Genomic DNA, 57,671 nt, shown 5'->3' with positions numbered 1-57,671 from the left:
CTATTTATAGCGCTGACCGCGGCAACATAGGCGGTAAACCTTAAAACTCTTACTTGCAGAGGACTTCAGCTCTCATGCTCAACTTAATTTCTCACTCTTGCGGATGAGCTTTCTTCTCAGCTCTTGAAAATCTTTATTAACTACTTGTGCAATTTATTGACTTTATGCTAAGGTACTTAGAGCTTGAGATTGAACCCTCAACACAATTGTTAAGGAACATCTGAGCTAGATCGGTTTACTACATTTGGAGACATTTATGTCAAAGCAAATTGACGGATCGACTTTCAAACAATCCCGTGCCAGCAAAATTCAAGTTGAAGTCAAGGAAATTGCCAAGCAGGTAACAGCTAAAAACCTCTCATCTCATCTGAATGTTGATGCTGATGGTGACGACGTTAGCAACGAATAATTAAAAGTCTTTTCTGTTAGACTTCGCATCCCCAAGCAAGAAGTAATAGATTGTACTCCTTGCTTGCGGGATAACTATAGGGGCATTGCCTCTCAAAATTAATTTGTTCAACTTTTATTGAGAAAAATTGTCATAAAGAATTATGCGATCGATCGCCAACCTATTGCAACCATACAATCTCAAAGATTTTCTAGATGACAACTGGACAACCAAAGCAGTTGTAATTCCCAGCGAAGGCAAAAAAGACTTTTCACATTTATTTTCCTGGGAAAAACTGAACTACCTTCTCAACTTTCACGAATTAAAATACCCCGAGATCCGATTAGCAATAGGAGGAAAAGTCCTTGATGAAAGTGCCAATGAAAACCTCATCAAATCTTGCCAATCGGGAGCAACTTTAATTATCAATGAAGTACATAAACTAATTCCAGAAATCGCTCTCTTTGCTGCGGAAATAAAATCAGATTTTGGCTATGGAAATCAAGTAAATGCCTACTGTTCCTGGCCGGAAAAACAAGGCTTTTTTTCCCATTATGACACCCACGAAGTTTTTATATTGCAAGTAGACGGAATCAAGCAGTGGTATGTATTTGAAGACACAATTAAGTGTCCGCTGAAAGATCAAAAATCCTCATCTTTTCCCCCACCAGAAACCGAAGCATATTTAAGCTGTATTTTACATCCAGGGGATGTGCTTTACATACCGCGCGGACATTGGCATTATGCAGTTGCTTGCGAAGAACCATCGCTGCATTTAACATTAGGAATACATTGCAAAACCGGAATTGACTTTTTAGAATGGTTGGTTAGCGAATTGCGCGAACAATCAGATTGGCGCAAAAGTTTACCGCTACGAACAAACCCCGATTCTATCAATGCAAATGTCAACAGTTTAATTGCCCAATTGCACCGCTACGCAAACAGTAAAAATCTTGCAGATGAGTATAGCAGTTATCTGGACAGTTTAGGAAAACCTGTTGCCAAATATTCTTTGCCACATCAAGCAGGATTCAATATTTTTCCCTGTGGTGTGCAAACCAAGTTTAGAATTCCCAAGTTTCAGCGGGTGAGAATTCACGAATTATCTGATGGTGGCGGATACAAAATAGTTGTTGCAGGTAAAGAAGTATCCCTGAGAGGAGTCACAGCTAAATTTACGGACAATTTATTTAGTACGGAGTTTTTTACTGGGGAAGATGTTATGGATTGGTTGCCGGATTATGATTGGGAAATAGATGTAGTGCCACTTTTGTCGAAGTTGGTAGTTGAAGGAATTATTTTTGTTGGTTAAAATTGGAGAAGAACATGAGTTCTTATAAATGGGTTGTAAAAAGATCAATTTCTAACACATACAATGAGTTAAACAATGATGGATAAGTTTTTTTGTGCTGATGCTTCTAAATGCGTTGAAGAGGATATTATTGGCAGCGGTAGTAATTACCAAACCTATATATTAATTGAATGTTGTTTACCTTGGGAATCAGAAGCGTTTAATTCTAAACAAATTTCCCAAAAGCTCAAGGATTTGGTAGAGGAAGTAGAACATTCAAAACAGAAAATTCGATTTTTGTTGATAAATAACTATCGAACCAAATGTTCAAATCAGCGAAAAGTTTTGATTTATGAAAATAAAGAACAGGAACTTTTTGGCGGTTACGAAAAGCATGAATTTAATGTAGATAGTTTTGATAAAGTAGCGGGAGTTGTCAAAAGCTATTTAGCTGGAGAAGTGCCTGGTTGCGAAACCGAAAACAAGCAAACTAGAGATATTTTGGTTTGCACTCACGGCAGTCATGATATGTGTTGTGCGAGATACGGCAATCCTTTTTATGCCCAAGCAACTGCTTTAGCTTCTGAGTTAGAATTGAATGATGTTCGCGTTTGGAGAGCCAGTCACTTTGGGGGACACCGCTTTGCACCGACTGCGATCGATTTGCCTGATGGCAGATATTACGGAAATCTCGATCGCGCGTCGTTCCAATCAATTTTAACGCGAACTGGCGATATCGAATGCTTGAATAAAGTTTATCGTGGTTGGGGAATTTTGCCAAATCCTATCCAAGTTTTGGAAAGAGAATTGATCGTGCTTTACGGGTGGGATTGGTTTAACTACAAAGTCGCCAGCAAAATTCTCGATTTAGACACAAAGAATGATGCTTTTTTAGCGGAAATTACCTTTGAAAAAGCCGACGGTACGTACACCTATCGTGCCGATTTGGTAAAAGATGAAACAAAAACTGTTCGACTCAAAGGTTCCTGTGGTGCTAAACAAGAGTCAGAATTTGTCAAATATTCGGTAAAAAATCTCCATTTTTACTCGAAAAAGGAGGAGTTAAAGTTTGCAATCTCTCCTTCAGTTTCGCTGCCAAAATTGGTCGAGACTATGTGATCGGCTGTCCCGCATCTAAATTATTCTTTTTTGCGGGCGGGACACCTCACAAGAATTTCATCAAACTTGAGTGTAAAATTTAAATAGGCCGATGATTAAATTTCTAACTGCATAAATATGTGCGGGATTCCCAGGTACTCAAAGGGATTTTCTTGTTCGGAAAATCCGAGTTTTTGGTGAAATTTAATGGCATTAATGCGAGACATAAGTCTCAAAGTGTTGAGATTTTTTTGCTGAGCTTTTGCTATTAAATTTTTAATCAATTTAGTGCCAATTCCCTGATTTTGAAATTCAGGAAGGACGGCAACGTAGCTGATGCTTCCTAATTTTGGGGATAATTCTCGCAGTCTGGCTGAAGCAATGATTTTGCGATCGCACATGGCAATTAAATGCAAAGCATCATCTTCGTGACTATCCCTTTCGCTACCAATCTCCATTCCTAGAGGCGATCGCAAAACCAGCCACCGCTGGTAAAACATCTCTTCTAATTCTTGTTGATTTTTAACGGGATGTATATCTACTTGAGGCATTTTTTAATTAGATTAATGTTGTATTTATAAGAGTAAAGGATGAGGGCGGGTTTACAATCTAATTTGTTTGAGGGCAAGATAGTTGGTAAAATCTACCCCTTGTAGGGTGCGTCGCTACCAGATTTTCGATTTTAATTACAGATTGTTTGGAGCGACGCACCCTACGTTATAATGTGCGAGTTACAAACTGTCAGTAATACTGGTGAAATTAAAAGCTTTCACGCGCACTCCGGGCACGACACTACCGCCGTAACGCTTCACCGCACTAACTGCATCCACATCGCGCAACATATCAGGTAAAACTTGATTGAAACGCAGGTTTTTAATCGGATAAGCAATTTTGCCATCCTCAATCCAAAAAGTACCGTCGCGAGTCATTCCCGTTACTTCCAAAGTTTTCGGATTCACGTAGCGAACGTACCAAGCTCGACTGACGAAAATTCCTCGCTCGGTTTGAGCAATTAAATCTGCTAAACTTTGGTCTGAACCTGTCATCACGATCGGGTAATAAGCACCTTTTGCCTCTTTGCCTTTTTGTGCGGCCCAGTAGCGGGAATAAGACAAACTTTGAGGCACGCCATCTTTGATGATTTCCAAATAGTTATTGCTCAATCCGTCGCCGAAAAAAGTATCCGATCGCAGCAAAGGATGAGCCGGATCGCGCTGCACTTGCACTAACGGGCTAAAAAGTTGTTCCCCCGCACGGTTTCCCGCTGGTTTTCCCTCTGCATCGGCGATCGACATAAACGATCGCCCCTCATCCGCCGCCCTCGCATCCAAACTCCAAATTACCCACGGTAGCAAATCCGCAAAAGCAGCACCGTCAAAGATTACAGGATAAATGCCGGGAGTGACTTCGCGGGGGTTGCGGGATGCGATCGCCCGATCGAGCACTTGTTCTGCTAATTGGGCGATCGGCAATTCGTTGATACTCCAAGCAGTGCTCTGAGCCCAGCTAGAACCGTTGTCAATGCGAGCAGTAAAGCTGAAATCTGCCTCTGTAGATTGGTTGCAGGCGCGGAGTCCGGTTGACGAGGCGATCGCGTACAGCGACGCATCAGCGCTCAAAGTACCCGAACCGTGAGCCCCCCCCTGTCCGGCAATGGCGCAAGCTTGCTGCACCATTTTGGCCCGCGCTAGAGGCGATACAGTTGCCGTTGCTGCGTCGAATGCGGGCGATCGCAAATCGTAGGTTTGAGGCGGCAGCAACGGCATCCATTCGGGGTCTGCCGGCGCAATTCTGGCCAATTCTTCCGATCGCTTGACTGCGGAGGCGATCGCATCTTCATCAAATTCTGTAACAGCAGCAGAGGCGCTTTTGTTGCCAAAATAGCTAGTAATGCTCAGGTTAAATACAGTTTTGCTGATATTTTGGCTGATTTGGTTTTCCGAGAATCTCGAAAGAGATTCTTCGCCAGTAGAGAGACTTACAAATACTTCCTCTGCTTTGGATAATTTGACTGCTTTTTCTACTACCGATAAGGCTTGGTCTTCACTTAAACTTGCGGGCGATGTTGTTACAATCATGATTAGTAATTAGGCATTAAGAATTTGGCATTGCGAATTGGGTATTGCAAATGGGACATTGGGCATTGGGCATTCTTAGCAATTAACTAATAAACTAAGAACCGATGCCCCATGCCCTATTACCCAATTTGAATATCCCTCACTCGCACCGGCACACAAGCGTGAGTCATTTGAGCAACCTGCATCGGCTCGCCCTTTCCGCATATATGAGTACCGCATTGAACCAGCTCCGAAGCTGGCCCGATCGCATCTATTTGATTCCAGAAATCAGTAGTCATCGCCTGATAAGTTACATCCTTCAACATACCGACAACTTTACCTTTTTCCACCTTCCAAAAAGCATCGCCGCCGAATTGAAAATTGCGTCGCTGCTGGTCGATCGAATAACTACCTATACCGTCGATTAAAATCCCGTCTTCCGTATCAGCAATCATCTGTGCCAAAGTAGCAGTATGGCTGCCGCCATCCGGACCCGGCTCCAATCCCAAATTGGGAATTCTCACCATCGGCACGCTCGACCAACTGTCAGCGTAAGCAGAACCGTTGCTGCTACCGCGTCCGAGACGATAAGCCGTCTCTCTGTCAGTGAGATAATCAACTAAAATTCCATCCTTGACAACGTACCAATCTTGTGATTTTACGCCCTCATCATCGTAACCCATTGTACCGCGGCCGCCTGGTTGAGTGCGATCGCACTTAAAATTCACCCAATGTGCAGCGTATTGCAGTTTATTTAACTTATCAGTAGTAGCAAAGCTCGTGCCAGCAAAATTAGATTCGTAGCCGTAAACCCGGTCTAATTCAGTTGGATGTCCTACTGATTCGTGGATAGTCAGATACAAATTTGTCGGCTTAAGAATCAGGGATTTGCAAATACCAGCCGGGACTGTGGGAGCGCTGACTTTTTCAATAGCTTCAGCAGCAACTCTTTCGACTTGACTCAACAAATCATCGGGATTAATATGTTCGTAACCGATATTCATCGGCGGGCGATCGTAACTGCGACTTTGGGCATCGCCGCCCGCAATTGCTGTACAGCCAAAACCGGGATAGCTGCGGTAGATTGTTTGTTCAATTAGCGAGCCTTCTGTAGAAGCAAAAACCTTGTCTTCGCGGCTGGACTGCAAAAAAGAAGAAGCTTTTTTGATGCCTTGTGCGCCGTGTGCTAGTAGCTTCTCGTTAATAGTTAGCAGCAGTTCCGCTTTGTCAGCAACGGCTACAGAAAAAGGATCGATGGTGATCGGAGTAATGTAGGTATCGACATATTTTTCGACAGGCACTAACCGCACCGGTTCCTTCTGAGTTAGGCGGCTGCCTTTAGCGATTTCTACAGCCAAAGCGACTATTCTTGCAACCTCTGCCGGCGTTTTGCTGTGACTGGCGGCAAACCCCCAAGCGCCGTCTAGAAGCACTCGCACGCCAAAACCGGAACTTACATTATCTGACAGTTGACTTAAAGATCGATCGCGCGCGTAAAGATTCTGCCTTCGGTAACTGCAAAAACGCACATCACCGTACTCGCAACCTGTTTTCCGAATCAAATCTACAGCCAAATTTGCCAACTCGTTAGCAGAGATTTTTGCAGTTAATTGCACCATAGTTATTCGTCATTCGTCGTTAGTTGTTAATTATTATAGCGCTTTTTAATGTTTTGAACGAACCGCGAAGAACAGGAAGGAAGAACAGCATCTTCCGCGCCTTTGCGGTTCATTTACTCTGATATCTTGCACAATAATCAATAAGCCTTTTATGGGCGGGCAGGATGCCCACCCCACAATAAATTTACTGTTTGTGGAACAGGCATCTTGCCTGTTAATGTGGGACAGGCATCCTGCCTGTTAAGCGATAATGGTGCAAAATCTCATTTTAATCCTACTCCATCTCCTGCAAAACCCCAGTCAAAATTTCTACAATGCGATCGATATGTTCCTTCTCAATAATCAGCGGTGGCGACAAAACAATAATATCACCTGTAGTCCGAATTAGTAACCCTTTTTCATAGCACTGCAAAAAACAATCAAAAGCCCGTTTCCCCGGCTTCCCAGCAATAGATTCCAACTCAATTCCCGCCACAAGTCCCAGATTGCGAACATCAATCACGTGCCGCACGCCATTCAAAGAATGAACCGCATTCTCCCAGTAACCAGCCATCTTATCTGCCCGTTCAAATAACCTTTCTTCCTCATAAATATCCAGCGTCGCCAAAGCAGCCGCACAAGCCAGAGGATGACCAGAATAAGTATAACCGTGAAAAAGCTCGATCGCATTTTCAGGAGCATTCATAAAAGCATCGTAAATCCCCTCTTTCACAAACACCGCGCCCATCGGTACCGTACCGTTAGTTATCCCTTTTGCCGCCGTCACAATATCGGGAACCACCCCAAAATATTCCGTTGCAAAACTAGAGCCGAGCCGCCCGAATCCGGTAATTACCTCATCAAAAATCAGCAGAATTCCGTATTTGTCGCAAATCGCCCGCAGCCGCTCTAAATAACCTTTCGGCGGAATCAAAACCCCCGTTGAACCCGCTACGGGTTCGACAATTACCGCTGCAATATTAGACGCATCGTGCAAAGCGACAATCCGCTCCAATTCATCCGCCAAATGCGCTCCCCATTCCGGTTGTTTGCGGCTGAAAGCATTGTGTTCGAGATTGTGAGTGTGAGACAAATGATCGACTCCCGTGAGCAAACTGCCAAAATACTTGCGGTTTGTACCGATACCCCCGACAGAAATTCCCCCAAAACCAACGCCGTGATAACCGCGTTCCCTGCCGATCAATCTTTGGCGAGTTCCTTCACCTTTCACCCGGTGATAAGCAATCGCAATTTTTAACGCTGTTTCAACAGATTCCGAACCCGAATTAGTAAAGAAAACGCGATCGAAATTGCCCGGAATCATCTTTACCAAACGTTCCGCTAATTCAAAAGCCCCCGGATGTCCCATCTGAAAAGCCGGGGAGTAATCCAAACGCAAAACCTGCTGTTTAACTGCTTCGGCAATTGTCTCGCGCGCGTGTCCTGCATTCACGCACCAAAGCCCCGCAGTACCATCTAAAATTGAGCGGTTATCATCGCTTGTAAAGTGCATATCTTTGGCAGAAACCAACATTCGCGGATTCGCTTTAAACTGTCGGTTGGCAGTGAAGGGCATCCAGTAAGCGTCCATATTTGTCATGTTTTGTTATCCTTTTATATTGATGCTTCTGCATCCAAACTATAGCTTGCTACCGATTGTCTATCGCCAGACGCTTATTATAACTTTACAAATAGATATTGGCTCTTTTAATTAAAGCTTAGTTAACAAATTAAACCTTTCTATATACTCGTTACTAGGCTCTGCCTGGTAACGCATATCCGGCGGCTCTGCCTCCAATTTTCCGGCTGGGAAAGCGAGGCTCTTCCTCTGGATATCGGTTCCTAGGCAGAGCCTAGAAACCAGTTAAAAATAGATGCGCCTAAGCTTAATTCACGATCGCGGGTACAGACTCATGGTGCAACAAACCTGTCAGCATTTTCACAGGCCTCTCGTCGTAGGGCCACGCGAAAGCATGGCGAAAAGCGGCCTCTTGACACGCTTGCAACTGCCGAAAATCAATGATATCCAAAGTTAACAAATTCTCGTACTCAAAAGGCAGTCGCACGTTGTGCAATCCCGCGTTGTCAGTACAAATGGCAATATCGACACCAGCTTCAAAACATCGATCGAACACAACCTTCAATTCGCGCATATCCTGCAACGTCCCCGTTTTGAGATAGGTAGTCGGGCAAACTTCTAAGCATTGACCCCTGCGCGCGACTTCTGGCAGCAATTCGGGATATTTTAATGGAATTTGAATCCCGTGGCCGATACGCATCAGATAGGGCAAAAGTTCGGGATAACAGCCAGAGGTAGTTTCGTATAGGTGGCCGGTAGTTTTGATGCCGATCGACCTCGCGTACTGGTACAATCCGACAAACTCCTCCAAACGCTCGCCAATACAATCATCGCCGCCAGCTATATCGATCGCACAAACATACTCTCCCATTTGCGCCGCCAAATCTACGATCGCCCGATTCACTTCATAAGGTAAACGCGAGTGCATACACAAAATTTGGCTGGTAACAATCGGACAATCGCTAATTTGACTTGCCTTGCCCACAACTTTTACAATTTCTGCCATCAAATCAATGCGTTCTGACTGATCCAAATGTTCTGGAGTCCGCAAATAAGGCGTATAGCGCAACTCCAAATAAGCCAGATTTTCAAACACGTAAGCGCCCCGCATCAACCGATAGATAAAATAAGGCAAAGTTTCAACAGTTTGAACGCTTTCTACCAGCGTGTGCAGTTCCAAATACTCATTGAGAGTATTACGCGGACGAGTGTAAAACTCCTCAAACTCCGAGTATTCTTGAAATCGATTAACCATCTCAGCATTGTGGCGATCGAAATACCGCCACAGCACCCTAGGAACGACAGAACCACCCAGATGGCGGTGCAACTCAGCGTGTAAAGTCATGGCAACAAAGCCTCTATTTTCTCAATGTTAACAAAAATTAATTTGACCGAAAACAATCGGGTCTGTTGCCCCCGGACTCGTCTGTGGATCGGCTCTCACTAATTTGCGTAGCCGATCGACCTGTGAACCGATGTATCCGTGGCGTAGCCTCTAAAATCTAAAATCCAAAATCTAAAATCTAAAATTGATTGACATTTGGGACGCATTCGTCCATAATCGGAGATTGTGTCAACCTGAACTGAACGCGAGAAACCCTTGGCTAACGTAGTTGTGATCGGCGCCCAGTGGGGCGATGAAGGAAAAGGCAAAATTACCGATTTGCTCAGCAAATCCGCAGATATCGTTGTCCGCTACCAAGGGGGCGTCAACGCCGGTCACACCGTGGTAGTAAACGGTCAGACTTTCAAGCTGCACTTAATTCCGTCCGGGATTCTCTACCCTGATAAAGAGTGTATCATCGGCTGCGGTACGGTCATCGACCCTAAAGTTTTAATTGCAGAGTTAGACCAGTTAGAGGAACTGAATATTTCGACAGCCTCGCTGATGATTTCGGAGACGGCTCACGTAACGATGCCCTATCATCGATTAATTGATGTAGCATCGGAAACGCAGCGGGGAAATTATAAAATCGGGACCACGGGACGCGGCATCGGCCCTACTTACGCCGACAAGTCAGAACGCACTGGCATTCGGATGCTCGATTTAATGGACTTGGAAGGGTTGCAAGAACAACTGGAATGGACGATTAATTGTAAAAATGTCCTTCTCGAAAAACTCTACAATTTGCCACCTCTAAATCCCCAAGAGGTAATTGATGAATATCGAGTTTATGCGGAACGTTTGCGGCCGCACGTAGTAGATAGTTCCCTGAAAATTTATGAGGGAATTCACAAGCGGAAAAATATTCTGTTTGAAGGCGCGCAAGGCACTTTATTAGACTTAGACCACGGTACTTATCCTTACGTTACTTCCAGCAATCCCATCGCTGGTGGGGCTTGTGTGGGAACCGGAGTCGGCCCGACAGCGATCGATCGCGTAATTGGCGTAGCAAAAGCTTATACAACCCGCGTCGGCGAAGGCCCCTTCCCTACCGAAATGGTAGATGGAATAGGCGAAATTTTGGGCGATAGAGGTGCAGAATTCGGCACGACAACCGGCCGCAAACGCCGCTGCGGCTGGTTCGATGCGGTAATCGGCCGCTACGCAGTCCGCATCAACGGTCTTGACTGTCTGGCAATTACCAAACTAGATGTTTTGGATGAATTAGAAGAAATAAAAGTTTGCGTTGCTTACGAAATTGACGGCGAAAAATGTGTTGATTTCCCCAAAAGTTCCCGGATATTTGCTCGGTGCAAACCTATTTACGAAACCCTTCCCGGTTGGAAACAGTCCACTGAAGAGTGCCGCAATTTGGAAGATTTGCCACCGCAAGCATTGGATTATCTGAAGTTTTTGGCAGACTTGATGGAAGTACCGATCGCGATCGTTTCTCTCGGTGCGAGCCGCGACCAAACTATTATTGTAGAAGACCCGATTCACGGCCCGAAACGCGCTTTGCTCTCTGCTGACGGCCATCCCGCCAAACCATTTTAGGTTTGAGATTTTAGATTGGGAAAGAGTGATGGAGAGATTGGGAGAGTTGGAGAGGCGGAGATTCGGAGAATAGCCAAATTCTCAATTCTCAATTCCCAATTATTACGATCAAATATTCAGCGAATTTAATTAAGTTCGATCGCTGTAGCATAAATTTGATAAAATGTGAAAACAATCAACAGAAAGTCATAAAATGGAACTCGCAGTAGAATGTCAAAAGCGGGCCGAAGGCAGCAAACCTAACGCCCTCCGCCGCTCTGGATTGATTCCCGCCGTCCTCTACGGCCACAAAGGATCTGAATCCATTTCCCTTACCATCAAAGCCAAAACAGTTGAAAACCTGCTCAAAAAGCACGTAGTCAACAATGCCCTAATTGACCTCAGCATTCCCGACCTCTCTTGGAGCGGAAAAACCTTGCTCCGGGAAGTTCAAGTTCATCCTTGGAAGGGCTATCCTTACCACCTGAGCTTTTTCTCCGTGGCAACTCAAGACAGTCTGGAAGTTGAAGTGTCCCTGAATTTTGTCGGCGAAGCTGTCGGCGTCAAGTTAGAAGGCGGCATCTTGGATACCGTACTGACGCAACTAGCAGTTAAGTGCAAACCAGACAGCATTCCTGAAGCAATTGAAGTAGATATTTCTAATTTAAAGGTAGGGGATGCGGTGCACATTCACGAATTAGTTTTGCCTGCGGGAGTGGTAGCTCTCGGCGAACCAGATCAGGTGGTTGTTACAGTGCTGGGAATTCAAGCAGGTTCTGAAGCCGAAGACGCAGAAGAAGACGCAGAGGCAGCAGCTTGATTAGTAATTACTAATAGTTGTTAACTAATTAATTGTGGAAAAAAAAGGGCGATCGCTTTCTCCCAAAAGGGCGATCGTTTTTTGCTAAAAAGGCTATTCTCGTTTGGGTTTGCTCGCACATCTTTCACCCTGCTCAAAAACAGGCTTTCGGGCCTGTTCCACAAAGAATGAATTTCTTTCTTGTGGGCCGTTGCTCCTAGCCCGCCGGTAAAAAGCCTGTAGAAAAGGGTGCAATCTTCCTTACCCAATCAACAAGAAAGCATCCCACAAGCAAGCACCGGCAGTGTTTACTTTTCTTTACAAAACGGGCGATCGACCCGAAGGTACAAAAGTCTGGACTGGCGCGCAAATCTCCCAGAAACCGGGCTGATTCTTAGAGATTTAGCCGTAAAATCAAAAAATCAGCCGAGAATCCCGGTTCCTCCCCAGCACCGAGAGTCAAAAAAATTAAGAATTGGGGGAACAAGCCCGCTACTCTTAGTGTCAAACGCGAGTATAATTGTGAAACGTTTTGACTACCCTATTTAATTCCTGCCTCTGGAGCCGCCGCCCATATGCCATCAACAGTGAGTACAGAATCAACAGCGGTTCAATTTAACCAACAGGGAGAAATATACTTATCCCAAGGAAAATTAGAAGAAGCGATCGCCTCCTGCGAACAAGCTTTGAAAATTCACCCCAATTTTGCACCGGCTTACAAGACTTTGGGCAACGCGCTGCAAGCTCAAGGCAGGATGGAAGAGGCGCGGCACTGGTACGCTAAAGCGATTGAAATAGAACCGAATTTTGCGGAAGTATACGCGAATTTGGGCAGCCTTGGCGCGCAGCAGCAAAAATGGCAGGAGGCGATCGGATTTTATCAAAAGGCGATCGCGATTAAGCCGAATTTCGCGGGAGTGTACCGGAATTTAGCAAAAGTATTCGGACAAATTAGCAAACCGGAAGAAGCCCAGCAGTGCTGGTATCAAGCATTTAGTTTGGAACCGGAAAAAGTAGCGCCTGTGGAACACTTGAATATGGGCGACGCTTTTTTTCGGCAGGAAAAATTCCCCGAAGCGATCGCTTGTTACGATCGCGCCATAAAATTAAATCCTAATGTGGCGACTCCTTACCAAAATTTGGGCGAAGCGCTCAAAAAACAAGGCAAGTTAGAGGAGGCGACAGCATATTATCGCAAAGCTATTGAACTCAACGCAGCTAATGCGAGAAACGGCAGCGAGGGACAGCAAACTTTGGCGGGTGCAACTGCGGCGACAAACGGTGCAGTTAAGCAGCAGCCCGCAGCAACCGCAGTTAAGCCGCCAGTGCAGCAGCTAGTTAAGCAGCCTGTTCAGCAGGCAGTTAATTCTACAATTAATATAGAAGATCCAGAAGCATACAAAATACTGGCAGAAGGCTATTTTGCTCAGGGCAAATTGGAACAGGCGATCGCAGCTTGCAAGAAGGCGCTGCAAATTAAGCCGGAAGCGCCGCTTTACAAAATGCTGGGCAACGCCCTGCAAGCTGGCGGCAAAATTGATGAAGCTAAAAGTTGCTATGTCAAAGCAATAGAAATTAACCCAAATTTTGCCGAAGCTTATGCTAATTACGGCAGCATTTGCGCGCAGCAAGAACAGTGGCAGCAAGCGGTTTCTGCTTACGAAAAGGCGATCGCCCTGAAACCGGATTTTGCCGGTGCTTTCCGCAATTTTGCGAAACTTTTGACGCAGTTAGGCAAGTCGGAGGAGGCGGCTGAGGCTTGGTATCGGGCATATGCGATCGACCCCAAGTCGGGCACCGCTGAGGAACACGAAAATTTAGCCAAAACTTTGATCGAGCAAGGTAAGGTAGATAAGGGAATTGAGTGTTACCGGCGCGCGGTGGCATTGAACCCAAATGCTGGCGCAGCTTATCACGAATTGGGCGAAATTCTCAGAAATCAAGAACAGTGGGAAGCGGCGGTAGATGCTTACAGCAACGCTATTAGAAATAATCCCGAACTTTCTTGGTCGCACAACAATTTAGCTGAGTCGCTGGTTAAGTTGGAACGGTGGGAAGAAGCTGTAAATGCTTACCGCAAGGCGATCGAATTAAATCCAGATTTTAGCTGGTCTCACAACAATTTAGCAGATGTGTTGCTGAAGTTGGAACGGTGGGATGAGGCGGTAAATGCTTACAGGAAAGCAACAGAATTAAATCCAGATTTCAGTTGGTCGCACAACTATCTAGCTGACGCGCTGATTAAACTGGGAAGGTGGGAAGAGGCAATTTCGGCTTACCAAAGGTCGATCGAACTCAATCCCGATCATTTTTGGGCGCACAACAATTTAGCAGAAGCGCTGGTGAATTTGGAACGCTGGGATGAGGTGGTTGTTGCGTATCGGCGTGCTAACGAAATCAATCCGAATTTCTTCTGGTCGCAGAGCAAGTTGGGCGACGTGTTGCTAGAAATGGAAAGGTGGGAGGAAGCGATCGATGTTTATCGGCGCGCGGCAGAGTTGAATAGTGATTTTTCTTGGACTTATTACAACATGGGAACGGCTTTTGAGAAGCTGGAACGGTGGGATGAGTCGATCGCCGCTTACCGCCATGCTGTGCAAATTCAGGCGGATTTGCCGTGGATTTCGCAAAAGTTGGCTGATGCTTTGAGGATGCGATCTCAGTGGGATTTGAAGGAGGCGATGCGTTTGTACGGGCGGGCGATTCAGGAGAATCGTGATGACGTGCAGTTGTATCACAAAGCGCTGGAGATTGCGCCGAATGATGCTGACCTTTATGTTGGGTTGGCTGATGCTTTGGTGCGCAAGAATTGGCCGGATGGGGCGATCGTCTTTTATCAGATGGCGTTGCAGGTAAATCCCGAATGCGGTGAGGCGCAATTGCAGTTGGGGTTGATATTCGCGCAAAAGAATGATACAGAGCGGGCGATCGCTTGTTACCGCCGCGCTATTGAGGTTCAACCAAATGAGTATAAACCTTACCAATTGTTAGGCGATGCTTTGAGTGCAAAAGGTCAGCGGGAGGAAGCGATGAACTGTTACCGCCGCGCGATCGAGTTAAAACCTGACGATCCGTATATCCATAACAATTTAGGGGATATGCTGCGACATCAAGGAGATTTGGAGGGAGCGATCGCAGCTTACCGCCACGCCCTTGAACTCAAGTCAGATTTCTCGTGGTTCCACTATAATTTAGGGGAGGTTCTAACTAAGAAAGGGCGAATTGATGAAGCGAGTGCTTGTTACCGTCGCGCCCTGGAATTGGAACCCAAGATTTTCTAATTTACCCTCTAATTTGCCATGTATTTCGCAGGTTAACCTAACATCAGAAATACTATTTCCATGAAAACAAGCCGAACACTATTGAAGGAGCATTCATGACCCCTGAAGAAGCCCAGCGTTTAGAATCAAGTATCCAAAAGACTTTATCCACTCACGCTAAAACCGACAAAAGTTTTCTGTGGATGGCGTATTGGGTCATCTTCGATCGTGAAGCAGACCCGGATGGGCTAGAAGGTTGGTTAAACGATATCAAGGGTGGTTTGAATCGAGCTGATGTCATCAAAAAAATGGTTGAGTCAGAGGAATTTCAAAGACGCCTTCCAGGTGGAGGAGATGGAAACCAAAGTCTTCATAGACTTCACAGTGCCAGAATGAAAATGGTGAAAACACTACTTCCATCGGCTAAAGTTGTTTTAGATTTGGGAGGTTATTCGGCCTCAGATCAAAAAGGTGCTTTATTGCAACTAGGCTATTCTAATCTACCGGAAAAGCTCTATATATTAGACTTTCATCCAGACCAAATGATGTTTCCCGGGCCGGAGTGGCCAAAACACATTAACCACCAAGGTTGTGAAATTGAATATGTCTATGGCAGTATGAATGATTTAGATTCATTTGATGAAAACTTTTTTGACTTGATTTGGTCGGGAGAATCAATAGAACACATAACCCCTGAAGAGGCTGAAGCAGTTTTCGATCGAGCATACAAATTATTAAAGCCAGGTGGGAAGCTAGCACTAGATACCCCAAATAGGCGAGCCACCAAGCTACAATGCCCTGATACGTATATCCATCCCGAACACAAAATAGAATATTATTGGGAAGATTTGTGCAAACTCTTAGAGAAACATAACTTCAAAATCATTGAAACCAAGGGAATTATCGATTTATCGACGGCAATTGAAAAATCTAGCATGGAACATTTTAACCATGAATTTATGAACAGTCAACTCATCAATGATAATCCCGATAAATCCTATTGTTTCTACATTTGCTGTATGCGAGCAGAGGATTGTTAGGGTTGCGGATAAGTGTAGCCATATTTGGTCTGAGCGTTGTGCAGTTAAAACCTTGAGCGCTCTAATTCTCTTTGAGCTTGCAAAGCCGCTTGTTTCCAAGCTTGAGCTTGGGATTCATACCAGCTTTTCTGTTCTATTGTCCTGGTAATATATTCAAGGCGATGTCTAATTTTTTGACCGATAACCTCAGGACTGAATAAAGAGCGAATCTCCTTAGCTGCTCTCGCTCCTACTTGCTGTGCTTGCGGATAATTTTCAAAAATATACTGCATGAGCTCCGCTGCACGATCGATATCCGGCTGGGCCCAGATACTACCTTTTGGATAAAGTCCGTAAGCTTCAGTAGTTGCAACTAAATCGTATTTCACCAAAAAACTATTGCCGACATTCATAAAATCGGTATTCGAGGAATAAGCGGTAGCTATGACTGGCTTGCCGTAATACATAGCTTCTGCCATAGTCAAGCCAAAACCCTCAGCCCGATGCAGCGATACATAGCAGTTACAATTATCTACTAAGGCATGAACCTCTTCCTTGCTCAAATGCCCTTCGATCAGTTGAATAGATGGCCAGTCTTCTGCCAGTGCTTTTAATTGATCGTACTGATTTTGATAATAAGGATGAGGTCGAAACTTAATAATCAGTAAAACATCTTCATTAGACTTCCCAAAAGCTTTTTTAAACGCCTCAATGGTAGCCAAAGGATTTTTTCGCTCAAAACCGCTACCCATGTCGAACATGAACAGAAAAATAAATTTTTCTTTAGGTAATCCTAAAGATTCTCTCCCCAACTCGTTGGGCGGTAAATAAATGCTAGGTGGTAATTTGACAACGGGAAGAGGCGAGACATCGGAAATCGTTTCAGCAGTGTAATTACTGTAAGTCCACACCTCATCAAATCGATTAAAAGCTCCCATAAAAAAATCAGGAAATACCGGAAGTTCCCAAATCCAAAAACCAATATTATAGCGATTATTAAAACATTCAGGCTCGATACAATTCAACAAGGACTCGTGCGGGTTGGTATGGACGATATTAATGGGATAAGAATGATCGCTGGAAAAATTGGTGTATGTAGAATCTAAGTTGCGTTGCGAATCTTCTTTCAGATCCTTTATTGTAAAAGGAATGTTAGCTGCTTCTATCGCTCTGATCGTCCCTCGCACACCCCCGCCCAAGCCAAACTCGCCACTCACATGACCGATAATATTAACTCCAAACTTAAAATTTGTGTTGTTGAACATGATTGAACTCCTAATAACAAATATCTACAGTAAATTAAACTTTTTAAGTCTTAGCAAGCCTGTGGTGTTGCGCTAGCTCTGATTGAACTTGCTGTGTTGTCTGCCGCCAAACTTGGATTTGAGAATGAGCCAAAGCCGTCTCTTGCTGCATCTGATGGATTCGCGTTGACCAGTTTGTAGATTGGTTCATTCTGTTTCTAATGATTTCCAACCGATTTTTGATTTTGAGGCCTTGAAGTTGAGGACTCAGTAAAGACTTGATTTCTTGAGCTGCTCTCGCTCCTACTTGTTGTGCTTCCTGGGCATTTTCAACAACATACTGCATTAATGATGCTGCATGAGCGATATGGGGATCTGCCCAGTAATTACCTTTAAAGTAAGGCCCATAATCTTCTGTCAGCGTCACTATGTCATATTTTACTGGAAAACTATTGCCGACATTCATAAATTCCATATTAGATGAGTAGCCAGTCGCAATTACGGGTTTGCCGTAGTACATCGCTTCCGCCATTGTCAAACCAAACCCTTCGGCCCGGTGCAGGGAAACATAGCAGTCACAATTGGCAACTAAAGCATGAAGTTCTTCTCTCTTTAAATGCCCATCTATAAAGTGAACTGGCCAGCCCTCAGCTTGCGCTTTGAGTTGGTCTCGCTCTTTGGGGAAAAAGTTGCCATTAGAAAACTTGAGTACCAGTAAGACATCTTCATTCGATTGAGCAAAAGCTCGCTTAAATGCCTCCAAAGTAGCAAAGGGATTTTTGCGACCTATTGTACTGTGGAAGTCAAACATGAACAAAAAAATAAATTTGTCTTTGGGTAACCCTAATGCTTCTCTCTCAAATGACGGTTCGGGAAATTCAAGGCTGGACATCATCTTAATCACAGGGACGGGGGATACGGGCGCGATCGCTTCAGCACAGTAATTGCTATAAGTCCATATCTCGTCAAATAAAGAAAAAGCGTACAGCCACCCTGGAGGAAATATCGGCAGTTCCCAAGCCCAGAAGCCAATATTGTATCGACCTTTAAAGCACTCGCGATCGACCATGTTGAAAACAACGGGTTCTGGCAGAGTGTGAATTAGGTTAATGGGATAGGGATTTTGCTCGGAAAAACTTGTGTAGCTGTTATCTAAATTTCGATGCCAATCTACTTTAATATCTTTCAGTGCAAAGGGAATGCCAGCAGCTTCGATCGCTCTGAGAGTGGCCCTCGAACCTTCTCCCAGACCATATTCACCACTCAGGTGTCCTATAAAGTTGATGCCGAAATTAGGATCTAGGGTTGGATTTAACATTGTTCGTCTTTTACTTAACAAATATCTAGAATAAATGCTTGAGAATTCAGGGCTCTTATCGTTGAAATTAGGAGTATTTTGCTAACTCTTTCTGTACCTGTAATGCTGTCTGCCTCCAAGCTTGGGCTTGACGAGCCAATAGATCTCTTTCTGTCTGAAGTTCATGGAACCGATTTGACAACTGGGTATGATTTAGATGTGCGATGATAAATTCAAGGCGATTTTTTATTTTTATACCTACAGCTTGAGGATTTAATAAAGACCTGATTTCCTTGGCTGCTATTTTTCCTATTTTCTGAGCTTCCTGATAATTCTCAAATACAGACTGCATGAGAGACGCAGCATGAGCAATATCTGGTTCCGCCCAGACACTGCCTTTGGGGTAAGATCCATAATCTTCAGTTGTTGTCACCAGTTCGTATTTAACCGGAAAACTATTGCCAACATTCATAAATTCCATATTAGATGAATAGGCGGTGGCTATTACGGGCTTGCCGTAGTACATGGCTTCCGACATTGTTAAACCGAATCCTTCAGCCCGATGCAGAGACACATAACAGTCACAACTATTAACCAAGCCGTGAATCTCTTCTTTTTTCAAATGTCCGTCTATAAACTGAAGAGATGACCAACCCTCAGCTAAATCAATTAGTTCCTGCCGCCGTTGCGGAAAAAGATGAGCATTGGCAAACTTGAGAACGAGTAAAACATCTGGATTAGATTTACCAAAAGCTCGTTTAAATGCCTCAACGGTGGCAAAGGGATTTTTCCGTTCAAAGGAACTACCAAAGTCAAACATGAAAAGAAAAATAAACTTATCTTTGGGTAAGTTTAGGTTTTCTCTTGTTAATAGAGGTTGCGGGAAAGCGAGGCTAACAGGAATTTTGAGGACAGGAACTTGGGAGACAGCGGAAAATGCTTCTGCACAAAAATTACTGGTAGTCCAAATTTCATCAAATAAATCAAATGCCCACTGCCATTCACTAGGAAATACTGGCAATTCCCATAACCAGACACCTATATTGTATTTGCCTTTGAAATATTCAGAACCAATGCCGGGAAAGTATCCTGCTAAAATCTGCTCAACCCAATTTGGGTTGGTTTGGATTATATTGATTGGATATGGATTGTCGTCGGAAAATTTTTTGTAGCTGGTATCGGAGTTCGGTAACCAATCTATTTTCAGATCCTTAACCGCAAAGGGAATTCTGGCTGCTTCTAGGGCTCTGAGATTTCCTCTAGCGGCTTCCGCTAGCCCAAAATCTCCGGTTATATGACCGGTTAAATTTACACCCAAAGAATTATTTAGTTGATGATTTAACATTCGTCTTGGTTTTGGCTGAGTAGAAATGTCTGAATATGATTGAAAAACGATTTAATCTATGAAGCCTTTTGAATGAGCAGCCCCAAGGATGTTGTGACATATTGTTCCAACTGAAGCTTTAAGTGTATCCCCGACCAAGGCGGTACGTCTATGTGACGATCGAACGGCCCGCTTCCAGTGTTGTAGTTGAGGACTATTTCGTGTCCTTGGCTTATCAACTCTGCTGCGAGTCGGTCGATGTCCTGCCGTCGAAACAGTACAGTCTGTTGGTGGTCGATCGTCGCGTCATTAGAAAAAACGTTGAATTCGGTGGTATGTACTGCTATTCCGCCCGGACGCAGACACTTAAGGCTGTTTTTGACGAATTGCAGCCCCAGTTCGATCGAGCCGACGTGCTCGAAAGCGCAAGACGAATAGACAAAATCGAAGCCGACCAAATCAGGATCTATCTTGTTCATATCTGCCACGCGGTAACTCACCTTGGATGCAAAGCGTTCGGGGGGGCAGATGCCGCGATCGTTAAGTGCCTCTAGCGTGGCTGCATATTGACCGGTACCTGCCCATCCCTGCTTAGTGGCTTCCTCTGAATCTAGGTCTGTGGCCACCACTTCGCAGCCTCGCGCCGCCATTACAGCTACTAACGGTTCCTGGCCGACACCAAAACCTAGTCCGCGCCTGCCTGGTGACATCATCCCCGTCTCTGACAGACACTGGAGGATATAGGCGTACTCCCACAGTTTTCGATGAAATATTGGCTCGTGCGGCAGACGAGTTTCCTCACACCAATAGTAGAAGGCATCCGATCGACACTGGGCCTCGGTGGCCATCTGCGAGACAGGATTGGTTAAGCTTGGCTCGTCATTAACAATCAATGGCTGATACTTAATCATAGTTTTCTCAATATTGAAACCCGAATTTGTCATCATAGCTTGCTTGCAATCTCTTACTAATGGATGGTTAGCGCAGTTTTGCCATTAATGCTACGACGCATCAATTCTTTCCATTCTGCTGAGTTAACTAAGGTATTGGTATCGAGAATCTCTCCTTTTTCTGACGAAAATCTAGCAAAATTTTCTAACCAGTTCAAAACTGTTTCTGTTGTTGAAAAAGGCGTGCACTTCAAGGATTTTTTAAGAAAGCTAGCCATCCCCTCCATATCACCTTTGCAATAAGCGTACCACCCCTCCCACAATAAGTCTTTGTACTGCATCTGACTTTTGACCTCAGTTTCTCTAACCCTAGCTGGCGAAAACTTTAATCTTTCCAATTCACTCTGAGCCTGATGCAGTTGTAACTGGGATTGTTCCAATTCGCTCTGAGTCTGCTGCAGTTGTAACTGGGATTGTTCCAATTCACTCTGAGTCTGCTGCTGGATTGCTTGGGATTGTTCCAATTCACTCTGAGTCTGATGGAGTTGTAACTGGGATTGTTCCAATTCACTCTGAGTCTGATGGAGTTGTAACTGGGATTGTTCTAATTCACTCTGAGTCTGATGGAGTTGTAACTCGGATTGTTCCAATTCACTCTGAGTCTGCTGCTGGATTGCTTGGGATTGTTCCAATTCGCTCTGAGTCTGATGGAGTTGTAACTGGAATTGTTCCAATTCACTCTGAGTCTGATGCTGGATTGCTTGGGATTGTTCTAATTCACTCTGAGTATGCTGGAGTTGTAACTGGGATTGTTCTAATTCACTCTGAGTCTGATGGAGTTGTAACTGGGATTGTTCTAATTCACTCTGAGTCTGATGGAGTTGTAACTGGGATTGTTCTAATTCACTCTGAGTCTCCTGGTGGATTGCTTGGGATTGTTCCAATTCGCTCTGAGTCAGTTGCAATTGCAACTGAAATTCTGCCAATTCACTCTGAGTTTGTTGTAAGAGAGCCTTGTTTTGCTCGAATTCTGCCCGCGTCTCATAGGGCATATTGTATAACAGAGGACTCGGCTCGACATTTAATTCCAAGTGAAAGTCACTTGAAAGCTTGGAAAGCTCGATAACGGCGATCGCATTTGCTTGAGAAAAAGGCGAGCCGTATTCCACATAACTAAGTTCAAGAGCATCTAACTCTTCCCAAAGCACGTTAAAACTACGGTCAGTTGTTTCTCTGTCTATTAGCTTTAAGCAATTAACTGAGACAGCCTCTTTAGGAATTCCATATTTTTTAGCTAAGAGATACAAATACTCTTTACTAAACTGAATATACCATTCCCCATCTATAAGTTTTCCAAAAGGAACGGTAATCAAAGCTTTGCCATCAGGAGCCAGTAAATCGTATATCTTAGCAATTGCTTTTAAGGGACCTTCACGATCGCGGTTTTCTTCCTGCTCTCCATATCCACCAGAAGGATCTCCTTTTTGACCAATGTGTTCGACTGTAGAAAGTGAGACAATCGCGTCGTACTTCTTGTCAGACGGCAGATCCATTAAGTCTTCATTATCTACCCCTACTTCTACTTCAAATTTATCGACAATTCGTCTTGATGTTATACCAAGCGTTTCACTCAAATGATTTTCATAATGAGATAGTACATTCCCAACTTCAAGTATGCTGGCTGGTTTGTTGAGGGCGGCAAGAAAGTTAAAAGCAATAGGTATCTCTACAGCTCTTTCGGTAGGATTGTTGAATTTTATCCTATTGTAATAAAACTCTTTTTTATTAAAAAAAAACTTTCTTTTCCATTCTTGCATTGTGGCTTCTCCTGTTTTTTATCGATTAATTTTACTCGGTTTTAAGACTTGTGTGAATTGACGCAATTGATACTGATACCGAGTCCATTCGGCTAATCTGCAAGTCAACCCAATTTTCGCATAAATGATCCCCAAGCGCAGCTCATATTACAGCAATTTCCGTTAGTCTATTAAGACTGGCGTCGATCGCTATATGTTCCTGCCGGTTTAATCTGGCATCAAGCACGATCGCCAGAAGTTCTGACAACGCATGATGACTTTCACCTGTTACACTTACCCAGCCATCAGGCTGTTCGTGCTGCAACATCAAGTACATCGCCTCTCAATAGTCCGGGATTCCACCACAGTTTACACTAAGGTCAGGTCATTAAGGTTACATCTTGTCAAATGTACACAACTTAGTGTAATCTGAACTGGCTCATCAGCTTAGCACGATTAACAGTAACTCAAGAGGGAAGCCAAAAAAACTGCCGTTGATTGATTATTTGGACCAGGGCGATCGACTTCTAGAGTCAGGGAATCTGGAGGAGGCGATTGGCTGTCTTTTTGATGTTGTTGGGGTGTTGGACTCCATCATAAAGTTAAACTCTGTTTCTTTACATCTAAGCGACTCCAGCCTGCTCTAGCAGATTTTTCAGGGAATCAATGTTAACAAGTGTATCTTCATAACCATCTTTGTAGTAAACGAGTTGACGCAACTGAGGACATGGAATTCCGGAACCTATCAAATAGTAGTAGTCAAGTCTCTGGTAATGGCTAATCAGTTCGCCAATTTGAACGACCTGGTGGGGCGAGAAAATTTCGATAACTTTAGTTCCCGGCTGGCAAAAAACAAGGTTGCTGACTGCTGAACCGTGCATCAGGACTACAACCTCAGCCTGAGCCATCAATGAGACTTGTTCAGCAAAGGATATTGACTCTGCGAAGATTCTTGTAAAACCCAGCTCATTCAAAAGATTTAACACTTCATCTTCATTAATTGTTCTCCGTTCTGTTCCTGCATTCCGACTGATATATATACGCTTTAGCTGGCTTGATTTTGATGGTAATGCTAGGGGAAGAAAATTGCTTCTGAGGAAATCGCACGCCCATTTGGTTGGGAAACACTGAAAACCGGGATAAGAGGGAACAACTAATTTATTAGCTTTTATATGGGCATGATTCTTGGTCTCTATGATTTGATTGGCGCGAATACCCAACACCTCAAGGGTTTCTTTTTGAAAAGGTGATCGGTAACCATTAATTAAAAACTTGTCAATACTGCCCAGCTCAATTCCACTTAGTTGTAACAATCCTATCCTCGGAAGTAAATCTAACATCCAATGGTAATAAATGAGTCCAGTATCTACAGATAAGACAGCTACAGTACCATTAATATGCTCAACAAGTGGTAAATTGGTTGCTGAGAAAATAGGATGTCGATCTATGGGGATGCCAGGACAGGTAGAAACATCTAGCAATAACTGATTATCTGAGGTGATAACAGCAGTTTTAGTGTTATAGCCGTACTCGCAATACCGACCCTCTGGTATTGTGACTACAAATGTGGCGGGCGACTCAAATTGACTCCACCAACTACTATTCAATATCGGATAGAAAGCTCTATCTATTGTTTGCGGCGGTGCTGAGAGCGAGAAGTGATGGGGAGAGTGGAGTTCTATGTAGTTAGTTTGCTTTAATGGAGATGCAAGTACCCACTCCCGCACAGTGCCATCACACCCTTGCGGAAGTGCAACAGGCTGTGCTTTTTGAAAATACAAGTTAGCTTCTTCCTGTTTGCCTTGCTGTTGGAGAATACTGCCTATATAAGTGTGGGCGATCGAACCAAACCTGTGATGTTCTAAATCGATTAGGTCTTGGAAACACGAAATAGCTTCATCGAACTTAGATTGTGCATGAAGTAAGCCTCCCAATAGCAGATAAGCCTCAACATATTCTGGATCTATTTGGATAGATTTTTGGTAAAATTTAATTGCTTCGTCAAAATTTTTCTGGTGTGACTTTGCCTGTCCTATATACAAGTAAACTTCCGCCCATTCAGGATGCTGCTGAATGACTTTTTGATAGGAGGTAATTGCCTCATCAAGTTTGTTTTGCTGTGCTAGTGCTTGCCCGATATAGAAGTAAATTTCCGCCCATTCAGGGTGCTGCTGAATAGCTTTATGGTATGAGGTAATTGCCTCATCAAGTTGATTTTGCTGTGCTTGCGCTTTCCCTAAATCGAAGTAAATTTGAGCTGCGTCGGGGGAGTCAGATTGAATTAAGAGCGACTTTTGGTATGCCTGTATGGCCTCACCTGCCTTGCCCCTTGCTGCTAGGAGTTTCCCTAAACAAGCGTACAATTCCGCTGAGTCGGGTTGATTTAGTAAGGCTTTGAAAAATTTCGCTCTCAGAGCCACCTGTGCATCGGGTTGGTTCTGGGTGGCTAGATTGTCGGCCCAACGACTGTAGGCTAGCACGAGGTCTGATTTTGACCGAATTGCCTGGTGATAGGCGGCGATCGCCTTATCCCATTGGGCTTGTTTTGCCCATTGAGCTCCCACATGCCAGTAAGTTTCCTCTTCAGAAGCTGAGGCGATCGGTTCCCACACCCACTTAAATTCTACTGATTGTTGCATTCCGGCGAGAATTGTTCTGCGCGTAATGCTCTTGTCCGCGAGGAGCTTGATATACCACTGTTTGCCTGCTTCATCTGGATAGCGGAGCAAATATTTACGGTAAGCTGCTTGCAAAAACTCTTCATCGCTGAGGTGATAATTGGTTAGCAGAAATTGTACGTCGTTTAGTTTAAATTCTTCTGGTATTGAATCGCTGTTTAATTTTTTCTTCGGGTTCTCCCACAAAAGAGGCTCGCTATTCCAAGGATCGAAGGGGATTAGTTTCTCTGTTGACCAGTCCGGACGAAAGAAGAACTTGCCTGTTTCGTTAAGCATACACGCTGCAAACGAAAAACTGCTATTTGATATAGCGACAACATCGCACTGGCTCAATATGTAAAAATCTGAATAAAAGTCTGCTTCCGACACATTAGCACCTAAATCTAGTGCTGTTACTGGGTTGTATTCTGCAAAATCTCCGATAACTTTTCCAATTTCGTCGCTAGCAATGAATAGTACAGGTTCGTCCAGCCTTTCCCAGAGACCCCTGAGCCACTCTTTATACCATTCGCTAGGTGCTGGTAAGAAAGGTACTGTATTAAAGTGGCTGTAGTCCCCGCGGCGAAGGTGCAGACCTACAACTGTTTTGCCTAGAGAACGCAGGCAAGCGATCGCAGCTTGCATTTTTGTTTCAACTTCTGTCGCTGGTTTAAATAACGAGCGCACGTAATCTTTGTAGGGAGCGTAATATTTTGTGTGGTACTGGCAGTAACCCGAAAAGTCTACATTTTTGTAAATTGTTGGCGACTTGGGGATGATAGCTTCTGCAAACCAAACAGAAAATGTTCCATCTTGTTGCCTAACTTCTTGAATTTGAGGTAATTTCTGAGAAAGCGGCTGGTCTTGATGACCAAATAGATATTGTCCGATCCAAGCAGGTGTCTCGCACCGGAGATTATGCTGTTTGGCATAGATTCTTAAAAAAGCGTACTCAAATATCTGGTTTCCAAATCGATTGATGTCCAGTTCCGACATAGTAACGGCTGGCTTTTTGACATAAAACGCATCCCCCCAAGACGGGTGAAGCGGGGTTGTTGTTGCAGCACGATCGAAACCGTAATTCTCCAAAAATTCGTCAATTTGGTCAATCAAGGCGCAGCCTTCGTACAGTTCTTCGTAATTTACTTCTGTGTTAATTGCTTCTACATATTTTAGTAAATTAGTCGCTCCTTGCAAAGCCAAAAGTTCTGCACCTTGGATATCTATGTTGATGATATTAAAATCCGCCGCTTCCAATTCCAGTTCTTGCAGCAGGGTATCTAGAGTTTTTGATTCTACTGTTACTTGGTGAGTTTCCTGAATGGTGGGATAAATCTCTGCATGAAGCTTTAACGGCAAAATCGAACTGCTTTGATCCATTGAAGTGACGTGCAAGTTCACCGTGCCATTTCGATCGCTCACAGCACAATTAACTGCTTGCACGTTGGGGAATTCTGCTATTTTTATCTGCAATCTTTCAAACACTTCTGGATTAGCTTCGATATACAATACCTTTTGCACGCCCATTGCTTGGTACAATCCTGTTTCATGACCTTCGTGGGCTCCAACGTGAACAACACCTCGCGGAACGATGGAATGCTGCGTACAAAGTTGCTGTAAATCCAGCATTTGGGGTGCTTCACCCAAAACTGTCGATCGAAAACGTTCGTTTACTGCTAAGAAAATGCTCCACTGATAATTTTCATAATCTGGCTGAAAATTATGGCAATACTCTAATCCATCTGGTTGAATCTTAAATATTCCATACCGCAAATTTTGAAAATATTCAAAAACTTGTTTTAGAGTTTTTTTCGAGTCTATGTAAGTGCCACCGTATTCAAATTGAATGTAATCAATTTTTCCCTTACTTAATAAATTTTGGGTTCCCTCTAGTACATCTAATTCGCCACCTTCCACATCTATCTTTAAAAAATTAATGTGGCTAATTTCTTGTCTTTGACAGTAATTATCTATAGTAGTTGTCAAAACATTTAGAATTTGAGGTTGCTTAATATCATATTCCTTTTCCGCCTGCAACCTCCGGTAAAATGTACTCCATTCCGGAGACTCCTGGTAATAAGCAAACTGATTTGATTCTTCTTGTTTCCCTAGCGCATAGTTATTGGCAATAATTTGACTATTACAAATTCCTTCTGCTAAATTTTGTAAAAGAATTTTGTAAATTTTAGGAACTGGTTCAAATAGGTGGATCTCTGTTTTAGGAAATTGATTAAATACTTCCTCCGTCCAACTGCCAACATTGGCACCTACATCAAAAACTACTTGCCCGGATGAGATGAATCTTTCGATACACAGCAATTCGCCGCTGTGCAAGGTTGTCTTGGCTCCGGCTCTAGGTTTTGCCGGTTTTTCAGGCAATGCATGTGCTGGCTGTTGGAGCGAGTGCACTTGATTTTCCCATGCCTTTGTGCTAACTTCCTGACTATACTGAGCCACGAGTAATTTGGCTCCTTCGGGAACAGAAACTATTACATCTTCAACTATAACGGTATACCGACTTCTTCCAGAATTCAACAAACTGGTAACAGCATCAATAGTCGGCCACTCCTCTATACGGTGAGGACTCGGGGGTGGAGATAAAAAAAGGCGGGCATCATCTATCAGGATAAAGTGATCGCATTCAGAATCGTTGATAATTTGCAACTCTTCTAGCAGCGGACACTCCTCAGATTCTCCATATGTTATTCCCCCGCTCCAGTGGGCGTCTAGCCAAAAAATACAAGGTTCCTTGAGTGTGGGTACAATTGCTGCAAGCTGCTCTTTTGAGTTTCCCAATACGAAGTCTATATTTTTTAAGTGACCGTAGTTGTTTACTACGGCCTCATATATTTCTTTAGCTGCTTCAATTGTTATAACTTTTGGAAAATACTGTGCAGCCCACAATGCCGTTGCACCGCAGTTAGTGCCTGTTTCAATAAAACCTTGCAAATTGTATGCCTCTTTCAAGGCTATTGCTAGCTCGGTTGGCACTCCTCCTCTGATTAAACCCATTCTCATTACTCCTTATCTAAAATTGGGAAATACGTACATCTGAAAGATGGTTAAAGCTCTAGCTTGTTCTCTGAAATATCTGTGTGTATTTTGCTTTTCTGGAGCTTTATTGCCTTCACTAAAGCTCATTTCCATCAGCTTATAAGGATTGAAAGCGATCACCATTGGTTCCCGCAAATCTAATTTTACAGTTTTCCCCGGCATTCCTGCTGACAGTCGCCGCAATCACGATCCAGGCCAGTAAACAAGGTTTTCACTTAACTCACTTTCATTAAAATACCATGCTGGTTGCTCGATCACAAAATCAGAATGTCGCTCGGCAAACTCAGCCGCCGCAGTACCATGCTCTCTGTTCCACTCAGGATCGTCAGTAATTTATTTCTCCACAAGTTTCACCCCCCCAGTCATGGTGTCTTGGCCCTATTTCCGCCAGTGTCACCTTAAAATCTTGCTTATGGTGTTCTTCGTGATAGGTAATCTGATTTTGCCGACCCAAGCAAATAGTAAAATCATTATTCATAGCTTCATAATTCAGGAAATACTCCTTAATCATGTTGCCGCGATATCCCAAACACACAATAAAATCCAGGAATCCGTAGTGGGCATAGGTCTTCATAATGTGCCAGAGAATCGGACGCCCGCCCACATCAACTAAGGGCTTGGGACGAAATTCTGTTTCTTCTCGGAGACGTGTCCCCAAACCGCCGGCTAATATAACTACTTGCATTGTTTCACATCTTGAAAAGGGTACACAAACGCTGATAATTCACAACAGGTATTTATTGCAAACAAAGAGCTATCTTTTCTGAAAAATTCTCAAACCTTACCCATCCTCGCCTCTACCATCATCCGCACCACATCAGGCATTTTATATTTTGCCTCCCAGCCCAATTTTTCTTTTGCCTTACCCGGATTTCCCCTCCCAACAGCAATCTCCGTCGGTCTGTAAAGACTCGCATCGGTTACTAAATGTTCCTGCCAATCCAAACCCGCAGAAACAAACGCTGTCTGCACAAACTCCTCCAAAGGATAGCTTACACCCGTGGCAATTACATAATCGTCCGGTTCTTCCTGCTGCAACATCAAATACATTGCTTCTACATATTCGGGAGCCCAACCCCAGTCTCGCTGCACTGAAATATTTCCCAAATGCAGTTTTTCGGAACTACCTGCCGCAATTCGGCACACAACAGATACAATCTTTTGGGTAACAAACCTCTCCGGCCGCAGCGACGACTCGTGATTGAACAAAATACCAGAACACGCAAACAAATTGTACGCTTCTCGATAATTCGCTACTTCCCAAAATGCCGTTGCTTTCGCCACCGCGTAAGGACTTCTGGGGCGAAAAGGCGTATTTTCATCGGCTGGATTGCCTCGGGTATCCCCAAAACATTCGCTAGAACTGGCGTTGTAAAGTTTGATTTTCCCCCCTGTAAACCGAATTGCTTCTAACAGATTCAATGTGCCTGTGGCAATGCTTTCGAGGGTTTCTACGGGTTGTTCAAAAGACAGGCCGACGGAACTTTGACCTGCTAGATTGTACACCTCATCTGGCTCTATTTTGGCAAGCACTTGCAACACGCTGCGAAAATCGTTGAGAGACATGGATTCTAGTTTTACTCTGTCTCGGATGCCCAAACGGGCCAGGTTTCCGAAACTAGACATTTGGGCATCCCTGGAGGTGCCGCAAACTTCATAACCTCGATCGAGCAACAGTTTAGCTAAATAAGCTCCGTCCTGACCTGATATACCGCTAATTAACGCTTTTTTCATATCACATTTTGTTTTCAACACTGTACCGTAGCTGTTGCTATTTTTTCAGGTTTTTAACTTTTATAGTCGGAATTTTTATTTTTTTAATATTTGGGATTTTCCCAGGATTTACCAGAGCAAGTTTAAGCGGTTACTACCAACAAACAACAAATTTATCATCAAGCAGACCCGAAAGCCCGATCGAAGTATTATTGCAAAAAGTTCGATCGATAGCTGGGAGTAGCAGCATAAGGATATCGTAGGGACACGGCACTGCCATCTCCCTACGATATTTCATTTTGTACTCGCCAACTATCGACTGCCAAAAGTCTTTACCGTTCGCAAACAGAAATAATAACTCAGCTAGAAATCGACTCAAAAGTAAAAAATATCAGCATTTTTTACCTTTTGCCGAATGACTAATGCCTTCTGCCTTCGGGTACTAGGCTTCCCACCTTTGGGCGACTAATTCAGCCAAGTCAACCACCCGCTGACTGTAGCCCCACTCATTGTCGTACCAAGACAACAGCTTCACCATGTCGCCATCCATAACTAGCGTCAAGCTGGCATCCAGGATCGAAGAAGCATCGTTTCCGCGATAATCGCAAGAAACAAGAGGCAAATCGTTGTACTCCAAAATCCCTTTCATGGGGCCTTCGGCTGCTTCTTTGAAAACTTGATTTACCTGCTCGGTAAAAGTCTTTTTCTCTACCTGAGCCACAAAATCAACTACCGACACATTAGGAGTCGGCACGCGCATGGCGATGCCATTTAACTTACCCTTTAATTCTGGAATCACCAAAGCCACAGCTTGGGCCGCTCCGGTAGAAGTCGGCACAATATTCATCGCAGCAGCCCGGGCCCGCCGCAAATCCCGGTGGCTGGCATCCAGCAAGCGCTGGTCGCCAGTATAGCTGTGGGTAGTGGTCATCATGCCTTTGACGATGCCAAAATTTTCGTGAAGCACCTTCAGCACGGGAGCTAGACAGTTAGTGGTACAGCTAGCATTGCTGATGACAGTGTAGTCACTGTGCTTGTAGTTGTGGTGGTTGACTCCCATCACGTAAGTACCGACCTCAGGCCCCTTACCGGGAGCTGTAATCAGCACCTTTTTAGCACCGGCCGTGATATGCTTCGATGCACCAGCCTGGTCAACGAAGACGCCGGTTGCTTCAATAATCAGATCAATACCCCAATCTTTCCAAGGCAGGTTGAGCGGATTGCGATCGCTCACGCATTTAACTGTCTTGCCGTTGAGAATAATCGAATTTTCATCCGTACTGATGTCCACATCCTTCAACGTTCCCATCATGGAATCGTATCTCAGCAAGTGGGCATTAGTTTTCGGATCGGAAGTGTCATTAATAGCTACCAGTTCTAGCTGGCTATCTTTTCTGCCCAACCAGCAGCGTGCAAAACTGCGGCCGATACGTCCAAAACCATTGATCGCGACTCTAATCACCTTGTACCTCCTAATGATGGCAGCCCCTTGCTCAGGCTTAAATTTTGGAAAAATTTAAGAATTGACTTATGAGACAAGATCATATCGCAAAGGTCGATCCTTTCTAACTTTTTGTGTTTATCAAAAAAGCTGGAACTTTTTTAGAAGGCCGAAATCGCAAGCCAGAAGGCATTCGGCATTCGGCATTCGGCCGCTGGTTACTGGTAAAGCTGATGGGCCGCAATATAAGCCCGGACAACTTCCGGGACTAAGTAGCGGAGGTCGCGACTTTCGGCGCAGCAACGGCGGATTTGGCTCGACGAAATCTCGATCGCAGGCATGGACAGCACCTCCCAGCGAATATCCACGTCCAAAAGAGCCATTTGTTCGGCAACTCGCCGACCAACAGCATTTGCCTGAACCAGCATCCTGTCCCCCCCGGAATCGAGCGGTTTTCCACTCGGACAATCTCCCCACTCGGACACTCCCCCAATCTCCCCGCTTTCTCCTGTTTTCCAATCTCCCTGACTCGGACGCGGGGCCACCAACCAGTCGCACAACCCGCCAATTTCGCCGCACCGGTGCCATTTGGGGAGAGTAAGGAGTGCGTCGCTACCAATAATCCAGTACCAGCGATCGCCTGGATACAATTTTTGCAAATACAGCAGGGTGTCAATCGCAAAAGAACTTTCGGAGGCATTTGCCTCCGGCGGCGAAAGTAGGAAGTCAGGGCGATCGCCGATCGCGAGAGCGAGCATTTCCCGCCGTCGCTCAAAACTTGCCAAATCCGGGCGCCACTTGTGAGGAGGAGAGCGATCGGGTACCCAAATGACTCGATCTAGACCAAATTGACTTGCAGCCGTCTCGGCAACCAACACGTGGCCCCAGTGAACCGGGTCAAAAGTCCCCCCCAAAATCGCTATTTTCCCCATATTTCCCAAAAATCAGGATTAATACAGACATCGCGCAAATTTTATGTTTGTACGCTTTTAAACATAAGCTCGTTTATTACAAAACCCTCGCTTCACATCGGAGACCAACCCCTGCAGAACCGGAGTTTTGGCGATCGTCCTGGACTCGTCCTAGACGCTAAAACCGATTTTGTTAACCCCCTTAGTTCTTCAAACCTTCAATCAGAGTTAAAAAACCGGTTTCCCAGCGTCGGAGTGCTTCTCGGACTAGATGATTAACCTTACCAATATTAATGCCAACTTGTTTAGAGTGGGCTATCGACCGCCCGAGCATTAGTTTGTTGGCGGGCGAAAAAGTTTTGACAGTAGATATACTTAGCGGATTGGTAAAAATTTTAAGGACTGCCAAGAGCCTCCATCGGCTTCTCGATCAAACCCAATCATTGGTTTGATTAATGGCTTTTCGACTATTTCGAGTAACTGCATAACTTGTATACATACAATCAAGTAAAAATATATACTATAGCTGCGATCGTGTCAATCTCTGACTTTCAGGAGAAAATGACCGTAAAAGTAGATTTATGACTATAAAATGAGCGAAATTTTGTCATACGTGGTAGTGTTTGTAAATCCTTATGGGTTTTCCCTCAATCTTGGTAAAAAAGTTGTGGGGCTCTTGCTGCCGTATCCCAGCACAGCAGGCGGATAGAAATAGAAAGAATGCAGGAGTATGCAACTACCCAAAATTAGTCTATCGATCCAGACCCCAGACCCCGTTTTCTGTTCTCTGCAATTTTCGAGCTGTGACTGTTCCGGAAAACTACTCGGTAGTAAGTCATATAGGATACAAGACAAATATCTCTACAAGTCCCGCAAATCAAGGGACGCGCAGAGAATTTTGTACAAAATCTCTAGCGAACTGTATCCTGAAAAAACAATTCTTGATATGATATCGCGTGTTATTGGCGTGGTGTGGTGTGTGAGGAGCAAAGATGCCGAGTTCTGTTGATTTCAGCGGTAGACCATTTCATTTTATCGGCATTGGCGGGATTGGGATGTCAGCCCTTGCCTACATTCTAGCTAAACGCAAGTTGCCTGTGTACGGCTCCGACATTAAATCGAGTCACATAACCGAGCGCTTGCAAGGAATGGGAGCTCATATTTTTTGGAGTCAAGACGCCAGCAATTTTGAATTATTTCAAACGACCCTTAACGGTAGCAGTCCCGACCGCGGGTCACAGGAAAGGGCCGTATCCTCGGCAGTCGCTGGTACGGTAGGGGCTTCTGTCGCGACAGCCGAAGCTCTCCAATTCAACGGCAACGGTTCAAGCGCCCAAGCAATTCCGGGATTACCTCAAGTAGTCTGTTCGACGGCAATTCACCCGGCAAATGCCGAATATCGAGCTGCTTTAGATTTGGGCTGTCCGATTTTTCATCGCTCAGATGTGTTGGCAGCGTTAATTCAAGATTACCAAAGCATAGCCGTAGCGGGGACTCACGGCAAAACTACTACTAGCAGCTTAATCGGCTTCATGCTGATGGCGGCGGGTCTAGACCCGACGATCGTGGTAGGAGGCGAGGTAAATGCTTGGGAAGGCAATGCCCGTTTGGGTGCAGGCCCCTACTTAGTTGCCGAGGCTGATGAATCCGACGGTTCTCTCGTCAAGCTGGTAGCCAAAATTGGCATAGTGACGAATGTGGAACTGGATCATCCAGACCATTACGATACCCTCGACCAGGTAATAGACACATTTAAGGTGTTTGCCCAAAACTGCCAAACCTTGGTGGGCTGCATTGACGACCAAATCGTTAAAGACTGCCTTCAGCCTCATGTCAGTTATAGCTTGCAGCCGGACAGCGGTGCTGACTACACGGCTTCGGGCGTGGAGTACGGAGCCGAAAGCACCAAGGCCCACATTTGGGAGCGAGGAGCTTTCCTAGGGGAAATGGAGTTGAAGTTGCTAGGCACACACAATCTCAGCAATGCACTAGCTGCGGTAGCAGTGGGTCGATTGTTGGGGTTAGAGTTTTCGGCGATTGCCAAAGCGATTGCTGGCTTTGAAGGAGCTCGCCGCCGTTTTGAGGTGCGGGGTTTTCACAATGACATCCTGTTTGTGGACGACTACGCCCACCATCCTAGCGAAATTCGTGTCACCTTGGCGGCGGCTCGCTTGCGCATCGAAGGTAGCGAAAAAAATCCCAAATCCCGAAGAGTGGTTGCGATTTTTCAACCCCACCGTTACAGCCGGACTCTGACATTTTTGCCAGAATTTGCTCAATCTTTTGGGGATGCTGATTTGGTTGTGGCTTGCGATATTTATAGTGCTGGGGAAACGAATTTAGGAGAGATTAGCGGGCAGCAAGTTGCTGATTTGATTGCTAAAGAAGGCCGAGAGGTTGAGTTTCGGCCTTCCCTGGAGTCGGTAAGTAAGTTTTTAACCGAAAATCTGCAACCGGGGGATTTGGCTCTGTTTTTGGGTGCTGGCAATCTGAATCAGATTATTCCAGAGGTTATGGCTTTTTATCAAAAAGCCGATCGCCCGGATTAGCTCAATCGCCCACTCAGAAGGTCGATCGACAGCCAGGGCGGTGCAGGTTGTACCGACACTGCTATCTGGCGGGCCGCTCAAAGAGGCGGCATAAGTTAGGTAAATGAATTTTCAACCACGTCTTCGAGCGCAGGTATTTTTAAGGATTTTCAAGATGGTGACTATCTCGAATGACTCCTCTGTTAAGGACAATCGACGAGTGTATTCTCCTATTTCTTTGCGGGGAACTGATTGCAAGATTAACTCCCAAGTTTCGCTGGCAAGCCTGACTTCCTTCCGAGTCGGCGGCCCTGCCGAGTGGTACATTGCTCCCCGCAGTATGGAGGCTTTGCAAGCGAGTTTTGCCTGGGCTGACTCTGAAGGGGTGCCTGTGACTCTGCTGGGTGCGGGTTCTAATTTGTTGGTGAGCGATCGGGGTTTGTCCGGTTTGGTCGTCGGCACTCGCTACCTCAAACAGGTGAATTTTAATCCAGAAACAGGTCAAGTTACAGCCGGGGCGGGGGAGTCAATTCCCCGCCTCGCTTGGTTGGCGGCTAAACGGGGCTGGAAAGGCCTAGAATGGGCAGTCGGCATACCGGGTACCGTGGGAGGGGCTGTGGTGATGAATGCAGGTGCTCACAGAGGCTGTACTGCTGATATTCTAGTCAGCGCTCGCGTCCTATCCCCTGATGGCAAGGTGGAAATTCTGACTCCCCAAGAGTTGGAGTACCGCTACCGGACTTCGGTGCTGCAAGGGGGCGATCGGCTAGTAACAGAAGCGACTTTCCAGTTGCAGCCGGGATTCGACCGATCGCAAGTAATGGCAGAAACTAATGACCATTTCAGCCAGCGGCGGACAACTCAACCTTACCACTTACCGAGCTGTGGCTCAGTCTTCCGCAACCCCGGTCCCAAGACGGCAGGTTGGTTCATCGAACAAGCGGGACTGAAGGGATATCAGATCGGCGGCGCACAAGTAGCTCAGCGCCATGCTAATTTTATTCTTAACTGCGGGTCGGCAACGGCCAATGATATTTTTCAAGTGATCCGCCACGTTCAACAGCAAGTCGAGCAGCGGTGGTCGCTGTTGTTGGAGCCAGAAGTTAGAATACTGGGAGAGTTTCCCTTCTAAGGCATCATTGAAGTAATACGGAAACGGCAGACTGCCAGCCCACACACCATCACAAAGTAGTTATGACAAAATCAGGACAAGGATTTGGCTTCGGCCTGGGAAAAATGAAAGAACTGACTGAAGCTTTCAAAAAAGCTCAGCAGGTTCAAGAAGGAGCTAAAAAGCTCCAAGAAGAGTTGGATGTAATGGAAATTGAGGGAACTGCCGGCGGCGGCTTGGTCAAGGTTTTTCTCAGCGGCAACCAAGAACCCCGCCGCGTGGAAATCTCGCCGGATGCCCTCGGTGAAGGTGCTGATGTGGTTTCTGAACTCGTCACGGTGGCGATGCAGGATGCTTACGCTAAGTCTACGATGACGATGCGGGAGAAAATGGAAGAACTCACCGGCGGACTGAATCTCCCCGGTTTCGGTTAGTCATTAGTCATCAGTCATTAGTCATCAGTCATTAGTCATTAGTCAGTGGTGATGGATGTTTAATAACGGCTTGATAGCTAATGACTGGTTGATTGGTATGAAGCAGGAAACATAGGTAATTGGAAAGAAAAATTTTCTTTTCTCTTCCTTCCAATTACCAATTACTAATTAATAATTACCAATTACTAATTTAATGTCTTATAAATTATTGTTTGTATGTCTCGGAAATATCTGCAGATCGCCCTCAGCAGAAAATATTATGAATCACTTAATAGAACAAGCTGGTTTGAGCGATAGTATCACCTGCGATTCGGCCGGAACTGCTAGCTATCACATTGGCAGCCCCCCTGACAGGCGGATGGCATTGGCGGCGCGGAAGCGAGACATTGAATTGTTAGGCGAAGCCCGCCAATTTACCAGGAAAGATTTTGAAAATTTTGATTTGATTCTGGCGATGGATCGGGAGAATTATCGCAATATTCTTGCTCTGGATGCTACAGGAAAGTATAAAGATAAAGTGCGGCTGATGTGCGATTTTTGCCAGAAATACGACCTTAAAGAAGTGCCAGATCCTTACTACGGCGGCCCGGAGGGATTCGATCGAGTAATTGATTTGCTGCACGATGCTTCCGAGGGTTTGTTGGAGTACGCGATTGCTCAAGAAAAATTAAGACTTGGCCGCCAGCAATCAATTTAAAAAAGTGCCTTTTTTCGCCCGAATATTAGCAATGCTGTAGGGGGGACAACGCTAACAAAACTCGTAACTAGGGAGATCAGAGTTGTTCCAGCTCCCCCTCCCAAGATGATACTGGGTGACAAAGAAAAAGTTAAACTTGTTAATACAAATTTGGGAGAATTGATACTCAAAGCAGCAATTGGCAGCAAAATAGATGGATACCAAGGCATTAACCAAGGTGTAGCAAACAAAAACAAAGTGAGAGTCGTCCATCCAATATCTGATACCAAATTAATTTCCGAGTCATTTTTGCGGAAGAAGGATTTAATCAACGTCCCTGCATAGTAAACTATCCAACTTAAATACGCAAAATATTTGAAGAATGATAGAATAATTTCCGTGGTTTCAACATTTACATTCGGCAAAAAGTTCAGAAATAAATTGAGAGCATGGTGAAACGATCGAGCTGTCGCCCCGGCGGTTCCGGGATTTAACAGACTTCTCCAAGCTGAAACTGTTGGCAGAAACGTATAAGTTATCACGGCGATAATTAATAAAGAAAGCAATACTGATGCTAGTAAATCTTTCCACCGACGCTCCTTGCACAGGAAAGCAAAAACTAAAGGCAACCAAATTATAGGTAAGGTTTTTACTAGAAAACCCACCCAAATTGCTAAAATTGCAAAAACATAACGTTGATAATAAATACATCCTATTAAAACAATCAATGTATTAGCAACTAAAACGTCAAGGTGAGCGTTAGTTATTTGCTCGTTCAATAGCATGGGATTGACTAAATAGGCCATTGTTATGAGGTTACGGTTTTCATAACTTGTTAGCAACCGCCAAATTAAATAAGCATTGAGCGCGTGTACCAAGACGCAGATGATTTTAAAAATATAAACTGCTAGTAAAGGGCTAATGGGTACAGCCAATGCTGATACCGAAAAAAAGAATAGAGAAACTGGGCCGTAGGTAGAAGTTTGCAACCAGTGGAGGAAAGGAGATAAGTTAGAAATGAAGGTATCGGAACTATTAAGATAAGGATTGATGTTATGTAAGCTCATCGCTCCGTAATGCAAGTACAAATAAATATCACTGCTTTGGGGATAAGCTATGAGCGCAAGTGCCAGAAAGGGGATTGCATACTTGCAAATGTCTAGAAAGCTGGAACTTGTATGTTTTTTTTTATCCAAACAATATATGTAACTGTTGCTATCAAGTAGGAACCGTTAATTAGAAGTCGGATGAGACTGAAACCGTTGGTAGGGAAATCGTTATAGTTTTCTCCACCCTGTAAAACGCTGTAAAATTTGGTAATTCCCATTGATGTCGTGGCTATACAGAAAATTATGGAAGCTGCTAATGCGGTACCATATAGAGTTTTCGGATTTTTTAAGTAATTGTTAATCATGCTGTTATTCATGTTTGTGTGACAATTGCAGGTGATTTTATTGGGCGAAGGAGCGTTGGCGGTTATCTGACTAAATGGTGTTCCATCGCAAAGCGAACGAGTTCTGCTCGGTTGTTGCTGTCAGTTTTTCTGAACAAGCTGCTGACGTGCTTTTCGACAGTTCGAGGGCTGAGGTTGAGTCGGGAGCCTATTTGAATATTAGAAAGACCTTCTGTCAGCAAATCTAGCACTTGTCGCTCTCGCTGCGTCAAACTCGGGGCATTTTGGCTGGGAGATGCCCGTGAAGCGGAGCTATCCCGTAGGGAATCACCTGTGTTTGACTTTTGAGTTAAAAAATCCGCTTCTGGGTTGCCATTGGCTCTGTTGCGCGCCTCTGTTGGCGTCGTTTCGGGTTCCGGGGAACGAGACGGTGCCTGAGCGATTAGAGCGTAGCGATCGAGCAAAGAGCGAATTACCGCCCCCAATTCTTGGAGTTCAAAAGGCTTAGCCAGATAATTGTCACACCCCATCTGATAGCCGCGAATCCGTTCCTGCGTGCTCGTGCGTTCCGTCAAAAAAATCACCGGCAGCAAGCGGAAAGCGGGACGAGTCCGAACTCGGCGCACGAATTCGTAGCCATCCATCTGGGGCATTGTAATGTCGGTAACAATCAAGTGGGGCTGAAATTCCTCTACCAAGCCTAAAGCTTCTTTGCCATTCTCAGCAGGGATTACAGAGTATCCGGTAATTTCCAGATAATCGATAATCGACAAGCGAGTCGCGAAATCGTCGTCAGCAACCAGAATCGTCAAGGGCATGAGGGGAATTTAAAAATTAAACCTTAAAAATTAAAAGTGACTAATTTCACTTTTAATTTTTAATTCTACTGTTTAATTCTGTTTATAACTTGCTGTTAAAGTAGCAGGCTGCCCTAATGTTCCCTCCAAAACTACGCCGCGCCCGTTTGCTGCCAAATGCCGCAGAGTTTTGTAAATTGTCTCGATTTGCTCTGGCTTTCCTGCTTTTTTGGCTATTTCTGAGACAGACAGAGGTTTTTCAGCGTCTTTGAGCACTTGCAGTACCCGTTGCTGCAAGTCCAATACAGCAGCGGCCGCTTTTTTACCTGCTTCGACGCCCGGTTGGTGATAGGCATTGACATTCACCAAGGAACCGTAAAAACCTACGGCTCTTTCGTAGAGGGCGATTAATGCTCCTACTGTCCGAGGGTTGACTTGGGGAATTGTGACCGTAATGGAATCTCGGTGATTTTCGTACAAGGCTTGTCTAGTTCCCTGCAACAAACCAGACAAATAATCTCCGGAAGTAACGCCGGTTTCTACTTCAGGGGAAATGCCTTGCCTGTCTTCCAACACTTCGATAAATGTTAGGAAGAAATTCGGCACCCCATCTCGCAGTTGCTGGACGTAGGCGTGTTGGTCGGTGCTGCCTTTGTTGCCGTAAACTGCGATTCCTTGATGAACTGTGTTGCCGTCTAAATCTTCCTGTTTGCCGATCGATTCCATGACTAATTGCTGCAAGTAGCGGCTGAACAATAGTAGTGAATCTTTATACGGCAAAACTACCATATCTTTTTCGCCCCGTCCGTTGCAGGCAAAATACCAACTCATGGCTAAAAGGGCGGCGGGATTATTTTTAATGTCGGGAATTCTGGTAGCTTCGTCCATGACTTTAGCGCCGTCGAGCATCGCCCGAATGTCGATGCCTTGCAAAGCTGCTGGCAAAAGTCCTACTGCTGACAATTCGGAAGTGCGTCCTCCCACCCAGTCGGCCATCGGGAAGCTGTCAATCCAGCCTTCGGATTTGGCTAATTTGTCTAGTTTGCTGTCTGTTCCAGTGATGGCAACTGCGTGTTTGGCAAAATCGAGTTTTTCGGCGGCGAAGGCTTTTTGAACTTCGATCATACCGTTGCGGGGTTCGGGGGTGCCGCCGGATTTGGAGATAGTAATTACTAGGGTGCTGGCGAGTTTGTCTTTAATTTTGTTGAGGATTCGATCGATCCCGGCGGGATCTGTGTTGTCGATAAAATGAATTGCTAGGGGCGGAATGTCTGGGGATAAAGCTTCGGCGACAAATTGGGGGCCTAGGGCCGAACCGCCTATGCCGATCGAAATTATGTCGGTAAATTGCGGAGCAAAGGGCGGTTTAATATCGCGGTTTTGAACTTCCTTGACAAATCTTTCGATTTGTGCTAAGCCTTCGACTATTTCTTGTTTTAATTCTGGAGTGGGAGCTAAATCGGGGTTTCGCAGCCAGTAATGGCCCACCATGCGGTTTTCGTCGGGATTGGCGATAGCACCTGCTTCCAAAGCTGCCATGTCTTTGAAAGCTTTGTCAAATTTGGGCTTCAGTGCTGCTGCGAAAGCGTCGTCGAATCCCATGCGGCTGATATCGAGGTACAGTCCCAATCCCTCGTTATAGTAAAGCCAGTCTTGATAGCGTTGCCAGAGTGCTGCGGCGTCCATAGGAATTCTCTACAATTTTTTTAATGTTCGATCGGCGTCGTCAGGAATCCACCAATTGTAGTTTAAAACGATCTGATGTACGGCTTTTGCACAATCCCAATAAATTTAACCATTAGTCGTCTGAAGATAGCCGGAGCCGAAGGCAGGCAGAGCATTGGGCAGAATTAAACAATAAAAATATGACTTGGGCAACACTCTTAGTAGGTAGATCCCTCATTAATGGTCACACCCCATAGATAGATCGAAGCGGCACAGAGATTTAACTCGGGTCGGCGTTGGCGTTTGGGCCCTAGTTTCACAATATTGAAATTCGGGCGATCGGGATCTGTAAAATAAGCATTGCGGTCAGGTTAAATATACTTTTAGGTGTCACTCAATCATCGGCTAAAAATATAGTTAACAACTGTCAACAATCTGAAGTGTAGTATAATATACAGATATTAGAATTAAAGTGCGATCGACTATGCTTGCTCTATCCCCCGAATTAAAAGAAAGGTTAGCAACTCCGCTCAAAATCGGCGATTTTGAAGTTAAAAGTCGCGTCCTGCAATCGCCCTTATCCGGCGTTACCGATTTGGTATTTCGCCGCCTGGTGCGCCGCTACGCGCCGGATTCGATGATGTACACGGAAATGGTGAACGCTACGGGTTTGCACTACGTGAAGCAACTGCCGAGAATTATGGAAGTTGACCCGAACGAGCGCCCGATTAGCATTCAATTGTTTGACTGCCGGCCGGATTTCTTGGCAGAAGCGGCCCAGAAAGCAGTGGCAGAAGGAGCAGATACTGTTGATATTAATATGGGCTGTCCGGTTAACAAAATTACTAAAAACGGCGGCGGTTCTTCCCTGCTGCGAGATCCGGAAACGGCCGAGGCAATTGTGCGGGCTGTTGTGGAAGCAGTAGATGTTCCTGTCACGGTTAAAACTAGAATCGGTTGGACGGACAAAGAAATTAATATTTTGGAATTTGCGAAGCGGATGGAAGATGCGGGAGCAAAAATGATTACCGTACACGGCCGCACTCGATCGCAAGGTTACACCGGCCCGGCAAAATGGGAGTGGATTCGCCGAGTGAAAGAAGTTTTATCGATTCCAGTTATTGCTAACGGGGATATTTTTTCAGTGGAAGCAGCGATGCGATGTCTGGAAGAAACCGGCGCTGATGGAGTGATGTGTTCGCGGGGAACTTTGGGCTATCCTTTTTTGGTGGGAGAGGTTGATTATTTCTTGAAAACTGGTCAAGAAAAGATAGCTCCGACACCAATTGAACGTCTCGAATGTGCTAAAGAACATTTGCGGGCTTTGTGGGAATATAAAGGTGAAAGCGGTGTCTGCCAAGCGCGCAAGCACTTAACCTGGTATGCTAAGGGTTTCCCCGGCGCTGGGGAATTGCGGGGCGTGTTGGCTGTGGTAGAAACGGTTGAACAAGGTTGCGATTCGATCGATCGCGCGATCGAGCAATTGCCCGCATAAACCTTACCCGCAGATCTCAACTAGGGGTTACAGAAACAAAATTCACCTCTGCGGGCTAAGATTTAAGACACAGTTAAAAATTTGTGTGTGGGGGAAAGCATGGACTCATTAAAAGGGCGAGATTTATTAAGTCTGGCAGATTTAAGCATTGACGAATTAAATTATTTGCTAGATCTAGCAGCCAGTTTAAAATCGGGAATGGTCAAGCTGAAACGCAATAAAGTTCTCGGCTTGTTATTTTCCAAAGCTTCAACGCGAACGCGGGTAAGTTTTACGGTAGCAATGTATAAATTGGGAGGGCAAGTGATTGACCTCAATCCCAACGTTACCCAAGTCAGCCGCGGCGAACCTTTGGTAGATACAGCCAGGGTTTTAGACAGATATTTAGACATTTTGGCTATTCGGACTTTCGAGCAAAAGGATTTAGTTACTTTTGCCAACTATGCGAAAATTCCTGTAATTAATGCACTGACAGATGACGAACATCCATGTCAAGTGCTGGCGGATTTAATGACAGTAAAAGAGTGTTTTGGCAAGCTAGAAGGATTGACGCTGACTTATTTTGGCGACGGTAACAACATGGCTAATTCCCTGATGTTGGGCTGTGCAATGACGGGAATGAATGTAAGAATTGCTTGCCCTCAAGATTTCCAGCCGAATGCTGAGATAGTGGAAAAAGCTAAGAATATTGCTAATGGAAAAACAGAAGTTACTGTGACGGCGGACGCAGAAGCTGCAGTGAAGAATGCTCAAGTGATTTATACTGATGTTTGGGCGAGTATGGGACAGGAAGAGGAAGCAAAAAGCAGGATTCCTTTGTTTGAACCCTATCAGGTAAATGAACAATTGCTGAAGTTAGCAGATAAGAATGCAATTGTATTGCACTGTTTGCCCGCACACCGGGATGAAGAGATTACCGATGCAGTGATTGAAGGCAGTCAATCGCGCGTTTGGGATCAGGCAGAAAATCGGATGCACGCTCAGCAAGCTTTGCTCGCAAGCATTCTGGAAAGCGATTAGGGATTAGCTAAAAATTAGTCCGTCGGGGGATCAAATCGACCTGATCGCTACTTTTTGCAGACCGCTTCCGTTATCATTTCATTTGAACCAGGATTATTTGCAAGCAGCCTGTAATTATCCGTTTCAACCATGATTAATTGCAATCTCTTAAGTAAAAGAAATGAATCACATCACTACGACAGACTTACTCGAAAATCTCAAATGGCGATATGCCACCAAACAGTTCGATCCAGCCAAAACAATTGCTCCAGAAATCTGGACAGCTTTAGAAGATGCGTTAGTGTTAACACCATCTTCTTATGGGCTTCAACCTTGGAAATTTCTGATTATTACCAGCTCGGAACTTAGAGAACAGCTCAAGCCCCTCTCCTGGAATCAGTCACAGGTTACTGATTGCTCTCATTATGTCGTGTTCGCGATTAAAAAGAATCTCACTGCCGAGGATGTCGATCGCTTTATGGCTCGCACTGTCGAGCTGCGGGGCGGGACTGTAGAGGCAATGGCAGGATATCGGAGTCTAATCGTCAGTGACTTGGTTGATGGTGGCCGCAGTTTTAATATCAATGACTGGTCAACGCGCCAAACTTATATTGCACTGGGCAACTTTATGACCAGTGCTGCATTGCTTGGTGTTGACACCTGTCCAATGGAAGGAATTGAACCTGTCAATTACGATCGCGTGTTGGGTCTTTCTGCAAAAGGCTTTACTACCGTCGTAGCTTGTGCGGCTGGCTATCGCTCTGAAGCAGATAAGTATGCTTCACTCGCAAAAGTAAGATTCCCTAAGTCAGAAATCTTAGAAACTTTATAGAACCCATTTGGTATCTTCTTGAGCGAACTATATGGTTTTGAGGGAATCGTTTTACCAGAGGATTTAATACCAGAGTCAGGAATTTAAGCTAACAGGCATCAAACCAGATACAACCTAGATACCTCAAAGGCTTGTGAGACAAGAAAAAGATCCTAAATGGGTTCTATAAACCCGGGATACGCTGTAAGTCGATCGCAATAACGCACCTCGGCGCACCTTACAAAGATATTAAGAGGCTCCGAAATTCACTTTTGTGACTTCACCTGCGACAACATTAACAGTTTGTTGAATCTGACTACCGTCAACTTTCAACTGATAAGTTCCAGGAGAAAGCTCGATCGCCCCAAACCATCCTTTACCATCCGCGCGCAGTTGACGCACCTTGCCAACAGCATCGATCGACTGCAATGTCAAGCTCGCACCGTCGCAAGTTTGAACGCACCGCTGCAAATTTCCGGCGATCGCACCTGTAGTCGGCCGCGACTTCCAAGGCATATCGGGAACCGCTGCTGCTGTCGCCCACACAGGCTGAGTTTCATAGGTTTTGCCCGTCGCAGCATCAACGTATTGACTCGGCTGCGAAAGCGCGGTGTAAAACAAGTCGTTGCTTTGGGGAACGTATTTCCAAGGCTGGCGGGGCAAATCACCGCTACCGCCCGATCGCAGTTCCACATTCGTGTACACGTTGCTGCTAGCGTAGGAATACAGCACCGTACCGGCTACGTTATTCCCTTTCGCAGACGGCTGTTCGGCGCGACGAATCTGGCCTAGAGTATCTTCAATGTAGTTGAGGTAATTGCCGGGGCCGATCGCAATTTGGCGGTTGTACTGGTGGTCTTTGGCGTACTCGATCCAGTGGTCATAAGCGAGTTTTTGGGATGGTTTGTACTCGCGCTGGTAGGTCATCGGCATCGCCATGTCTACGATCCCTTCTTCCAGCCAAGCGCGCCAATCCTGCAATACTTCTTTGTACGGCTGCGTTTGATACCATCCGGCATCGTTTTTCGGGCCGTCGCCCCAGGCGATCGTGGCGGCGGTAATTTTAACGCGCGGTTTAATCGCAAGGCTTTCTACATAAAGCTTCCGCACTAAATTTGTCACCTGATCGCGCCGCCACTGCATCCACGCGGGATCGGTGGGTGCGGGTTTGCCCGATCGACCTGTTTGCTGATTGAAACGGGCGATCGCAGTCGGATTGTAGCCCCAAGTCGGCCCGCCGTAGCGCACATAATCCAACTGTACGCCGTCCACATCGTAGCGCTTCAGCAAGTCCAAATAGACGGAAACAGTATAATCTACGGCGTCTGGATGGCCGGGATCGAGGAAACCGGGTGATTCCCCCCCGTAAGTCAGCATTGCCCAATTGTCGCTGCCCGGGGCCGAAGGCCCGTGTTGTTGCCAAACGTGACCGGCGGGAAGTTTGCTGCCCGATACCACTGGCAGCGTCACCATCCAAGCGTATACTTCAATGCCTGCGGCGTGGGCTTTGTCAATCACATCTTGCAGTGGATCGAAACCGGGGGGAACGTTGGGATCGAGGGTGCGGGGTTCGATCGCACTTGTGTAAAAAGCATCGCCACGGCGGCGGACTTGGGCGACGATCGCGTTGGCATTTGCCCGCTGCGCGTCTGCGATCAATTTTGTGACTTCTTGAGGGGTTTTGAAGCCGGGGTTGAAGGCGTCCACCCAGAAGGCGCGAAATTCGGCGGTTTGGGTTTGTGGGGGCATAGTTGCGATCGCCCGGGATGGGAAGTTGGAGAACCAACCAGGAGTCAGCAGAAAACTAATTGTTAAGCCGATCAGGAACAAGCTTGACAAAAATAATGTTTTGGGTTTACGCATCAGAAATGTGTGAGAGAGCGTTTAACAGTCCTTTACGGACTTTTGGTTTGAGCGTCCGCTTGACATTTTCGCACAATGGTGAAAGTTTGGGCGAAAATACACTGAACTGGCGATCGCACTTTTTGAACAAATGATAGTACGGCACTTTCAAACGCTAGCCCTTCCGGGTAACAGCTACTCAACTGCAAGCAATTTACTCGATCGAGTAGATGGCTGGCGCCAAGAAGCAACCCGAAAGTTGCAGCAAAGCCAGAGAGGAGAAAAGGGACAATTTTTAACACCTTCCTCAGTCGCAAGTTTGATGGCAGGAATGTTTGAATTTAACTGTCCCGATATATCGCTTTTAGATGCCGGGGCAGGAATTGGTTCCCTGTTAGCAGCCGTTGTTGGCGAGCTTTGCCAGCGCCCCAAAAAACCGCACAGTCTGCACGTTACAGCTTATGAAATTGACCTTATTTTGATTGAATACCTCAAGGAAACTTTAGAATTATGCAGTATAGAATGTCAGCGTTTTGGGATATCTTTTACCTGTGATATTCGCGAAATTGATTTTATTCAAGACAGCGCCGATATGTTGCAGCCAAATCTATTTACACAACCAGTAAAACGGGAATTCACCCATGCAATTATCAATCCTCCCTATGCTAAGATAGACGCTAAATCCCAAGCCCGAACCTTGCTGCGTTCTATAGGACTAGAAACCAGCAATCTCTACGCTGGCTTCACAGTTGCTGCTGCTCACCTGCTCAAACCAAACGGTGAATTAGTGTCGATTACTCCCCGCAGCTTTTGCAACGGTTTATACTTTCGAGATTTCCGCAAAGTATTCCTTCAAATGATGGCTTTACGCCAAGTACACATCTTTGAATCCCGACAGTTGCCATTTCGCGATGATGCCGTGCTGCAAGAAACTATTATTGTGCGCGCCACCAAACAAATAGAACAGCCAAATACTGTACTAATTACCTCAAGCAGCAGCGCGGGCGACGACCTGGTTTTATCTCACCAACTGCCCTATACCGCCCTAATTAATCCCAAAGATTCCCAGCAATTTATTCGGATTCTACCGGATTCTGTCAGCCAGAAAGTAGTCGAGCAAATGGCTCAATTTACTTGCACCCTAGAGGAATTAGGCTTAACAGTTTCTACCGGAAAAGTTGTAGATTTTCGCGTTCGCTCTGACTTGCGCCTAAAACCGGAAAACGGTACAGTTCCGCTGATTTATCCCGCACACTTCTCCACTGGCGGTGTTGAATATCCCACAGCAACGAGAAAGCATCAAGCTTTAGCTGTCACGGAAAAAACTGCTGCACTCCTCGTACCTAACGAACATTATGTTTTGAGCAAGCGCTTCTCGTCAAAGGAAGAGAAAAAGCGAATTGTTGCAGTTGTCTGGGATGCCAATAAAATTAATAGTTCTAGCGTTGGTTTTGAGAACCATTTGAATTACTTTCACCAACAGGGACGCGGATTAGACCTCACCCTGGCGCGGGGATTAGCCGTTTATCTAAATTCGAGCTTGGTAGATGCGTTTTTCCGACTGTTCAACGGACACACTCAAGTTAATGCTACGGATTTACGCAATTTGAAGTATCCTACTGTAGAGCAATTACTTTTACTTGGCACTCAAATAGGAGAAATATTTCCTACACAGCGGGAGATCGATCGACTTGTCGAGAGACAACTGCTGAACGCGACCAATCCGTTAGAAAATAGCCCAATGACAATCAAGAACCGTATTGATGAATCTCTAGAAATACTTGCAGCCCTAGGTTTTCCAAAAGGTCAGCTTAACGAATGTTCAGCCTTAACCCTTCTGGCTTTGCTTGACCTCAAGCCAAAGGATGCTTGGGAATCGGCAAAATCTCCACTTCTGGGAATCACACCAATTATGGAATTTATGGAGCAGGAGTACAGTAAAAAATATGCACCAAATACGCGGGAAACTGTGCGCCGCCAAACGGTGCATCAGTTTCTTGATGCAGGTTTAATTGTTGTTAATCCTGACAGTCCCGAACGTCCGGTGAATAGTCCAAAAACGGCATATCAGATAGAAGAAAGTGCTTTGGAACTGCTGCGAACTTATGACACTTCTGACTGGGAAAAGAATGTTCGCGCTTACCTCGTTCATTTTAACGGAGAAAAATTATTGCAGGCTTATTCCAAAAATGAAAATATTTGTGAGCCCGAATGATGCTAAAATACACTATTTATATGGCTGCCGCTGGCATCGGAATGACATATACTGTGATGCAAGCGGTTTAATTGACCGGAATTGTCGATCGCACTCAGTAAATCAAATAAGTAACTAGGTAAAATATCTCTGCAATGGAAAAAAAGCATAACGCTGGATTGTGGGTATCAGTATTATACTTCGCTCAAGGTCTCCCTTACACCGTCGTTAATTTAATGTCGGTGATTTTTTTGAAAGGTATGGGAACCAGCAACGAGCTCATCGGATTGACAAGTCTTTTGTCTTTTCCCTGGGTTTTAAAAGGTTTGTGGGGACCCGTAGTGGATTTGTATTCCACCAAACGCAAATGGATTTTAGCAACCGAAATCATATGTGCTTTTCTGTTTGCTTTCCTAGCTTTTGGTGTATTGACGCCGGCACCGATTATTATATCGCTTGTTATCTTTACGGCGATCGCCTTTGTGTCAGCTACTCACGACATCGCCATTGACGGATTTTATTTAAACACTCTCAATAAAGACCAGCAAGCCTTGTTTGTCGGGGTTCGCAACACGGCTTATAGAGGTGCTGTCATTGCCGGTAGCGGTGTATTGGTTTTCTTAGCCGGGAAACTGGCCGAACAGCATTTAGTCACCGGAAATACAGGCGACACCAAAATATATCAAGACATTCCGCTGTCACTTTTCGGTTCGGATTTTAGCGTGTCTGCGCTTAACTACGGATGGGCGACAGCCTTTGGCATTTGTGCGATTATGTTTGTGCTGATATATCTCTTTCAGCGGTGGTATCTTCCCTATCCTAGAAATTACGCTCTGGAATCCGGCGCCCCCCAACAAACCACGAGCTTTATCGAAGCATTTAAAACATATTTTAAGCAAGATAAAATTGGTTGGATTGTTACTTATGTCTTAATTTTTAGGTTAGGCGATGCCTTGACGTTTAAAATGGCTCCGCCATTTTTAATGGATAAAGTGGAGAAAGGAGGATTAGCAGTCTCTACATCGGACATGGGTCTGTTATCGGGTACGATCGGGGTAATTTTTCTGTTAATAGGAGGGTTGCTAGGTGGCTATTTGATTGCCAAACAAGGATTGAAAAAATGGATGTGGCCGACGGCAATTCTGCAAAATTCAACTAACGTGCTCTATTGGCTGTTGGCAATCAATCAGCCGGGGATTGAATGGGCTTATGCTGTAAACTCGATCGAGCAATTTACTTACGGACTCGGTGTAGCTGCCTATACAGTGTTCTTGATGCGGACTGTCCGCCCTGAATACGAAGCATCTCACTATGCAATTACAACGGCTTTTATGGCTGCAGGAGTGCTGATTCCGGGCGTTTTTAGCGGCTACTTGCAGGCGAATCTCGGCTATCAAAATTATTTCTTGATGAGTGCGCTGGCTGTGATTCCCGGTATGCTGACGATTTTCTTTCTGCCCCTAGAAGATGAGAAAAAATTAGCAGCTATGCCACGGCCTGGACTGGACGATTTCGATTAATATCAAGTCCGATCGCTATAATTATCAGATCCGGGTGGGGCGGGTTTACCCGCGTTGCACAATTTGAGGATGATTCTTGTGGGGTGTCCCGCCTGCTGTGAAAATACACGTCTTCGGGCGGGACGCCCATCCCACAAAACAATCAAAATCATGCCGCAATTATGCAACGCCGGTTTACCAATGTCTGCACTACTTTTTCGAGATTTCGGTGAACCCGCCCCTGCTGGAATATTGATGTTTTTAATCATCGGACGAGCATAAATTCTGTGTGCTAGCGTTCATAAGATAAAATAAGGACACAACATTGTTGTGTCCCTACCACTACCCAATATCTCTATATCTGTATTGCCAGCCGCCAACTAAATCGCAATAAAATCACTAGCTGTTAGCGGACTACTTGGAATGCCAGTAATACTGGCAAGAACTTCGCCGTTACTGGCCACTTCAATCGTCGTTATAAAATCGCCTGGAGTAACTTTCAGTTGGTTGAACGTCAAACCTCCGCTCAAACCGATTAAATCTTGACCCTTTTGAAAGTCTATAAATGTATCTGTACCGGCGCCTACTCCTAACACCAATACGTCGCGTCCAGCGCCACTAATTAAGAGATCCGCACCCTTTCCTCCAATCAGCGTATCGTTTCCTTCTCCACCGCTCAAATTGTCATCGCCTTTGCCACCGAATAGCTGGTCATTGCCGATGCCACCGCTGATAATATCGTTGTCTTTGCTGCCCGTGAGAGTGTCGTTTCCCCCATTGCCAATGATAATATCGTCCCCTGCAAAACCTGAGGCTGTATTGTTGGCATCGTCGCCTACTAAATTATTAATTTGGGATGGAGCGAGAGCCGTTTGCATTGCAGCAAGGTTTCCTAAAGAGGAGTTTCCCGGAGCGGTTCTTAATTGCTCTACACTGCTGCGCGATAGCAGCGATTCTCCCAATGCCGGCAGTGCAAAGTCTAACCCAGCTAACAGCTCTAAATAATCTGAATCTGTGAAAGTAAAATCAGGGCGGTTCAACTGGTCTACAGAGATTTCTGTCTGAGTCAAGCCGGGAGGAGGAGCAGTTAACAAACCGCTTTGGCTGTGCTTTTCTAAGACAAGTAGCGGGTTGACAATGGGGTTAGTAAATGTTTGAAGAACTACTTTTCCGGGGAGAAAAGCTTCTCCTCCCAAACTAACAAAATCGCCGCTAACTATATAATGAGTTACATTCTTTCCGACACTGGCTTTCTGCTTAAATGAATTGACTGTACTCTGAGCAACTCCAGGAGAATTGAAGGTGACAACATCTCCGATAGTAGAGGTAAATTCGGTGGCTGCGAGTTGCGTTAGAGCGCCGCCCAAGCTGTGTCCGAGAAGATCTGGTGGCAAGCGCCTGGGGTTTTTGACTGTATCTTGACTGATTTGTGTCAGCCAATTTCCTAAGGCTTGTTTGTTGGCTTCAAATTGGTTAAAACCGACGCCGCGCTTGTCTGCGTTGGCAACATCGTCTACGGGCGAGTCGGTGCCGCGAAATACTAAAACGGGCGGTTTGTCTGGGGTGGTGGAAATTAAGCCGATCGCGTGAAATCCAGTCGTGGGATCGTCAAACGTGCGATCGATTTGGTAGCCAGCACCGCTCAAACCAGTTTGAACTAAAGTTTGAAACTGGGAGCTGTTATCTATGTAAGCAAGTTGCTTGGCTATAGTTTCGTAAGTGGCGGGGGAGGAGGGCATATTTTTTTATTTCCTGTCGTTAGATTGGGAATTAGTGTTTAAGCTACTTAATTAAGTTTACTGTAAACTCCGTTTATTAACAATATTAATTAGTCATATTGCGTGGCTTTGTAGGAGAATATTTAGCAAAAATTTTTTGTTACAAAAAACAATAACTCGCCCCGCTTGCGTGCCACCCAAACTACCAATTTTTATCGCACAAAAGCTATACAAAATCTACCCGCGTAAGATCGCTTGCCACTACGCCTCTGAGAGTAGCAAGAATTTCCCCAGTAACCGGGATAGTAATTAAAGCTCCGTCAACACCTTGGCTTACTCTAATTTGAGGAAAAGTTAGACCCCGCGACAGTGCAATTACATCTTGACTATCTTGAAAATCTACAATCACATCTGCTCCGCCGCCGGATTCCAATACAAAGCGATCGCGCCCCGCACCGCCAATTAAAAAATCGTTGCCAAACTCGCCGGAAATCAAATCGTTTCCGTTGCCACCCTCGAAATAATCATTATCTCTGCCACCGTACAAGAAGTCGTCGCCATCACCACCGGTGATGCTGTCATTACCTCGATTGCCTCTGAGAGTATCGTTACCGCGGTTGCCGATAATTGTATCCTCTCCAGCGCCGCCGGTAGCAGTATTGTTGCGATCGTCCCCTGATAAATAATTTGGTTGCAAGGGAGCTAAACCGTATTGCATTTGTCTGACTAACTGCACAAAAGAAAATTCTGGTGCTGTTCTCAAACTCTCTGCACCCGATCGGGTTCTGATGGCTACTGACACATTGGGCAGGGCCAAATTCATCGCAGCGATAAACTCGTTAAAATCTGAGTCGTTGTTATAAGCAAAATCGGGACTGTTTAATTGTTCTACGGAAATTTGCCGCTGCAAAAAACCCGCTGGCGGAGTAGTTAACAAATTTTCAGTTCGATGTTTTGCCAAAACAGTTAAGGGATTAATACTCGGGTCTGTAAAACTTTGGATAAATACTTTCCCCGGAATAAATGCTTCGCCAAACAAGGTGACGAAATCTCCACTGACAATGTAGTGGGTGACATTTTTGTTGCCTGCCCTGCTGAGATTTCTCCGAAAAGCGTTGAATGTACTCGCTGACACTCCCGGAGAGTTGAAAGTAAAGATATCGCCGGTAATAGATGTGTATTCGGTCGCTACAATTTGAGCGACAGCTCCGCCCCAACTGTGACCGATGACATCTGGCAATAACTTGCTGGGGTTTTTAGCAGTATTTTGACCTATTTCTGTCAGCCAGTTTTTGATATTATCTTTGTTCTTTTCAAATTCAGGTAAACCAATGTCTCGGGAGTCGGAAAATATAGCGTCGCCGTCGATGAAATCTGTACCTTTAAATACCAGGGCTGGCGGGTTTTCGGGATTGGATGAACCGAAGCCGATCGCATAAAAGCCAGTTTCTAGGTCGTCGAATATGCGATCTATATAGTAGCCATTAGTATCTAGGAAACGCGAAACTTCATTTTGCGCGTTCTGTTTTTGATTTAAAAAAACAATTGACTTAGCCAGAGCTTCATAAACAGCAGGCGAGGCACTCATAATATTATATTTTGTGTTTGTTGGTATTTGCGATCGCTCAAGCTTGAGCTAAGTGTCCAATGGCAGCTATTATAGCTGACAAAATTTGTATGGTATACTTGATAATATCAACTCAAGAATCAAGTTTTTGCGGTTATGGCTATCATTCGTCAATACATTGCTCCATTTATAGCGATATTAGTATTTTTGGCGGCTCTGGTAGCAGTCAGTGCTCGCATCTTTTTGCCGGCTGACATGGCTGCCCCGGCACCGATTGAGGAAGCGATCCCCCAAAAGCAAGCGGCAGTAGTGAATCCAATTTTCTTGGGGGTAAATTATTCCGCTTTGCGTGTCCGGTGAGCTGATGTCTGCTCAACTAATACCGGGCTACGAGCTCCGCTCAGGATCTGGACTCGATCGGGCAAAACTGGTAAAGTTTATGCACCGGACTTACCGAGAGCTTTACCCGGATGGGGAATTGGGACATTTGGCTCAAACTGTCGAGCAGTATTTTTCTAACCAGACGCCGGTTTGGTGGGTAGAGTGCCAGAAAAACAGCCAGGAAGAGGCAGAAATTTTGCCGGCGCTTCCCTCGCAGTATCTCAATCCCCAATCTCAAGTCCAAAATCTGACATCGGTTGTCGGATGTTTGTGGTTGGGAAATGCGATCGACCAAACCACCGGAGAACGTTACGCTCACATTTTTTTGCTGTACGTAGCACCGGAACATCGCCGTTTAGGAGTCGGTGCAGCTTTAGTTATTCATGCTGAAAATTGGGCGCGGGAAAGGGGCGATCGACAAATTGGTTTGCAAGTCTTTCTGAGCAATCAGCCTGCTCTGAATCTCTATCAAAAATTAGGCTATCAAAGTCATTCCCTCTCAATGCTCAAGTCTCTTTGAAAAATAAAAGGTACTGTTTGTAGTAAGGACTAAAAGTCCTAATACATAAAGAAGCTGAAAACTTCGTGAATTTATGGGGACTTAAGTCTTGACTGCGAACTTTATGGAAGAGTGAAGTCCTCACTATGAACCACATGAGGACTTCACTCCTCCCTCGGAATACTTTTACTGGTATTATCCTACTTGCTGTTGACCGTTGTCTGAGTTGCTGAGGAGCATCCTCAGTGCGGTAAAGTTTTTTTATGCACAATAACGACTACTCCAACGCCCTTGATACTGACACGGAACTGGAAAGCCCTTTGGATCAATTTGACGAATCCGAACCCCCGCTACCAGATCCCGAGGAAATGCTGCCTTTGCTGGAATCCCCGCAACCTCAGCACCGGATGATGGCGGCGCGGGCTTTTTGCGAACTGCAGGACGATCGAGCAATTTCGCATTTAATTAATTTGTTGAGAGACGGTTGCCCCTTGGTGCGGGTAAGCGCGGCTTATGCGTTGGGGCGAAATCCGAGTCCCGATGCTGTGGAACCGCTGATTCTGCAGCTCAACCGCGACTGGAACGGTTACGTTCGCAAAGGGGTAGTTTGGGCCCTGGGAAATTGCAGCGACCACCGCGCTTTGCCATCTTTAATTGATGCTCTGAAAACTGATATTTCGGCGGTGCGTTTGTGGGCGGCGAGTTCTCTGGGTCAAATGGCAAAAGTTGGTTACTATGTGGTGATTGCTGCGATTCCGCCGTTGATTGAAGCGCTGCGGGGAGATTCTGTATCTGCTGTGCGGAGCAACTGCGCTTGGGCGATCGGGCAACTGGCTCGCGAATTGCCGAATAATATAGTGTACGCTGGGGCGATCGATGGTCTAATTGAAGCTTTAGAAGAAGATGAAGACATGGGCGTGCGGGAAGATGCTAAATCTTCGCTCTTGCGAGTTGGCGACCCGCGCGGTTTGCAGATTATTGAAGATTTAGAAATGGAAGGACTTTTGTGATTTAAAGGCTCCAAATACCAATTATGCCTTTCATTAGTGCTCAAACAGAATTTGGATTCAAAAAAATCTTTGCTTCGCCCCAGAGCAAAGACATTTTGATTAGCTTCCTCAATGCTATGCTCTATGACGCGCAGCCAACCATTGAAGACTTAGAAATTATTGACCCTTACGCCGCGCCGAGCGTTACTGGATTAAAAGACACTTACCTGGATGTTAAAGCCACAATTACAGGCAACAAAACTGTGATTATCGAAATGCAGGTAATAAATGTAGAAGCTTTTACTAAACGGGTAGTGTATAATGCCGCCAAAACCTACGCAACTCAACTCAGACCTCGGGAAGGATAATCTAAATTAAATCCTCTGATTGCTTTAACAATTACCGATTTTATTCTGTTTGAAAATACAGAAAAATTTCTCACCCATTTTGTATTTAAAGAACTCCAAGAAAACTTCGAGTATTATAACAGAGAAATCGAATTAGTATTTGTCGAACTGCCCAAGTTTAACAAAGAGCTGGAACAAGTCGAAAACCTAATTCAAAGCTGGATTTATTTTATCAAAAATGCTCCCCTATTCGATGAAATTCCGGAAAAATTTGCATCAATGCCCGAAATTCAAACAGCTTTTTCCATCGCCAGCCGAAGTAATTTAACCCTTAAGGAATTAGAGAAATTAGAAAAGCGGGAAATGTTTTTTGAAGATCAGCGTGGTGCTATTATTAAAAGTCGCAAAGAAGGCATAATTGAGGGACAAACAGCATTAATCTTGCGTCAAATTGCGCGGCGCACTGGCGAAATTTCGCCGCAAAGTCAAACTCGCATCCAGCAGCTATCTCCCCAACTTTTGGAGGATTTAGCAGAAATTTTGTTAGATTTTACCAGTCAAGAGGATTTGATAGCTTGGTTGGAATCGGCTTCAGCATGAATTTATAACTTTTGCACTCCTGATACTAAATCCGGCTTTAATACCCCCTTTATTATTTAGTCGGCGCAGGCGGACGATAGTTTGTTGCGTAGCGGTTTCAACCGCCGAGTTTCTAATTTAATAGGTCGGGTTCCCGGCGCACAATCATGTCATAAAGCGGTTGAAAGCTAAACCATCCCATGCGGTGAGACCCTACTTGCTGCTGTGTCAAACGCGCACATTCTGGCTTGATGAGAATTGGTTTTCCCGCTGCTTCGGCCATTAACTGCGCTTGACAAGAACGTTCCATTGAAATAAACCACCAAGCGGCTTCATCTACTGTTTGACCTACTGTTAACAGTCCGTGATTTTGTAAAATAATAGCTTTTTTCTCACCTAAAGTTTTGGCGATGCGTTTAGCTTCTTCGATTTCCAAAACAACTCCGGTGTAATCGTCAAATAAAGCTTGGTCTTCATAAAAAGAACAAGCATCTTGCGTCAGCGGGTCAAGCAGGCGGCCCAAACTCGACCAACTTTTGCCGTATGGAGAATGAGCGTGCGCTGCTGCGATTACGTCGGGGCGGGCGCTGTGCACTTGGGAATGAATGGCAAATGCTGCTTCATTTACGGGTTTATTTCCTTCAACAACTTCGCCTTTGTGGTTGACTAAAATTAGGTCGCTAACTCGAATTAAACTAAAGTGCATTCCAAAAGAATTGACCCAGAAATGGTCGAGGTGTTCGGGGTCGCGGACGGTGATGTGTCCGGCAATTCCTTCGCTGAATCCGAAGCGGGCAAATAATCGAAATGCGGCGGCTAAACGCTGTTTGCGGTGGCGGCGTTCTTCTTCAATTGAGTTGAATGCCGGGGGTTGAATTGTAACTTTGGGGATTTTTAATGCGACCATATATTTTGTCATGGGAAATGGGTAATTGTTAATTGTGGTGCCGGCATCTTGCCTGTCCTACTGACTGGCGACTTCACTGAGGCGCAAACCAGATATATTTTGGCAGTCGAAAGTGGCGTTGTTCCCGGGGTGGCGCTCGATTAATTCGATAATTTGTCCGGCGGGGTTTTGCAGAAACCACTGGGTTAATGAGCCGTAATCTAAGGGTCGATCGGACAGGGGTTTGAAGTTTTTATTTTGCCATATGATAGCAGCATTCTGCACGTTTTCGACTCGAATCGCAACGTGGTGAACTGCTGCTAATCCTCTTTCTTGCTGAAAGCGGTTTTTTTGGTCGCCGGCTGCGTGGGGCGCATCTAATACTACTAAGCCGCCCGCTGGCATTAATAAGGTCATTAAATGCAGCCACAAATCGGAGGGAACGTTAATGTTTTCCGCACAAAAGTTGATCGGGAATAAGTCTGGGCCTTCGACTGTTTTGGCGCCGAAGGGGCGGAAAGATGCAGCGTAGTTTTCGAGTGCGCTGCGGCTGGGAAATGTGATGACAAAGTGGTCGATCGCAACTTGTTCGCTGTACAGGTGCGTCTCAAACGTCCAGGTTGTTAAAAATTCGGGAGTGATAAATTTGGGGTTGAATTCCAGCAAGCCATTTTTTTCGATGAAAGGTGAGTCAAGATGGCTGTCAAGGTTGCGATCGAACTTTAGGGTTTGTAGATTCAAGTTTTTCATCTGTCTTCCCCGATGTTAACTCCGCAAAACTGCGAATTTTGTCTGCAAGCCGAAGTTAACGCACATTTAGTGCGCCTTAATTCAAAACTGTAGTTTAGACTAAAAAATGAGCGCAGCTAAAAGTAGCCACCTTTGAATGTCAGGCAAGCTGTTGCTCAAAAACTCAAAAAGTAGAAGA

The 57,671-nt window shown here is 45.2% G+C and carries 45 protein-coding genes and 2 pseudogenes; 22 read left to right on the top strand and 25 right to left on the bottom strand.

The window, feature by feature from the left end; genetic code table 11:
- Positions 1 to 256 precede the first annotated feature (256 nt).
- The 3 genes from E5S67_RS04245 (at position 257) to E5S67_RS04235 (ending at position 2,798) form a co-directional block, all read left to right on the top strand.
- The gene (locus E5S67_RS04245; RefSeq protein WP_172185819.1) at positions 257 to 409 is read left to right on the top strand and encodes a hypothetical protein; all 153 of its coding nucleotides are present in this window, start codon (positions 257 to 259) and stop codon (positions 407 to 409) included.
- Positions 410 to 551: 142 nt separating this feature from the next.
- The gene (locus tag E5S67_RS04240; protein WP_172185818.1) at positions 552 to 1,700 is read left to right on the top strand and encodes a cupin domain-containing protein; all 1,149 of its coding nucleotides are present in this window, start codon (positions 552 to 554) and stop codon (positions 1,698 to 1,700) included.
- A 75-nt stretch (positions 1,701 to 1,775) separates the two neighbouring features.
- Complete coding sequence (locus E5S67_RS04235; RefSeq protein WP_246276623.1) at positions 1,776 to 2,798, top strand: ferredoxin family protein; 1,023 nt, start codon at positions 1,776 to 1,778, stop codon at positions 2,796 to 2,798.
- 95 nt (positions 2,799 to 2,893) lie between these two features.
- On the opposite strand, the gene E5S67_RS04230 is transcribed toward E5S67_RS04235, so the two are convergent.
- From E5S67_RS04230 to E5S67_RS04210, 5 genes are all read right to left on the bottom strand, one after another.
- Entirely contained in the window at positions 2,894 to 3,328 is a 435-nt protein-coding gene (locus E5S67_RS04230; protein WP_172185817.1) for a GNAT family N-acetyltransferase, read from the bottom strand.
- Between the two features lie 180 nt (positions 3,329 to 3,508).
- Positions 3,509 to 4,855, bottom strand: a complete 1,347-nt coding sequence (locus tag E5S67_RS04225) for a TldD/PmbA family protein (RefSeq protein WP_172185815.1) — start codon at positions 4,853 to 4,855, stop codon at positions 3,509 to 3,511.
- Positions 4,856 to 4,974: 119 nt separating this feature from the next.
- Positions 4,975 to 6,453, bottom strand: a complete 1,479-nt coding sequence (locus tag E5S67_RS04220; protein WP_172185813.1) for a TldD/PmbA family protein — start codon at positions 6,451 to 6,453, stop codon at positions 4,975 to 4,977.
- 274 nt (positions 6,454 to 6,727) lie between these two features.
- Positions 6,728 to 8,032 (bottom strand): omega-aminotransferase AptA, encoded by a 1,305-nt coding sequence (gene aptA, locus E5S67_RS04215; RefSeq protein WP_172185811.1) that lies wholly within the window; start codon positions 8,030 to 8,032, stop codon positions 6,728 to 6,730.
- A 286-nt stretch (positions 8,033 to 8,318) separates the two neighbouring features.
- Positions 8,319 to 9,356 (bottom strand): adenosine deaminase, encoded by a 1,038-nt coding sequence (locus E5S67_RS04210; protein WP_172185809.1) that lies wholly within the window; start codon positions 9,354 to 9,356, stop codon positions 8,319 to 8,321.
- 255 nt (positions 9,357 to 9,611) lie between these two features.
- Here E5S67_RS04210 and E5S67_RS04205 point away from each other — a divergent pair, with 255 nt between their 5' ends.
- The 4 genes from E5S67_RS04205 (at position 9,612) to E5S67_RS04190 (ending at position 16,027) form a co-directional block, all read left to right on the top strand.
- A complete protein-coding gene (locus E5S67_RS04205) occupies positions 9,612 to 10,949 on the top strand; it encodes an adenylosuccinate synthase (protein WP_172185807.1) in 1,338 nt (445 codons plus the stop codon).
- A gap of 193 nt (positions 10,950 to 11,142) precedes the next feature.
- Entirely contained in the window at positions 11,143 to 11,748 is a 606-nt protein-coding gene (locus E5S67_RS04200) for a 50S ribosomal protein L25/general stress protein Ctc (RefSeq protein ID WP_172185805.1), read from the top strand.
- A 554-nt stretch (positions 11,749 to 12,302) separates the two neighbouring features.
- Positions 12,303 to 15,008, top strand: coding sequence for a tetratricopeptide repeat protein (locus E5S67_RS04195; RefSeq protein ID WP_246276622.1), 2,706 nt, complete (start codon positions 12,303 to 12,305; stop codon positions 15,006 to 15,008).
- Positions 15,009 to 15,103: 95 nt separating this feature from the next.
- Positions 15,104 to 16,027, top strand: a complete 924-nt coding sequence (locus E5S67_RS04190) for a DUF4214 domain-containing protein (RefSeq protein WP_172185803.1) — start codon at positions 15,104 to 15,106, stop codon at positions 16,025 to 16,027.
- 44 nt (positions 16,028 to 16,071) lie between these two features.
- Here E5S67_RS04190 and E5S67_RS04185 read toward each other — a convergent pair whose 3' ends face one another.
- The 12 genes and pseudogenes from E5S67_RS04185 to nadD all read right to left on the bottom strand — a co-directional run bounded on the left by E5S67_RS04185 (position 16,072) and on the right by nadD (position 32,354).
- Positions 16,072 to 17,271, bottom strand: a complete 1,200-nt coding sequence (locus E5S67_RS04185; protein WP_172185801.1) for a glycosyltransferase family 4 protein — start codon at positions 17,269 to 17,271, stop codon at positions 16,072 to 16,074.
- Positions 17,272 to 17,314: 43 nt separating this feature from the next.
- Entirely contained in the window at positions 17,315 to 18,568 is a 1,254-nt protein-coding gene (locus tag E5S67_RS04180) for a glycosyltransferase (protein ID WP_172185799.1), read from the bottom strand.
- A 67-nt stretch (positions 18,569 to 18,635) separates the two neighbouring features.
- Complete coding sequence (locus E5S67_RS04175) at positions 18,636 to 19,892, bottom strand: glycosyltransferase family 4 protein (protein ID WP_172185797.1); 1,257 nt, start codon at positions 19,890 to 19,892, stop codon at positions 18,636 to 18,638.
- Positions 19,893 to 19,948: 56 nt separating this feature from the next.
- Positions 19,949 to 20,782 carry a class I SAM-dependent methyltransferase gene (locus tag E5S67_RS04170; RefSeq protein WP_172185795.1) on the bottom strand — a complete coding sequence of 278 codons (834 nt, stop codon included), beginning with the start codon at positions 20,780 to 20,782 and terminating at the stop codon, positions 19,949 to 19,951.
- A 56-nt stretch (positions 20,783 to 20,838) separates the two neighbouring features.
- Positions 20,839 to 22,578 (bottom strand): hypothetical protein, encoded by a 1,740-nt coding sequence (locus E5S67_RS04165; protein WP_172185793.1) that lies wholly within the window; start codon positions 22,576 to 22,578, stop codon positions 20,839 to 20,841.
- Positions 22,579 to 22,720: 142 nt separating this feature from the next.
- Complete coding sequence (locus E5S67_RS04160) at positions 22,721 to 22,894, bottom strand: hypothetical protein (protein ID WP_216670187.1); 174 nt, start codon at positions 22,892 to 22,894, stop codon at positions 22,721 to 22,723.
- A 286-nt stretch (positions 22,895 to 23,180) separates the two neighbouring features.
- On the bottom strand, positions 23,181 to 28,226 hold the full coding sequence (locus E5S67_RS04155) for an FkbM family methyltransferase (RefSeq protein WP_172185789.1): 5,046 nt from the start codon (positions 28,224 to 28,226) through the stop codon (positions 23,181 to 23,183).
- A 12-nt stretch (positions 28,227 to 28,238) separates the two neighbouring features.
- Entirely contained in the window at positions 28,239 to 28,430 is a 192-nt protein-coding gene (locus E5S67_RS04150; RefSeq protein ID WP_172185787.1) for a hypothetical protein, read from the bottom strand.
- Between the two features lie 174 nt (positions 28,431 to 28,604).
- Positions 28,605 to 28,953 (bottom strand): annotated as a pseudogene (locus E5S67_RS04145) (sugar phosphate nucleotidyltransferase); the annotation flags it as partial.
- 89 nt (positions 28,954 to 29,042) lie between these two features.
- On the bottom strand, positions 29,043 to 30,002 hold the full coding sequence (locus E5S67_RS04140) for a GDP-mannose 4,6-dehydratase (protein WP_172185785.1): 960 nt from the start codon (positions 30,000 to 30,002) through the stop codon (positions 29,043 to 29,045).
- Between the two features lie 421 nt (positions 30,003 to 30,423).
- Positions 30,424 to 31,443, bottom strand: coding sequence for a type I glyceraldehyde-3-phosphate dehydrogenase (locus E5S67_RS04135; RefSeq protein ID WP_172185783.1), 1,020 nt, complete (start codon positions 31,441 to 31,443; stop codon positions 30,424 to 30,426).
- Between the two features lie 197 nt (positions 31,444 to 31,640).
- Positions 31,641 to 32,354 (bottom strand): nicotinate (nicotinamide) nucleotide adenylyltransferase, encoded by a 714-nt coding sequence (gene nadD, locus E5S67_RS04130; protein ID WP_172185781.1) that lies wholly within the window; start codon positions 32,352 to 32,354, stop codon positions 31,641 to 31,643.
- A 971-nt stretch (positions 32,355 to 33,325) separates the two neighbouring features.
- Here nadD and murC point away from each other — a divergent pair.
- The 4 genes from murC to E5S67_RS04110 all read left to right on the top strand — a co-directional run bounded on the left by murC (position 33,326) and on the right by E5S67_RS04110 (position 37,103).
- Positions 33,326 to 34,882 (top strand): UDP-N-acetylmuramate--L-alanine ligase, encoded by a 1,557-nt coding sequence (gene murC / locus E5S67_RS04125; protein WP_172185779.1) that lies wholly within the window; start codon positions 33,326 to 33,328, stop codon positions 34,880 to 34,882.
- 154 nt (positions 34,883 to 35,036) lie between these two features.
- Positions 35,037 to 35,993 carry a UDP-N-acetylmuramate dehydrogenase gene (gene murB, locus E5S67_RS04120; protein ID WP_172185842.1) on the top strand — a complete coding sequence of 319 codons (957 nt, stop codon included), beginning with the start codon at positions 35,037 to 35,039 and terminating at the stop codon, positions 35,991 to 35,993.
- A gap of 62 nt (positions 35,994 to 36,055) precedes the next feature.
- Positions 36,056 to 36,406, top strand: a complete 351-nt coding sequence (locus E5S67_RS04115; RefSeq protein ID WP_006634273.1) for a YbaB/EbfC family nucleoid-associated protein — start codon at positions 36,056 to 36,058, stop codon at positions 36,404 to 36,406.
- Between the two features lie 193 nt (positions 36,407 to 36,599).
- The gene (locus tag E5S67_RS04110; RefSeq protein WP_172185777.1) at positions 36,600 to 37,103 is read left to right on the top strand and encodes a low molecular weight protein-tyrosine-phosphatase; all 504 of its coding nucleotides are present in this window, start codon (positions 36,600 to 36,602) and stop codon (positions 37,101 to 37,103) included.
- On the opposite strand, the gene E5S67_RS04105 is transcribed toward E5S67_RS04110, so the two are convergent.
- The 3 genes from E5S67_RS04105 to E5S67_RS04095 all read right to left on the bottom strand — a co-directional run bounded on the left by E5S67_RS04105 (position 37,100) and on the right by E5S67_RS04095 (position 40,958).
- A complete protein-coding gene (locus E5S67_RS04105; protein WP_246276620.1) occupies positions 37,100 to 38,149 on the bottom strand; it encodes an MptA/MptB family glycosyltransferase in 1,050 nt (349 codons plus the stop codon). The genes E5S67_RS04110 and E5S67_RS04105 overlap by 4 nt on opposite strands.
- A gap of 409 nt (positions 38,150 to 38,558) precedes the next feature.
- Positions 38,559 to 39,293, bottom strand: coding sequence for a response regulator transcription factor (locus E5S67_RS04100; RefSeq protein WP_172185775.1), 735 nt, complete (start codon positions 39,291 to 39,293; stop codon positions 38,559 to 38,561).
- Positions 39,294 to 39,365: 72 nt separating this feature from the next.
- On the bottom strand, positions 39,366 to 40,958 hold the full coding sequence (locus tag E5S67_RS04095; protein WP_172185773.1) for a glucose-6-phosphate isomerase: 1,593 nt from the start codon (positions 40,956 to 40,958) through the stop codon (positions 39,366 to 39,368).
- Positions 40,959 to 41,421: 463 nt separating this feature from the next.
- On the opposite strand from E5S67_RS04095, the gene dusB reads away from it, so the two are divergent.
- From dusB to E5S67_RS04080, 3 genes are all read left to right on the top strand, one after another.
- Positions 41,422 to 42,432 carry a tRNA dihydrouridine synthase DusB gene (dusB, locus tag E5S67_RS04090; protein ID WP_172185771.1) on the top strand — a complete coding sequence of 337 codons (1,011 nt, stop codon included), beginning with the start codon at positions 41,422 to 41,424 and terminating at the stop codon, positions 42,430 to 42,432.
- A 99-nt stretch (positions 42,433 to 42,531) separates the two neighbouring features.
- Positions 42,532 to 43,452 carry an ornithine carbamoyltransferase gene (gene argF / locus E5S67_RS04085; protein ID WP_172185769.1) on the top strand — a complete coding sequence of 307 codons (921 nt, stop codon included), beginning with the start codon at positions 42,532 to 42,534 and terminating at the stop codon, positions 43,450 to 43,452.
- Positions 43,453 to 43,612: 160 nt separating this feature from the next.
- Positions 43,613 to 44,263 (top strand): NAD(P)H-dependent oxidoreductase, encoded by a 651-nt coding sequence (locus E5S67_RS04080; RefSeq protein ID WP_172185767.1) that lies wholly within the window; start codon positions 43,613 to 43,615, stop codon positions 44,261 to 44,263.
- A gap of 228 nt (positions 44,264 to 44,491) precedes the next feature.
- On the opposite strand, the gene E5S67_RS04075 is transcribed toward E5S67_RS04080, so the two are convergent.
- On the bottom strand, positions 44,492 to 46,081 hold the full coding sequence (locus E5S67_RS04075) for a family 10 glycosylhydrolase (RefSeq protein ID WP_246276619.1): 1,590 nt from the start codon (positions 46,079 to 46,081) through the stop codon (positions 44,492 to 44,494).
- Between the two features lie 5 nt (positions 46,082 to 46,086).
- On the opposite strand from E5S67_RS04075, the gene E5S67_RS32240 reads away from it, so the two are divergent.
- From E5S67_RS32240 to E5S67_RS04065, 3 genes are all read left to right on the top strand, one after another.
- Positions 46,087 to 46,239, top strand: coding sequence for a hypothetical protein (locus tag E5S67_RS32240; protein ID WP_216670189.1), 153 nt, complete (start codon positions 46,087 to 46,089; stop codon positions 46,237 to 46,239).
- On the top strand, positions 46,236 to 48,299 hold the full coding sequence (locus E5S67_RS04070) for an Eco57I restriction-modification methylase domain-containing protein (RefSeq protein ID WP_172185764.1): 2,064 nt from the start codon (positions 46,236 to 46,238) through the stop codon (positions 48,297 to 48,299). The genes E5S67_RS32240 and E5S67_RS04070 overlap by 4 nt, the downstream gene beginning before the upstream one ends.
- A 134-nt stretch (positions 48,300 to 48,433) precedes the next feature.
- Complete coding sequence (locus E5S67_RS04065; protein ID WP_172185762.1) at positions 48,434 to 49,798, top strand: MFS transporter; 1,365 nt, start codon at positions 48,434 to 48,436, stop codon at positions 49,796 to 49,798.
- 359 nt (positions 49,799 to 50,157) lie between these two features.
- On the opposite strand, the gene E5S67_RS04060 is transcribed toward E5S67_RS04065, so the two are convergent.
- Together E5S67_RS04060 and E5S67_RS04055 are read right to left on the bottom strand one after the other, a co-directional pair.
- Complete coding sequence (locus E5S67_RS04060; protein WP_172185760.1) at positions 50,158 to 51,516, bottom strand: Tle-like phospholipase domain-containing protein; 1,359 nt, start codon at positions 51,514 to 51,516, stop codon at positions 50,158 to 50,160.
- 205 nt (positions 51,517 to 51,721) lie between these two features.
- Entirely contained in the window at positions 51,722 to 53,083 is a 1,362-nt protein-coding gene (locus E5S67_RS04055; RefSeq protein WP_172185758.1) for an alpha/beta hydrolase family protein, read from the bottom strand.
- A gap of 135 nt (positions 53,084 to 53,218) precedes the next feature.
- Between E5S67_RS04055 and E5S67_RS04050 the strand changes: the two genes are divergently transcribed.
- The 5 genes and pseudogenes from E5S67_RS04050 to E5S67_RS34360 all read left to right on the top strand — a co-directional run bounded on the left by E5S67_RS04050 (position 53,219) and on the right by E5S67_RS34360 (position 55,878).
- Entirely contained in the window at positions 53,219 to 53,422 is a 204-nt protein-coding gene (locus E5S67_RS04050; RefSeq protein ID WP_172185756.1) for a hypothetical protein, read from the top strand.
- Between the two features lie 4 nt (positions 53,423 to 53,426).
- Positions 53,427 to 53,963 (top strand): GNAT family N-acetyltransferase, encoded by a 537-nt coding sequence (locus E5S67_RS04045; protein ID WP_172185754.1) that lies wholly within the window; start codon positions 53,427 to 53,429, stop codon positions 53,961 to 53,963.
- Between the two features lie 242 nt (positions 53,964 to 54,205).
- Complete coding sequence (locus tag E5S67_RS04040; RefSeq protein WP_172185752.1) at positions 54,206 to 54,952, top strand: HEAT repeat domain-containing protein; 747 nt, start codon at positions 54,206 to 54,208, stop codon at positions 54,950 to 54,952.
- 23 nt (positions 54,953 to 54,975) lie between these two features.
- A pseudogene (locus E5S67_RS04035) lies at positions 54,976 to 55,659 on the top strand (Rpn family recombination-promoting nuclease/putative transposase); the annotation flags it as partial.
- Entirely contained in the window at positions 55,642 to 55,878 is a 237-nt protein-coding gene (locus E5S67_RS34360; RefSeq protein WP_339382695.1) for a DUF4351 domain-containing protein, read from the top strand. The pseudogene E5S67_RS04035 and the gene E5S67_RS34360, both read left to right, overlap by 18 nt.
- Positions 55,879 to 55,990: 112 nt before the next feature.
- Here E5S67_RS34360 and E5S67_RS04030 read toward each other — a convergent pair whose 3' ends face one another.
- Positions 55,991 to 56,764 carry a class II aldolase/adducin family protein gene (locus E5S67_RS04030; protein WP_172185750.1) on the bottom strand — a complete coding sequence of 258 codons (774 nt, stop codon included), beginning with the start codon at positions 56,762 to 56,764 and terminating at the stop codon, positions 55,991 to 55,993.
- Between the two features lie 57 nt (positions 56,765 to 56,821).
- Positions 56,822 to 57,493 (bottom strand): hypothetical protein, encoded by a 672-nt coding sequence (locus tag E5S67_RS04025; RefSeq protein ID WP_172185748.1) that lies wholly within the window; start codon positions 57,491 to 57,493, stop codon positions 56,822 to 56,824.
- Positions 57,494 to 57,671 lie beyond the last annotated feature (178 nt).

The sequence above is a fragment of the Microcoleus asticus IPMA8 genome (genome assembly GCF_013179805.1).
In the GTDB taxonomy this organism is placed as follows: domain Bacteria; phylum Cyanobacteriota; class Cyanobacteriia; order Cyanobacteriales; family Microcoleaceae; genus Microcoleus; species Microcoleus asticus.
Note: the sequence above shows the minus strand (reverse complement) of the source record. Positions and strands in the feature narration are given on the sequence as shown.

Excerpts from the sequence above, each read along its gene's own strand:
- E5S67_RS04245 (WP_172185819.1), top strand. The coding sequence starts at position 257 with ATGTCAAAGCAAATTGACGGATCGACTTTCAAACAATCCCGTGCCAGC.
- E5S67_RS04240 (WP_172185818.1), top strand. The coding sequence starts at position 552 with ATGCGATCGATCGCCAACCTATTGCAACCATACAATCTCAAAGATTTT.
- E5S67_RS04235 (WP_246276623.1), top strand. The coding sequence starts at position 1,776 with ATGATGGATAAGTTTTTTTGTGCTGATGCTTCTAAATGCGTTGAAGAG.
- E5S67_RS04230 (WP_172185817.1), bottom strand. The coding sequence starts at position 3,328 with ATGCCTCAAGTAGATATACATCCCGTTAAAAATCAACAAGAATTAGAA.
- E5S67_RS04225 (WP_172185815.1), bottom strand. The coding sequence starts at position 4,855 with ATGATTGTAACAACATCGCCCGCAAGTTTAAGTGAAGACCAAGCCTTA.
- E5S67_RS04220 (WP_172185813.1), bottom strand. The coding sequence starts at position 6,453 with ATGGTGCAATTAACTGCAAAAATCTCTGCTAACGAGTTGGCAAATTTG.
- aptA (WP_172185811.1), bottom strand. The coding sequence starts at position 8,032 with ATGACAAATATGGACGCTTACTGGATGCCCTTCACTGCCAACCGACAG.
- E5S67_RS04210 (WP_172185809.1), bottom strand. The coding sequence starts at position 9,356 with ATGACTTTACACGCTGAGTTGCACCGCCATCTGGGTGGTTCTGTCGTT.
- E5S67_RS04200 (WP_172185805.1), top strand. The coding sequence starts at position 11,143 with ATGGAACTCGCAGTAGAATGTCAAAAGCGGGCCGAAGGCAGCAAACCT.
- E5S67_RS04195 (WP_246276622.1), top strand. The coding sequence starts at position 12,303 with ATGCCATCAACAGTGAGTACAGAATCAACAGCGGTTCAATTTAACCAA.
- E5S67_RS04190 (WP_172185803.1), top strand. The coding sequence starts at position 15,104 with ATGACCCCTGAAGAAGCCCAGCGTTTAGAATCAAGTATCCAAAAGACT.
- E5S67_RS04185 (WP_172185801.1), bottom strand. The coding sequence starts at position 17,271 with ATGTTCAACAACACAAATTTTAAGTTTGGAGTTAATATTATCGGTCAT.
- E5S67_RS04180 (WP_172185799.1), bottom strand. The coding sequence starts at position 18,568 with ATGTTAAATCCAACCCTAGATCCTAATTTCGGCATCAACTTTATAGGA.
- E5S67_RS04175 (WP_172185797.1), bottom strand. The coding sequence starts at position 19,892 with ATGTTAAATCATCAACTAAATAATTCTTTGGGTGTAAATTTAACCGGT.
- E5S67_RS04170 (WP_172185795.1), bottom strand. The coding sequence starts at position 20,782 with ATGATTAAGTATCAGCCATTGATTGTTAATGACGAGCCAAGCTTAACC.
- E5S67_RS04165 (WP_172185793.1), bottom strand. The coding sequence starts at position 22,578 with ATGCAAGAATGGAAAAGAAAGTTTTTTTTTAATAAAAAAGAGTTTTAT.
- E5S67_RS04160 (WP_216670187.1), bottom strand. The coding sequence starts at position 22,894 with ATGTACTTGATGTTGCAGCACGAACAGCCTGATGGCTGGGTAAGTGTA.
- E5S67_RS04155 (WP_172185789.1), bottom strand. The coding sequence starts at position 28,226 with ATGGGTTTAATCAGAGGAGGAGTGCCAACCGAGCTAGCAATAGCCTTG.
- E5S67_RS04150 (WP_172185787.1), bottom strand. The coding sequence starts at position 28,430 with ATGCCGGGGAAAACTGTAAAATTAGATTTGCGGGAACCAATGGTGATC.
- E5S67_RS04140 (WP_172185785.1), bottom strand. The coding sequence starts at position 30,002 with ATGAAAAAAGCGTTAATTAGCGGTATATCAGGTCAGGACGGAGCTTAT.
- nadD (WP_172185781.1), bottom strand. The coding sequence starts at position 32,354 with ATGGGGAAAATAGCGATTTTGGGGGGGACTTTTGACCCGGTTCACTGG.
- murC (WP_172185779.1), top strand. The coding sequence starts at position 33,326 with ATGCCGAGTTCTGTTGATTTCAGCGGTAGACCATTTCATTTTATCGGC.
- murB (WP_172185842.1), top strand. The coding sequence starts at position 35,037 with ATGGTGACTATCTCGAATGACTCCTCTGTTAAGGACAATCGACGAGTG.
- E5S67_RS04115 (WP_006634273.1), top strand. The coding sequence starts at position 36,056 with ATGACAAAATCAGGACAAGGATTTGGCTTCGGCCTGGGAAAAATGAAA.
- E5S67_RS04110 (WP_172185777.1), top strand. The coding sequence starts at position 36,600 with ATGTCTTATAAATTATTGTTTGTATGTCTCGGAAATATCTGCAGATCG.
- E5S67_RS04105 (WP_246276620.1), bottom strand. The coding sequence starts at position 38,149 with ATGAGCTTACATAACATCAATCCTTATCTTAATAGTTCCGATACCTTC.
- E5S67_RS04100 (WP_172185775.1), bottom strand. The coding sequence starts at position 39,293 with ATGCCCTTGACGATTCTGGTTGCTGACGACGATTTCGCGACTCGCTTG.
- E5S67_RS04095 (WP_172185773.1), bottom strand. The coding sequence starts at position 40,958 with ATGGACGCCGCAGCACTCTGGCAACGCTATCAAGACTGGCTTTACTAT.
- dusB (WP_172185771.1), top strand. The coding sequence starts at position 41,422 with ATGCTTGCTCTATCCCCCGAATTAAAAGAAAGGTTAGCAACTCCGCTC.
- argF (WP_172185769.1), top strand. The coding sequence starts at position 42,532 with ATGGACTCATTAAAAGGGCGAGATTTATTAAGTCTGGCAGATTTAAGC.
- E5S67_RS04080 (WP_172185767.1), top strand. The coding sequence starts at position 43,613 with ATGAATCACATCACTACGACAGACTTACTCGAAAATCTCAAATGGCGA.
- E5S67_RS32240 (WP_216670189.1), top strand. The coding sequence starts at position 46,087 with ATGTTTTGGGTTTACGCATCAGAAATGTGTGAGAGAGCGTTTAACAGT.
- E5S67_RS04070 (WP_172185764.1), top strand. The coding sequence starts at position 46,236 with ATGATAGTACGGCACTTTCAAACGCTAGCCCTTCCGGGTAACAGCTAC.
- E5S67_RS04065 (WP_172185762.1), top strand. The coding sequence starts at position 48,434 with ATGGAAAAAAAGCATAACGCTGGATTGTGGGTATCAGTATTATACTTC.
- E5S67_RS04060 (WP_172185760.1), bottom strand. The coding sequence starts at position 51,516 with ATGCCCTCCTCCCCCGCCACTTACGAAACTATAGCCAAGCAACTTGCT.
- E5S67_RS04055 (WP_172185758.1), bottom strand. The coding sequence starts at position 53,083 with ATGAGTGCCTCGCCTGCTGTTTATGAAGCTCTGGCTAAGTCAATTGTT.
- E5S67_RS04050 (WP_172185756.1), top strand. The coding sequence starts at position 53,219 with ATGGCTATCATTCGTCAATACATTGCTCCATTTATAGCGATATTAGTA.
- E5S67_RS04045 (WP_172185754.1), top strand. The coding sequence starts at position 53,427 with ATGTCTGCTCAACTAATACCGGGCTACGAGCTCCGCTCAGGATCTGGA.
- E5S67_RS04040 (WP_172185752.1), top strand. The coding sequence starts at position 54,206 with ATGCACAATAACGACTACTCCAACGCCCTTGATACTGACACGGAACTG.
- E5S67_RS34360 (WP_339382695.1), top strand. The coding sequence starts at position 55,642 with ATGTTTTTTGAAGATCAGCGTGGTGCTATTATTAAAAGTCGCAAAGAA.
- E5S67_RS04030 (WP_172185750.1), bottom strand. The coding sequence starts at position 56,764 with ATGGTCGCATTAAAAATCCCCAAAGTTACAATTCAACCCCCGGCATTC.
- E5S67_RS04025 (WP_172185748.1), bottom strand. The coding sequence starts at position 57,493 with ATGAAAAACTTGAATCTACAAACCCTAAAGTTCGATCGCAACCTTGAC.